Origin of the sequence: Pseudomonas sp. 13B_3.2_Bac1, assembly GCF_025466205.1 — a bacterium.
Lineage (GTDB): Bacteria > Pseudomonadota > Gammaproteobacteria > Pseudomonadales > Pseudomonadaceae > Aquipseudomonas > Aquipseudomonas fluorescens_H.
Map to the genome: position 1 here is coordinate 1 of NZ_JANLOG010000007.1, position 57507 is coordinate 57507.

At 61.2% G+C, this 57507-nt stretch carries 50 protein-coding genes (1 of these 50 only partly in view); 15 read left to right on the top strand and 35 right to left on the bottom strand.

Annotation, left to right across the window (positions count from 1 at the left end):
* Positions 1-55: 55 nt before the first annotated feature.
* Both NTD85_RS00660 and NTD85_RS00665 read right to left on the bottom strand, forming a co-directional pair.
* The gene (locus NTD85_RS00660; RefSeq protein ID WP_262141174.1) at positions 56-3154 is read right to left on the bottom strand and encodes an efflux RND transporter permease subunit; all 3099 of its coding nucleotides are present in this window, start codon (positions 3152-3154) and stop codon (positions 56-58) included.
* Between the two features lie 15 nt (positions 3155-3169).
* Positions 3170-4327 carry an efflux RND transporter periplasmic adaptor subunit gene (locus NTD85_RS00665; RefSeq protein WP_262141175.1) on the bottom strand — a complete coding sequence of 386 codons (1158 nt, stop codon included), beginning with the start codon at positions 4325-4327 and terminating at the stop codon, positions 3170-3172.
* Positions 4328-4603: 276 nt separating this feature from the next.
* On the opposite strand from NTD85_RS00665, the gene NTD85_RS00670 reads away from it, so the two are divergent.
* Together NTD85_RS00670 and NTD85_RS00675 are read left to right on the top strand one after the other, a co-directional pair.
* Positions 4604-5305 carry a response regulator transcription factor gene (locus tag NTD85_RS00670; protein ID WP_003224662.1) on the top strand — a complete coding sequence of 234 codons (702 nt, stop codon included), beginning with the start codon at positions 4604-4606 and terminating at the stop codon, positions 5303-5305.
* 4 nt (positions 5306-5309) lie between these two features.
* Positions 5310-6611, top strand: coding sequence for an ATP-binding protein (locus NTD85_RS00675; RefSeq protein ID WP_262141176.1), 1302 nt, complete (start codon positions 5310-5312; stop codon positions 6609-6611).
* Between the two features lie 113 nt (positions 6612-6724).
* On the opposite strand, the gene pncA is transcribed toward NTD85_RS00675, so the two are convergent.
* The 4 genes from pncA to NTD85_RS00695 all read right to left on the bottom strand — a co-directional run bounded on the left by pncA (position 6725) and on the right by NTD85_RS00695 (position 9239).
* Entirely contained in the window at positions 6725-7351 is a 627-nt protein-coding gene (gene pncA, locus NTD85_RS00680) for a bifunctional nicotinamidase/pyrazinamidase (RefSeq protein WP_103483359.1), read from the bottom strand.
* Between the two features lie 50 nt (positions 7352-7401).
* Positions 7402-8160 (bottom strand): anti-sigma factor family protein, encoded by a 759-nt coding sequence (locus NTD85_RS00685; RefSeq protein ID WP_262141178.1) that lies wholly within the window; start codon positions 8158-8160, stop codon positions 7402-7404.
* Positions 8157-8615: a sigma-70 family RNA polymerase sigma factor gene (locus NTD85_RS00690; protein WP_230679381.1), complete on the bottom strand. Its 459-nt coding sequence runs from the start codon at positions 8613-8615 to the stop codon at positions 8157-8159. The genes NTD85_RS00685 and NTD85_RS00690 overlap by 4 nt, the downstream gene beginning before the upstream one ends.
* Positions 8616-8705: 90 nt before the next feature.
* Entirely contained in the window at positions 8706-9239 is a 534-nt protein-coding gene (locus NTD85_RS00695; protein WP_262141179.1) for a tetratricopeptide repeat protein, read from the bottom strand.
* A gap of 175 nt (positions 9240-9414) precedes the next feature.
* Here NTD85_RS00695 and NTD85_RS00700 point away from each other — a divergent pair, with 175 nt between their 5' ends.
* The 3 genes from NTD85_RS00700 to nudC all read left to right on the top strand — a co-directional run bounded on the left by NTD85_RS00700 (position 9415) and on the right by nudC (position 12094).
* The gene (locus NTD85_RS00700; RefSeq protein ID WP_262141180.1) at positions 9415-10188 is read left to right on the top strand and encodes a class I SAM-dependent methyltransferase; all 774 of its coding nucleotides are present in this window, start codon (positions 9415-9417) and stop codon (positions 10186-10188) included.
* A gap of 256 nt (positions 10189-10444) precedes the next feature.
* The gene (locus NTD85_RS00705; RefSeq protein WP_003224676.1) at positions 10445-11257 is read left to right on the top strand and encodes a crotonase/enoyl-CoA hydratase family protein; all 813 of its coding nucleotides are present in this window, start codon (positions 10445-10447) and stop codon (positions 11255-11257) included.
* A 6-nt stretch (positions 11258-11263) separates the two neighbouring features.
* Complete coding sequence (gene nudC / locus NTD85_RS00710) at positions 11264-12094, top strand: NAD(+) diphosphatase (protein WP_262141181.1); 831 nt, start codon at positions 11264-11266, stop codon at positions 12092-12094.
* Here the strand turns inward: nudC and NTD85_RS00715 are convergent.
* Positions 12062-12841, bottom strand: a complete 780-nt coding sequence (locus NTD85_RS00715) for a TSUP family transporter (protein ID WP_003224680.1) — start codon at positions 12839-12841, stop codon at positions 12062-12064. The genes nudC and NTD85_RS00715 overlap by 33 nt on opposite strands.
* A 330-nt stretch (positions 12842-13171) precedes the next feature.
* On the opposite strand from NTD85_RS00715, the gene sfnG reads away from it, so the two are divergent.
* Complete coding sequence (gene sfnG / locus NTD85_RS00720; protein WP_262141182.1) at positions 13172-14254, top strand: dimethylsulfone monooxygenase SfnG; 1083 nt, start codon at positions 13172-13174, stop codon at positions 14252-14254.
* A gap of 120 nt (positions 14255-14374) precedes the next feature.
* Here the strand turns inward: sfnG and NTD85_RS00725 are convergent, their stop codons facing one another.
* Both NTD85_RS00725 and NTD85_RS00730 read right to left on the bottom strand, forming a co-directional pair.
* Entirely contained in the window at positions 14375-14854 is a 480-nt protein-coding gene (locus NTD85_RS00725) for a DUF1348 family protein (RefSeq protein ID WP_103483367.1), read from the bottom strand.
* Between the two features lie 55 nt (positions 14855-14909).
* On the bottom strand, positions 14910-15473 hold the full coding sequence (locus NTD85_RS00730; RefSeq protein WP_096796073.1) for a TetR/AcrR family transcriptional regulator: 564 nt from the start codon (positions 15471-15473) through the stop codon (positions 14910-14912).
* A 206-nt stretch (positions 15474-15679) separates the two neighbouring features.
* On the opposite strand from NTD85_RS00730, the gene pssA reads away from it, so the two are divergent.
* Positions 15680-17023 (top strand): CDP-diacylglycerol--serine O-phosphatidyltransferase, encoded by a 1344-nt coding sequence (gene pssA, locus NTD85_RS00735; protein WP_003224687.1) that lies wholly within the window; start codon positions 15680-15682, stop codon positions 17021-17023.
* A 151-nt stretch (positions 17024-17174) separates the two neighbouring features.
* Here the strand turns inward: pssA and efeO (NTD85_RS00740) are convergent, their stop codons facing one another.
* Genes efeO (NTD85_RS00740) through efeU form a run of 4 tightly spaced genes read right to left on the bottom strand, consistent with a single transcriptional unit; the run spans position 17175 to position 21400 of the window.
* A complete protein-coding gene (gene efeO / locus NTD85_RS00740) occupies positions 17175-17999 on the bottom strand; it encodes an iron uptake system protein EfeO (RefSeq protein WP_003224689.1) in 825 nt (274 codons plus the stop codon).
* A 25-nt stretch (positions 18000-18024) separates the two neighbouring features.
* Positions 18025-19323: an iron uptake transporter deferrochelatase/peroxidase subunit gene (gene efeB / locus NTD85_RS00745; RefSeq protein ID WP_003224691.1), complete on the bottom strand. Its 1299-nt coding sequence runs from the start codon at positions 19321-19323 to the stop codon at positions 18025-18027.
* A 17-nt stretch (positions 19324-19340) separates the two neighbouring features.
* The gene (gene efeO / locus NTD85_RS00750; protein WP_262141183.1) at positions 19341-20540 is read right to left on the bottom strand and encodes an iron uptake system protein EfeO; all 1200 of its coding nucleotides are present in this window, start codon (positions 20538-20540) and stop codon (positions 19341-19343) included.
* Between the two features lie 8 nt (positions 20541-20548).
* The gene (gene efeU, locus NTD85_RS00755) at positions 20549-21400 is read right to left on the bottom strand and encodes an iron uptake transporter permease EfeU (protein WP_262141184.1); all 852 of its coding nucleotides are present in this window, start codon (positions 21398-21400) and stop codon (positions 20549-20551) included.
* A 292-nt stretch (positions 21401-21692) separates the two neighbouring features.
* Here efeU and NTD85_RS00760 point away from each other — a divergent pair, with 292 nt between their 5' ends.
* The 6 genes from NTD85_RS00760 to NTD85_RS00785 all read left to right on the top strand — a co-directional run bounded on the left by NTD85_RS00760 (position 21693) and on the right by NTD85_RS00785 (position 28771).
* Positions 21693-22709: an AraC family transcriptional regulator gene (locus tag NTD85_RS00760; RefSeq protein WP_103520937.1), complete on the top strand. Its 1017-nt coding sequence runs from the start codon at positions 21693-21695 to the stop codon at positions 22707-22709.
* A 352-nt stretch (positions 22710-23061) separates the two neighbouring features.
* Positions 23062-24726, top strand: a complete 1665-nt coding sequence (locus NTD85_RS00765; protein ID WP_262141185.1) for an AMP-binding protein — start codon at positions 23062-23064, stop codon at positions 24724-24726.
* 15 nt (positions 24727-24741) lie between these two features.
* A complete protein-coding gene (locus NTD85_RS00770) occupies positions 24742-25503 on the top strand; it encodes an SDR family NAD(P)-dependent oxidoreductase (protein WP_262141186.1) in 762 nt (253 codons plus the stop codon).
* 12 nt (positions 25504-25515) lie between these two features.
* Complete coding sequence (locus NTD85_RS00775; protein WP_262141187.1) at positions 25516-26709, top strand: acetyl-CoA C-acyltransferase; 1194 nt, start codon at positions 25516-25518, stop codon at positions 26707-26709.
* A gap of 145 nt (positions 26710-26854) precedes the next feature.
* Positions 26855-27982, top strand: coding sequence for an acyl-CoA dehydrogenase (locus NTD85_RS00780; RefSeq protein WP_262141188.1), 1128 nt, complete (start codon positions 26855-26857; stop codon positions 27980-27982).
* A gap of 15 nt (positions 27983-27997) precedes the next feature.
* Complete coding sequence (locus NTD85_RS00785; protein WP_123586292.1) at positions 27998-28771, top strand: enoyl-CoA hydratase; 774 nt, start codon at positions 27998-28000, stop codon at positions 28769-28771.
* Between the two features lie 106 nt (positions 28772-28877).
* Here the strand turns inward: NTD85_RS00785 and NTD85_RS00790 are convergent, their stop codons facing one another.
* The 14 genes from NTD85_RS00790 to arnB form a co-directional block, all read right to left on the bottom strand.
* Positions 28878-30029, bottom strand: a complete 1152-nt coding sequence (locus NTD85_RS00790; RefSeq protein ID WP_003224706.1) for an acyl-CoA dehydrogenase family protein — start codon at positions 30027-30029, stop codon at positions 28878-28880.
* A 3-nt stretch (positions 30030-30032) separates the two neighbouring features.
* A complete protein-coding gene (locus NTD85_RS00795) occupies positions 30033-31139 on the bottom strand; it encodes an enoyl-CoA hydratase/isomerase family protein (protein WP_201137725.1) in 1107 nt (368 codons plus the stop codon).
* 236 nt (positions 31140-31375) lie between these two features.
* Positions 31376-32062 (bottom strand): HPP family protein, encoded by a 687-nt coding sequence (locus NTD85_RS00800; RefSeq protein ID WP_262141189.1) that lies wholly within the window; start codon positions 32060-32062, stop codon positions 31376-31378.
* A gap of 154 nt (positions 32063-32216) precedes the next feature.
* The gene (locus NTD85_RS00805; protein ID WP_262141190.1) at positions 32217-33395 is read right to left on the bottom strand and encodes an MFS transporter; all 1179 of its coding nucleotides are present in this window, start codon (positions 33393-33395) and stop codon (positions 32217-32219) included.
* Between the two features lie 116 nt (positions 33396-33511).
* Positions 33512-34030: a GNAT family N-acetyltransferase gene (locus NTD85_RS00810; protein ID WP_262141191.1), complete on the bottom strand. Its 519-nt coding sequence runs from the start codon at positions 34028-34030 to the stop codon at positions 33512-33514.
* A gap of 72 nt (positions 34031-34102) precedes the next feature.
* On the bottom strand, positions 34103-35701 hold the full coding sequence (locus tag NTD85_RS00815) for an ArnT family glycosyltransferase (protein WP_262141192.1): 1599 nt from the start codon (positions 35699-35701) through the stop codon (positions 34103-34105).
* A complete protein-coding gene (locus NTD85_RS00820; protein ID WP_410017529.1) occupies positions 35698-37077 on the bottom strand; it encodes a UDP-glucose dehydrogenase family protein in 1380 nt (459 codons plus the stop codon). The genes NTD85_RS00815 and NTD85_RS00820 overlap by 4 nt, the downstream gene beginning before the upstream one ends.
* Positions 37074-37487 carry a 4-amino-4-deoxy-L-arabinose-phosphoundecaprenol flippase subunit ArnF gene (gene arnF / locus NTD85_RS00825; protein ID WP_003224724.1) on the bottom strand — a complete coding sequence of 138 codons (414 nt, stop codon included), beginning with the start codon at positions 37485-37487 and terminating at the stop codon, positions 37074-37076. The genes NTD85_RS00820 and arnF overlap by 4 nt, the downstream gene beginning before the upstream one ends.
* Entirely contained in the window at positions 37484-37828 is a 345-nt protein-coding gene (arnE, locus tag NTD85_RS00830) for a 4-amino-4-deoxy-L-arabinose-phosphoundecaprenol flippase subunit ArnE (RefSeq protein ID WP_003224726.1), read from the bottom strand. Before arnE ends, arnF begins: the two co-directional genes overlap by 4 nt.
* Positions 37825-39474, bottom strand: a complete 1650-nt coding sequence (gene arnT / locus NTD85_RS00835) for a lipid IV(A) 4-amino-4-deoxy-L-arabinosyltransferase (RefSeq protein WP_262141193.1) — start codon at positions 39472-39474, stop codon at positions 37825-37827. The genes arnE and arnT (NTD85_RS00835) overlap by 4 nt, the downstream gene beginning before the upstream one ends.
* Positions 39471-40355, bottom strand: a complete 885-nt coding sequence (arnD, locus tag NTD85_RS00840; protein ID WP_003224730.1) for a 4-deoxy-4-formamido-L-arabinose-phosphoundecaprenol deformylase — start codon at positions 40353-40355, stop codon at positions 39471-39473. Before arnD ends, arnT (NTD85_RS00835) begins: the two co-directional genes overlap by 4 nt.
* The gene (gene arnA, locus NTD85_RS00845; protein WP_003224731.1) at positions 40355-42346 is read right to left on the bottom strand and encodes a bifunctional UDP-4-amino-4-deoxy-L-arabinose formyltransferase/UDP-glucuronic acid oxidase ArnA; all 1992 of its coding nucleotides are present in this window, start codon (positions 42344-42346) and stop codon (positions 40355-40357) included. The genes arnD and arnA overlap by 1 nt, the downstream gene beginning before the upstream one ends.
* Complete coding sequence (gene arnC, locus NTD85_RS00850; RefSeq protein WP_262141194.1) at positions 42343-43374, bottom strand: undecaprenyl-phosphate 4-deoxy-4-formamido-L-arabinose transferase; 1032 nt, start codon at positions 43372-43374, stop codon at positions 42343-42345. The genes arnA and arnC overlap by 4 nt, the downstream gene beginning before the upstream one ends.
* Positions 43371-44519 (bottom strand): UDP-4-amino-4-deoxy-L-arabinose aminotransferase, encoded by a 1149-nt coding sequence (gene arnB / locus NTD85_RS00855; RefSeq protein ID WP_262141195.1) that lies wholly within the window; start codon positions 44517-44519, stop codon positions 43371-43373. Before arnB ends, arnC begins: the two co-directional genes overlap by 4 nt.
* Before the next feature lie 437 nt (positions 44520-44956).
* Here arnB and xerC point away from each other — a divergent pair, with 437 nt between their 5' ends.
* Entirely contained in the window at positions 44957-45847 is an 891-nt protein-coding gene (gene xerC, locus NTD85_RS00860; protein WP_262141196.1) for a tyrosine recombinase XerC, read from the top strand.
* Here the strand turns inward: xerC and NTD85_RS00865 are convergent, their stop codons facing one another.
* The 6 genes from NTD85_RS00865 to NTD85_RS00890 form a co-directional block, all read right to left on the bottom strand.
* Entirely contained in the window at positions 45848-46906 is a 1059-nt protein-coding gene (locus NTD85_RS00865; RefSeq protein WP_262141197.1) for an ABC transporter ATP-binding protein, read from the bottom strand.
* Positions 46903-48498, bottom strand: a complete 1596-nt coding sequence (locus NTD85_RS00870) for an ABC transporter permease (protein WP_262141198.1) — start codon at positions 48496-48498, stop codon at positions 46903-46905. Before NTD85_RS00870 ends, NTD85_RS00865 begins: the two co-directional genes overlap by 4 nt.
* 3 nt (positions 48499-48501) lie before the next feature.
* On the bottom strand, positions 48502-49515 hold the full coding sequence (locus tag NTD85_RS00875) for an iron ABC transporter substrate-binding protein (RefSeq protein ID WP_262141199.1): 1014 nt from the start codon (positions 49513-49515) through the stop codon (positions 48502-48504).
* 186 nt (positions 49516-49701) lie between these two features.
* Complete coding sequence (locus NTD85_RS00880) at positions 49702-51219, bottom strand: ArnT family glycosyltransferase (protein ID WP_262141200.1); 1518 nt, start codon at positions 51217-51219, stop codon at positions 49702-49704.
* Positions 51216-52937, bottom strand: coding sequence for a lipid IV(A) 4-amino-4-deoxy-L-arabinosyltransferase (gene arnT / locus NTD85_RS00885; protein ID WP_262141201.1), 1722 nt, complete (start codon positions 52935-52937; stop codon positions 51216-51218). The genes NTD85_RS00880 and arnT (NTD85_RS00885) overlap by 4 nt, the downstream gene beginning before the upstream one ends.
* 295 nt (positions 52938-53232) lie before the next feature.
* The gene (locus tag NTD85_RS00890) at positions 53233-53913 is read right to left on the bottom strand and encodes a histidine phosphatase family protein (protein WP_262141202.1); all 681 of its coding nucleotides are present in this window, start codon (positions 53911-53913) and stop codon (positions 53233-53235) included.
* Between the two features lie 316 nt (positions 53914-54229).
* Between NTD85_RS00890 and NTD85_RS00895 the strand changes: the two genes are divergently transcribed.
* Positions 54230-55543 carry a sensor histidine kinase gene (locus NTD85_RS00895; protein WP_262141203.1) on the top strand — a complete coding sequence of 438 codons (1314 nt, stop codon included), beginning with the start codon at positions 54230-54232 and terminating at the stop codon, positions 55541-55543.
* On the opposite strand, the gene NTD85_RS00900 is transcribed toward NTD85_RS00895, so the two are convergent.
* Both NTD85_RS00900 and NTD85_RS00905 read right to left on the bottom strand, forming a co-directional pair.
* A complete protein-coding gene (locus tag NTD85_RS00900) occupies positions 55501-56052 on the bottom strand; it encodes a membrane integrity-associated transporter subunit PqiC (RefSeq protein WP_226499374.1) in 552 nt (183 codons plus the stop codon). The two genes, NTD85_RS00895 and NTD85_RS00900, sit on opposite strands and share 43 nt — an antisense overlap.
* 16 nt (positions 56053-56068) lie before the next feature.
* Positions 56069-57507 carry the 3' portion of an intermembrane transport protein PqiB gene (locus NTD85_RS00905; RefSeq protein WP_103519795.1) on the bottom strand. It continues 217 nt past the right edge of the window, so 1439 of the gene's 1656 nt are visible here — the last part of the coding sequence; the start codon falls outside the window, past its right edge — the gene reads right to left on this strand; the stop codon is at positions 56069-56071.

The window sequence follows — 57507 nt, forward strand, 5'->3', positions numbered from 1 at the left end:
CCGCCGGGCCCCCCCCCCCCCCCCGCCCCCCCCCCCCCCCCCGCTCCCACAGGGTTCAGTGGTGTTTGCTGAAGCGTTGTACGAGCTTCATGACCACCACGAAGAACAACGGCACAAAGATCACCGCCAGCGTCGCGGTGATCATCCCGCCGATCACCCCGGTGCCAATGGCCTGCTGGCTTGCCGAGCTGGCGCCGGTGGCGATGGCCAGCGGCACCACGCCAAGGATGAATGCCAGCGAGGTCATGATGATCGGCCGCAGACGCAGGCGCGCTGCCTGCAACGTCGCATCGATCAGGTCATGGCCTTCGTCATACAGGCTCTTGGCGAACTCGATGATCAGGATCGCGTTCTTCGCCGAAAGACCGATGATGGTAATCAGCCCGACCTTGAAGAACACGTCGTTGGGCATCCCGCGCAAGGTCACCGCCAGCACTGCGCCGAGCACGCCCAGCGGCACCACCAGCAGCACCGAGGTCGGAATCGACCAACTCTCGTACAGCGCCGCCAGACACAGGAACACGATCAGCAGCGACAGCCCGAGCAGGATCGGCGCCTGACTGCCGGACAAACGTTCCTGCAGTGACAGCCCTGTCCATTCCTGACCCAGGCCTTTCGGCCCTTGGGCGACCAGCCGTTCAATTTCCGCCATGGCCTCGCCGGTGCTGTGTCCGGGCGATGGCTCGCCGGAAATCGCAATCGCCGGGTAGCCGTTATAGCGGGTCAACTGCGCCGGGCCTTGGGTCCATTTCGCCTGGACGAACGCCGACAGCGGCACCATGTGCCCGGCGTTGTTGCGCACGTGCATTTTCAGCAGATCATCGACCTGACTGCGCTGATCGCCTTCGGCCTGCACCACCACCCGTTGCATCCGGCCCTGATTGGGGAAGTCGTTGATGTAGGAAGAGCCTACGGCCGTAGACAAGACGTTGCCGATGTCGGCGAACGACACGCCCAGCGCGTTGGCCTGCTTGCGGTCCACCTCCAGTTGTACCTGCGGTGCTTCGGCCAGCGCGCTTTCGCGCACGTTCATCAGCACCGGGCTTTTTTCCGCGGCGGCGAGCAGTTCGCTGCGCGCCTGCATCAATGTCGCGTGGCCGAGGCCGCCGCGATCCTGCAGACGGAATTCGAAGCCGCTCGACGTGCCGAGGCCATCCACCGGCGGCGGCAACACCGCAAAGGCAACGGCGTCCTTGATCTGGCTCAGGGCGATGTTGGCGCGATCGGCAATCGAGGTGGCGGAATCATCATGGCCGCGTTCAGACCAGTCCTTGAGGGTGGTGAACGCCAACGCCGCGTTCTGCCCGCTGCCGGAGAAACTGAAGCCGAGAATCACCGTGCTGTCGCCCACACCCGGTTCACTGGCGTTGTGCGCTTCGATCTGCTCGACCACCTGCACCGTACGGTTCTTGCTCGCGCCCGGCGGCAGTTGAATGTCAGTGATGGTGTAACCCTGATCCTCAACCGGCAGGAACGAGGAGGGCAGGCGCGCAAAGCACACGCCCATGCCGATCAGCAGCACGCCGTAGATCAGCAGATAACGCCCGCTGCGCTTCAGCGCGTAGCCGACCCAACCTTGATAGCGATCGGTCAGTTGCTCGAAGCGGCGGTTGAACCAGCCGAAGAATCCCGACTTCTCATGATGCTCGCCCTTGGCAATCGGCTTGAGCAGCGTGGCGCACAGTGCCGGGGTCAAGGTCAGGGCCAGGAATGCCGAGAACAGGATCGAGGTTGCCATCGACAGCGAGAACTGCCGGTAAATCACCCCGACCGAACCCTGCATGAATGCCATCGGAATGAACACTGCCACCAGCACCAGGGTGATGCCGATGATCGCCCCGGTGATCTGCTTCATCGCCTTGCGCGTCGCCTCTTTCGGCGACAGGCCTTCACTGGCCATGATCCGCTCGACGTTCTCCACCACAACGATCGCGTCGTCCACCAGAATGCCGATGGCCAGCACCATGCCGAACATGGTCAGCACGTTGATCGAGAAACCCAGCGCCAGCATGGTGGCGAAAGTGCCCATCAGGGCCACCGGCACCACCAGCGTCGGGATCAGCGTGTAGCGGATGTTCTGCAGGAACAGAAACATCACCGCAAACACCAGCAGCATCGCTTCGCCGAGGGTGTAAACCACTTTGGTGATCGAGACTTTGACGAACGGCGAGGTGTCATACGGAATCTTGTATTCGACGCCGGCCGGGAAGTAGCGCGACAGCTCGTCCATCTTCGCCCGGATCAATGTCGCGGTAGCGAGGGCATTGGCTCCCGGCGCCAGCTGCACGCCGACAGCGGTGGACGGCTTGCCATTCAGACGTGTGCCGAACTGGTATTCCTGGCTGCCGATTTCGACCCGTGCAACATCCTTGATACGCACGGTGGAGCCGTCCGGATTGGCCTTGAGCACGATGTCGGCGAACTCTTCCGGCGTCGACAATTGCCCCTTGACCAGAATCGTCGCAGTGATTTCCTGCGAGGACGGATTGGGCAAGTCACCAATGCTGCCCGCCGACACCTGCGCGTTCTGCGCAACGATGGCGGCGTTGACGTCGGCCGGGGTCAGATTGAAACCGATCAGCTTCTGCGGATCGATCCAGATCCGCATCGCCCGTTCGGCGCCGTACAGCTGCGCCTTGCCGACGCCGTCGATGCGTTTGATCTCGTTCATCACGTTGCGCGCCAGATAATCACTGAGCGCCACGTCGTCGAGCTTGCCGTCACTGGAGGTCAGGGTGATCAGCAACAGGAAGCCGGCAGAGACTTTCTCCACCTGCAAGCCTTGCTGGTTCACCGCTTGCGGCAGGCGCGACTCGACCACTTTGAGGCGGTTCTGTACATCGACCTGGGCCAGTTCCGGGTTGGTGCCGGGCTGGAAGGTGGCCTTGATCGTGGCGCTGCCGAGGCTGCTTTGCGATTCGAAGTACAGCAGGTGATCGGCGCCGTTGAGCTCTTCCTCGATCAGGCTGACCACGCTTTCATCGACGGTCTGTGCCGATGCGCCGGGGTACACGGCGTAGATTTCGATCTGCGGCGGCGCGACGTCTGGGTACTGCGCCACCGGCAATTGCGGAATGGCCAGCGCACCGGCCAACAGGATGAACAGGGCGACAACCCAGGCGAACACCGGGCGATCGATAAAGAACTGCGGCATATGAAAACGTCCTGCTTACTGACCAGAGGTCTGGGCAAGTGGAAGAGGGGTGTCGTCGATCTGCACTTTTTCGCCGGGACGGGCGTGTTGCAGGCCTTCGATGACAATGCGGTCGCCGGGCTTGAGGCCACCGGTGACGATCCAGCGGTCGTTCTGCACCGCGCCCAGTTGCACCGGCTGCTGGGCGACGCGCATCTGCTCGTCGACGGTCAGCACCTGGGCGATACCCGCGCTGTCACGCTGCACCGCACGCTGCGGCACGGTGATGCCGTTCTGCACGGTCGCTTGTTGCAGGCGAACGCGGATGAAGCTGCCCGGCAGCAGGTCGAGGTCAGGGTTGGGGAATTCGCTGCGCAGAATGATCTGGCCGGTGCCCGGATCGACGCTGATGTCGCTGAACAGCAGTTTGCCCGGTAACGGATAGAGGCTGCCGTCATCCTGAATCAGCGTGACCTTGACCTGATCCTGACCGACTTCCTGCAACTGCCCGGAACGGAACGCGCGACGCAGTTCATTCAGTTCACGGGTCGACTGGGTAAGGTCGGCGTAGATCGGGTTGAGCTGCTGAATCAGCGCCAGTGGCGTGGTTTCGTTCTGCCCGACCAGCGCGCCTTCGGTGACCAGCGCACGGCCGACGCGTCCGGAAATCGGCGCGGTGACGGTGGCGTAGCCCAGATTCAACTTCGCGCGCTCCACGGCGGCTTTGTTGGCCGCCACGTCGGCGGCAGTTTGCCGGGCATTGGCGCGGGCGTTGTCGTAATCCTGAGCGCTGATGGCCTTGTCGTCGATCAACTGCGCGTAGCGCTGCTCCTGCAGCTTGGCCTGGAACGCATTGGCCTCGGCCTTGCGCAGCGCGGCTTCAGCGCTGTCGAGGTCAGCCTTGAACGGTGCCGGGTCGATGCGGAACAGCACGTCGCCCTTTTTCACGTCGCTGCCTTCGCGAAAGGTGCGTTGCAGCACCACACCGGCCACCCGGGCACGCACTTCGGCGATCCGTGGCGCGGCGATGCGCCCGCTCAGTTCGCTGCTGATCGACAGGGGGCGGGCCTCGATGGTCTCGATCCGCACGGTGGCCGGCGGCGCTTCCTCTTCAGCCTTCGAAGACGAATCACAGGCGCCCAGCAACAGCGCAACGGCGATGAGGCCGAGCCCGGCCAGCAGATTTTTCGACATGTACTACCCCCAATATTGAAGCCCGCATCCTAAGGCCAGACGCCGAGGGTAGCGGTGAAGCTTTGTAGGCGCTGTGTGAAATTGTGTAAGGGTTTTACTCAGGGACGGGTGAGGGCGTATATCCTTTACGCCTTGAATTCTTTTGTGACGGTTGGACCGCTTTCGCGAGCAGGCTCGCTCCCACACAGGTTTTGTGATCGACGCAAAATCAATGTGGGAGCGAGCCTGCTCGCGAAGAGGGTCTGACATCCACCACAGCAATATCTGGAACACCCCATGCCCAACATCCTCCTGGTCGAAGACGACACCGCCCTCGCCGAACTGATTTCCAGCTACCTGGAGCGCAACGGTTACTCCGTCAGCGTGATCGGCCGTGGTGACCATGTGCGCGAACGGGCGCGGATCAATCCGCCGGACCTGGTGATTCTCGACCTGATGCTGCCGGGTCTCGACGGCCTGCAGGTCTGCCGCTTGCTGCGCGCCGATTCGGCAACCCTGCCGATTCTGATGCTGACTGCCCGTGACGACAGCCACGATCAGGTGCTGGGCCTGGAAATGGGGGCTGACGACTACGTCACCAAGCCCTGTGAACCACGGGTCCTGCTGGCACGAGTGCGTACTTTGCTGCGGCGCAGCAGCCTTGGTGAGCCGATGACGGTCAACGACCGGATCGTCATGGGCAATCTGTGCATCGACCTGTCCGAGCGCACCGTGACCTGGCGCGAGCAGCCGGTTGAGCTGTCCAGCGGCGAATACAATTTGCTGGTGGTACTGGCCCGGCATGCCGGGGAAGTGCTGAGCCGCGATCAAATCCTGCAACGCCTGCGCGGCATTGAGTTCAACGGCACTGATCGCTCGGTGGACGTGGCGATTTCCAAGCTGCGGCGCAAGTTCGACGATCACGCCGGCGAGGCGCGCAAGATCAAGACCGTGTGGGGCAAGGGTTACCTGTTCAGCCGTTCCGAATGGGAATGCTGAGCTGATGTTCAGAATCCTGTTTCGCCTGTATCTGGTGACGATCGTCTCCTACAGCGCGGCCATTTATCTGGTGCCGGACTTGGTGATCATGGCGTTCCGCGAGCGCTTCATCACCTACAACCTCGACTACTCGCGAGGCCTGCAATCGCTGATCACCCGGCAGTTTCACGCAGTGCCGCAAGACCAGTGGCCAGCGCTGGCGCAGTCGATGGACAAGGACTTCCTGCCGTTGCACATCGCCTTGGCGCGCATCGACGACGCCGATTTCACCGCCCCCGAGCAGGCACGTCTGCGCGCTGGGGAAAACGTGGTGCGCATTGGCGATTGGGGATGGCGCACCTTGGCGGTTACGCCGCTGAACGATGACGTCGCCGTGCAAATGGTGGTGCCGCCGGATCCGCTGGACGTCAACCTGTTGTACTGGAGCATCAACGTGCTGATCGGCGCGAGCATGCTCGCCTGCCTGCTGTTGTGGATTCGCCCGCACTGGCGCGACCTGGAGCGGCTCAAGGGCGCTGCCGAACGCTTCGGCAAGGGCCACTTGAGCGAGCGCACGCAGATCCCGCCCAGCTCCAACATCGGCAGCCTGGCCAACGTGTTCGACACCATGGCCGGCGACATCGAGGATCTGCTCAATCAGCAGCGCGACCTGCTCAATGCGGTGTCCCACGAATTGCGCACGCCGCTGACCCGGCTGGATTTCGGTCTGGCCCTGGCGCTGTCCGATGATTTGCCGGCGACCAGTCGCGAGCGCCTGCAAGGGCTGGTCGCGCACATACGCGAACTGGATGAGCTGGTGCTGGAATTGCTGTCTTACAGCCGCCTGCAGAATCCGGCGCAATTACCGGAACAGGTAGAGGTGTCGCTGGATGAGTTCATCGACAGCATTCTGGGCAGCGTCGATGAAGAGCTGGAATCGCCGGACATCGTCATCGACGTATTGCTGCATGGCCAGCTCGAACGTTTTTCGCTGGATCCGCGCCTGACTGCCCGGGCGATCCAGAACCTGCTGCGCAATGCCATGCGCTATTGCGAGAAACGCATTCAGATTGGTGTGCAGGTCAGCGCCGATGGCTGCGGGATCTGGGTCGACGACGATGGCATTGGCATCCCGGATGACGAGCGGGAACGGATTTTCGAACCGTTCTATCGCCTCGATCGCAGTCGTGATCGGGCCACCGGTGGCTTTGGCCTGGGCCTGGCGATCAGCCGCCGGGCGCTGGAGGCGCAGGGCGGGACGCTGACGGTGGAAAGTTCGCCGCTGGGCGGGGCGCGGTTCAGGTTGTGGTTGCCGAACCTGGCTTGACCCGAAACCTGTGGGAGCGGGCTTGCTCGCGAAGGCGGAGCATCAGTCGACATAGATTTATCTGACACACCGCTTTCGCGAGCAAGCCCGCTCCCACAGGGGTTTTAGGTTGGTCAGATGAGTTGGTTCGACTGAATCAACCCAACCCCGGCCGTTTGCATCCGCTCCATCGCCGTCGCCAGTGATCCATCCATGTCAATGGCGCGACAGGCATCCAGCACCACAAACGCATTGAACCCCGCCGCCCGCGCATCCAGCGCCGAGTACATCACGCAGAAATCCAGCGCCAGACCGACCATGTACACCGTGTCGATCCCGCGTTCTTTCAGGTAACCGGCCAGACCGGTGGTGGTGCGCCGGTCCGCCTCGAGAAACGCCGAATAGCTGTCGATGTCCGGGTTGCAGCCCTTGCGGATGATCAGTTGCGCGTGAGGCAGATCCAGCTTTGGGTGAAACTCGGCGCCGGCAGTGCCTTGTACGCAATGATCCGGCCAGAGCGTCTGTTCGCCGTAGGGCAACTGAATCACATCGTAGGGCTTGCGCCCGGGGTGACTCGAGGCAAACGACGCGTGCCCGGTCGGGTGCCAGTCCTGGGCAATGATGACCTGCTTGAACAGACCGCTGAGGCGATTGATCAGCGGTACGATCAGATCGCCTTCAGGGACGGCCAGTTGGCCACCGGGGGTGAAGTCGTTCTGCACGTCGATGACCAGCAGGGCAGTGCGAGGTGAAATCTGCATCGGTGCTTCCTCCTTGGATAATCACGCGCTCAGCATAGTAGCCGCGGCAATCATGCGCTCAACCGTTCGATCAAGTGCTTGGCCAGCTCTTCCAGATCTTGCGCCGGGTTGTGCCCGATCAACATCCACGCATGCTCACCTTCGGTCCAGTACACCACATTCATTTCATGGCGCCTTTCGTGCGCCAGTGGCCGACTGCCGCTATTGGTGCGGGTCACGCACAAGGCCAGCGGCCCATGTTTCGCGTCCAGATAGGTCAGTTGTGCGATCGGTACGCCGTCGTACTCGAGCATTTGTGCACGTTTGAGTTCGGCGCCCGGCAACTTCAGCAGCGCCGGTGACAGGTTCAGGCCCAGCCGCGCGTCCACCGCGCGTAATTGCGCGCGTTGGCTGGCTTCGTCGCTCGGCAAATGATCGAGGGTTTGCGGCACATACAGCGCCATATAGTCGCCGACCATGGTGCGCCAGTTATGCGCTTGCTGTGATTGCCAGGCGATGAACAGGCGATCGGCCAATACGCCGCCAGCCAGCAGACTCGCGGCGGCCGCACCGATAAACCAGCGTCGGCTCAGGCCCGGCCGCTGGGGAGAGGGAATCGCATCGAGGCGCGCCTGCAAACGTTCCAGCGGTGCCTGTTGTGCCAGTTCGTCATAGGCCTCCTTGTACGGCAGGCTGCTGCGTTCGAACCATTGCACGCGCAGGCTGAGCAACGGATCGTCGGCAATCGCGCTGTCGAGCTGGCTGCGATACGCGGGGTCCAGCTCGTCATCGAGATAGGCCACCAGTTGTTCGTCGGAGGGCTTGTTCATGGGCGGTCACCTCCGGTGGTTTTCGGCACGGCTTGCAGGGGCGGGTATTCAGCCAGTTTCAGGCGCGCGGTGGCCAGACGGCTCATCACCGTGCCGATCGGCACTTGCAGGATCTCGGCGACTTCGCGGTAGGACAGGCCTTCGACATAGGCCAGATACACGGTTTCGCGCTGGGTTTCCGGCAACGCATCGACCCGGCGAATCACCTGCGCCGCCATCACATGAGTCTGCGCGGCGTATTCGCCATCGAAGGCCAGTTGCCCATCGGCATCGACCTGACCGGCGCCCTGACGCACCCGGCGGGCGCGCACTTCGTTGAGCCAGATCGAATGCAGGATGCTCAGCAGCCAGCGATCCATGCGCGTGCCGGCGACATATTGCCCGGCACGTTCCAATGCCCGCACACACGTGGCCTGCACCAGATCCTCGGCCACGTGCCGATTGCGCGACAGCAGCAGACCGTAGCGCCACAGTCGCGCCAGATGCTGTCCGAGTTCCGCTCTGAATGCCTGATCGCTGACGATGATGGCGTTCCTTTATTTATTTCAGGTTTTCGATGAATCGTTGATGGCTTCAGCCAGGTCCTGGTATTCCTCGCAGGAGGTGCCGCAAATCGATTTGATCTGCTGCAACTGTTCCTGCGCCAGATCGACGCGGCCTTTGATCACGTAGGCTTCGCCGAGGTATTCGCGCACTTGCGCGTATTGCGGATCGAGTTTCACCGATTGCAGGTAATAGCCGATGCCCTCGTCGGTACGCCCCAGTTTTCGCGTGGCGTAACCGCGATAGTTGAGGGCCTTGGCGGTGTTCGGTTGTTTCAAGGTGTCGAGCAGGGCCAGGGCTTCTTCGTATCGACCGTCCTTGGCCAATCTGTAGGCGTAATCGGTCCGATCGGCATCCGGCACGGCGCTGCTGGTCTGCATCACGCATTTCTGCGATTTGCTGTCCCAGACCTGGCCTTTGGGGCAATTGGGCTTCTGCACGGGAGCGTCTTCATCACCGTTGGCAAACGCCATCGATGCGGACAACACAGCCACCAGCAGCAACGGGGCGGCGAACATAACGGAACGGATAGTCATGGGCAAGGCTCCACAGGGGGTTATGTATCACTTTGAACACCGCAGGACGGCAATTTATTCATTGCTTTGTCAGGCTCTGTTCAAGGTACGCGCAAATAGCGCGGTTATGCTCAGGAACGCCTGCCGTCCATCCAGCGCTTCGCCATGACCCAGCGCTGACACACGAGGAACTGCCATGAAAGATCAGGTCCATCATTCCGCTGCTGCCGGCTACAGAACTGCCGCCGACACCTACGTCAAAGGTCGCCCCGATTACCCGCCGCAGGTCAGCCAGTGGTTGAGCCAGACGTTGGGTCTGGACAGTCACAAGACCGTCATCGATCTGGGTGCCGGTACCGGCAAGTTCACCGGACGGCTGGTGGCGACCGACGCGCAGGTAATCGCCGTGGAACCGGTGGCGCAGATGCTGGAAAAACTCTCCGCCGCCTGGCCGCAGGTGCTGGCGGTGAGCGGCACCGCCACGGATCTGCCATTGCCCGACGCGTCGGTGGATGCGGTGGTCTGCGCGCAGGCGTTTCACTGGTTCGCCACCCCCGAAGCCTTGAACGAAATCGCCCGCGTGCTAAAGCCCGGCGGCAGACTCGGGCTGATCTGGAACCTGCGCGACACGCAGGTGAGCTGGGTACCGAAACTCGATGCCCTGGTCAACGCGCTGGAGGGTGATACGCCGCGTTACTACACCGGCCAGTGGCGTCAGGCGTTCCCACATCCGGCGTTCGGCGCGCTGCAGTTGCAGCAGTTTCATCATGGACATACCGGTTCGCCGGAGGATGTGATTTTCAATCGGGTACGCTCCACCAGTTTCATCGCGGCACTGCCGCAGGCGCAACGGGACAAGGTCGATGAGCAGATCCGCGCGTTGATCGCCTCGGAGCCGGCGTTGCGTGGGCGGCATGTGCTGACGGTGCCTTATGAGACGGCGGCGTATGTGGCGGTGAAGGGCGGTTAGATCGGCGGTGACTTCATCGCCAGCAGGCTGGCTCCCACAGGGGCAAGTGAGTGTCATCAATCCATGTAGGAGCTGCCGAAGGCTGCGATCTTTTGACTTTCAAGATCAAAAGATCGCAGCCTTCGGCAGCTCCTACAGAGATCAAGGCGCGGCAAAAATCTCCTTGTTGGAGTCAGTCCCGCATTTGGCCGAACCGCCATCGTGATGCCTTGTTATAGTTCGGGCTTCATTTTTTGCCCGGTAAAGGATCACTGCCATGACTCAATACACCGCCTTCAGCGTCGAACTGGCCGACAACATCGCTCATGTGCAGATCAATCGTCCAGAAAAGATCAACTCGATGAACGCCGCGTTCTGGAGCGAGATCGTCGAGATTTTCCAGTGGATCGATGACACCGACGAAGTGCGGGTGGTGGTACTGAGCGGCAACGGTAAACACTTTTCCTCGGGCATCGACCTGATGATGCTCGCCGGCGTCGCCAATGAACTGGGCAAGGACGTCGGCCGTAACGCACGCCTGCTGCGGCGCAAGATCCTCACCCTGCAAGCCTCGTTCAACGCTGTCGACAACTGCCGCAAACCGGTGCTCGCGGCAATTCAAGGTTATTGCCTCGGTGGCGCCATCGACCTGATCGCCGCCTGCGACATGCGTTACGCCGCCGAAGACGCGCAGTTCTCGATCAAGGAAATCGATATCGGCATGGCTGCCGATGTTGGCACTTTGCAACGGTTGCCACGGATCATCGGGGACGGCATGCTGCGTGAACTGGCTTACACCGGCCGCACCTTCGGCGCTGAAGAAGCGCGCAGCATCGGCTTGGTCAATCGCGTGTATGGCGATAAGGAGCTGCTGCTCGAAGGCGTCATGGACATTGCCCGTGACATCGCCAGCAAATCGCCGATCGCCGTGACCGGCACCAAGGAAATGATCAGCTACATGCGCGACCATCGCATTGACGACGGCCTCGAATACGTTGCCACCTGGAACGCCGCCATGCTGCAATCCACCGACTTGCGCGTGGCCATGGCCGCCCATATGAGTAAACAGAAACCCGAATTTCTGGATTGAGAAACCATGACAGCTCGCTGGACCACTGCAGTACTGGACACCGATCAACCCGGCGGCTGGGCCGTGGCGCGCAGCCCCGAAGGCTTTCTGTTCGATGACAACGGCGCGCTGTTCCCGCGGGAATGGCTCACGCGCCAGGACTTGTCGATCCTTGCCGAACACGGCATCGGCCATCTCGATGGCGAGCCGGTGTACCTGCTGGAATTGCACCGTTCCAGCGACGTGCCGGGCTGCAACTGGAAAGGCCTGAGGGCATTCATGCTCGATGGCGATCACACCGTCTATAAAGTGCTGGGCTATGCCGCGCAGATCGGCACCTGGGCCCGCGAGCATCGGTTTTGCGGCAACTGCGGACAGGCGATGACACAGGTGCCGGGCGAGCGGGCGATGTATTGCCAGCCGTGCGACCTGCGCAGTTATCCGCGCATTTCGCCGAGCATGATCGTGCTGGTGACCCGTGGTGACGAGATCCTGCTGGCGCGCTCACCGCGTTTCGTCAGCGGGGTCTACAGCACGCTGGCCGGGTTCGCCGAGCCGGGCGAGTCGGCGGAGGACTGCCTGATTCGCGAGGTGCGCGAGGAAGTCAGTATCGAGGTGAAGAACATCCAGTACATGGGCAGCCAGTGCTGGCCGTTCCCGCATTCGATGATGCTCGGCTTCCATGCCGAATATGCCGGTGGCGAAATCATCTGCCAGGAAGACGAGATCGAAGACGCCCAGTGGTTCAACGTGCACGATTTGCCGCCGTTGCCGGCGTCAAAATCGATTGCCCGGTACCTGATCGACGTCTACGTGGCGCGCCGCTTAGGCCACGCTGAACCAGTGTTGCCAGGCTAGCCGCACGGTCAAGCCCAGCACCACGGTGATGAACACCGGGCGAATGAACTTGGCGCCACCGCTGATCGCGGTGCGCGCCCCGAAGAACGCGCCGACCATCACCGACAGGCCCATGCTCAGGCCGATGATCCAGTCCACTTGCCCGGAAAACACGAACACTGACAGCGCCGCAATGTTGCTGACGAAGTTCATGCTGCGCGCCACCCCGCTGGCCTTGACCAGATCGATCGGGTAGAGCAGCAGGCTGCTGACCGTCCAGAACGCACCCGTGCCGGGGCCGGCCACGCCGTCGTAGAAACCGAGGCTGAAGCCTTGGGTCGATTGCCATTTCTTCTTGATCGGCGCGTCGCTGTCCAGCGGCGCTTTGGGCGTGCCGCCGAACAACAGATACAGGCCACAGGCGAAGACGATCACCGGCAGCATCTTGTTCAGCCATTCCGCCGGCAGGTAGTGCGCGACGATGGCCCCGGTGAGCGCGCCGACCAGGGTGCCGACGATCGCGTGCATCCACTGCCGAGGGTGGAACAGTTTGCGTCGGTAGAAAGTGAAACTGGCGGTGGCCGAGCCGAACGTCGAACTCAGTTTGTTGGTGCCCAGCACCAGGTGCGGTGGCAGGCCGGCAGTGAGCAGCGCCGGGGTGGTCAACAGACCGCCGCCGCCGGCAATGGCGTCGATGAAACCGGCAATGAAAGCGACGAGGGCGAGGATGGCCAGGGTGGTGAGGTCAACGCTGAGTTCGAAAGGCATGGAATCGGCTTATTCGGCAGGGCGCAGAAGGGCTGCGGGAGGTCGGTCATGTTACCTGTATCCGGCTTTTGCGGCGACCCGTCGGACGCCTTCGCGAGCAAGCCCGCTCCCACATTCTGGAATGCATTCAACCTGTGGGAGCGGGCTTGCTCGCGAAGAGGTCGGCTCAGGCACCGCCTATTCAACTGTTGCCCACCCAACACCTCGACAACAAATCACCCTCCAACAATGCAACTCCATCAGCCTCAAGCCCAATAAACCGGCCCTCTGGACGCTGGCACGCTTGCTGCTCTGTCCCATTGACCTTCCCAATGTCCCGAGGACACGCCAATGAGCAAGCAAGCCGTGAAATTCGCCTACTGGGTGCCGAACGTCAGTGGCGGCCTGGTGGTCAGCAAGATCGAGCAGCGCACCGACTGGGGCATCGACTACAACCGCAAACTGGCGCAACTCGCCGAGGCTGCCGGATTTGAATATGCCCTGACACAGATCCGCTTTACCGCCGGTTACGGTGCCGAGTTCCAGCATGAGTCGGTGGCGTTCAGTCATGCGCTGCTGGCCGCCACCAGCAAGCTCAAGGTGATCGCGGCGATTCTGCCGGGGCCGTGGCAACCGGCGCTGGCGGCCAAGCAGTTGGCGACCATCGATCAACTCACCAACGGCCGGATCGCGGTGAACATCGTCAGCGGCTGGTTCAAGGGCGAGTTCCAGGCCATCGGCGAGCACTGGCTGGAACACGATGAGCGCTATCGGCGCTCGGAGGAATTCATCCGTTCGTTGCGCGGGATCTGGAGTCAGGACGACTTCAGCTTTCGCGGTGACTTCTACCGCTTCGACCATTACACCCTCAAACCGAAACCGCTCGGGCGTCCGGAAATCTTTCAGGGCGGCAGCTCCCGTGCCGCACGAGACATGGCGGCGCGAGTTTCGGATTGGTATTTCACCAACGGCAACAGCGTCGAGGGGATCAAGGCTCAAGTCGATGACATTCGGGCCAAAGCGGCGGCAAACAATCATTCGGTGAAAATCGGCGTCAACGCTTTCGTCATCGCCCGCGACACTGAAGAAGAGGCGCGTGCGGTACTGGCGCAGATCATCGACCAGGCTGACCCGGACGCGGTCAACGCTTTCGGTGACGCAGCGAAACAGGCGGGCAGGGCATCACCGGAGGGTGAGGGCAACTGGGCGAAATCGACGTTCGAGGATCTGGTGCAGTACAACGATGGCTTCAAGACCAACCTGATCGGCACGCCACAGCAGATTGCCGAGCGGATTGTGGCGTTGAAAGCGGTGGGGGTGGATCTGGTGCTGGCGGGGTTTCTGCACTTTCAGGAGGAGGTGGAGTATTTCGGCAAGCGTGTGCTGCCGCTGGTGCGCGAGCTGGAGTCTGAAAAGACTGCCGCCGTCGCCTGAAACACCACAACCCCCCCTGTAGGAGCTGCCGAAGGCTGCGATCTTTTGATCTTGCTTCTAAAAATCAAAGGCAAAAGATCGCAGCCTTCGGCAGCTCCTACAGGGGGGAACTGTGTGAACTTAGAGGCCTAGATCGGAGAGCCCCGGATGATCATCCGGACGCCGACCCAGCGGCCAGTGGAACTTGCGCTCGCTTTCCTTGATCGGCATGTCGTTGATGCAGGCGTAACGCTGGAACATCAGCCCGTGCTCATCGAACTCCCAGTTTTCATTGCCGTAGGAGCGGAACCAGTTGCCCGAATCGTCGTGCCATTCATAGGCGTAACGCACGGCAATGCGGGTGTCGGAGTAGGCCCAGAGTTCCTTGATCAGACGGTAGTCCAGCTCCTTGGCCCATTTACGGGTCAGGAAGGCCTTGGCTTCTTCGCGGTTGTTGGCGAACTCGGCGCGGTTGCGCCATTTTGTGTCGACGGTATAGGCCAGCGACACCTTCTCGGGATCGCGGGAGTTCCAGCCATCTTCGGCCAGACGTACTTTTTCGATAGCCGATTCACGGTTGAACGGCGGTAAAGGCGGACGCACTTGGGCAGCAGTCGACATTTTCAGTCTCCCGATCTAATTAACGATTAAACAACGCTCAGGCTTATTTAAGGCGTTACAGGTCCAATAACTTACGCGCCATGCATTGCGCATTATCAGCGGCACTGTGATCACCCATCACCAGCGCTACGGTAATGGCGCCGTCAATCAGGATCAGCAATTGTCTGGCCAGACGTTGCGGATCTTCGACGCCATGTTCGGTACACAGCTCGCACAGGTAGTCGAGCAGCTTCTGTTTGTGGTCTTTGGCGACCTGGCGCACCGGGTCTTCGGGATCGCCGGTTTCGCCGCTGGTATTGATGAAGGCGCAGCCGCGGAAGCCTTCCGAGGCGAACCAGCTTTTGAGCACGGTAAACAGGTTGAGCAGGCGGTCGGCCGGGGTCTCGGCCTGATCCACGGCGCTGCGGTACCAGTGCATCCAGCGCACATCGCGGCGTTGCAGGGCCGCGACGGTCAACTCCTCCTTGTTGGCGAAGTAGCGGTAGATGCTTTTTCTGGAGACGCCGGCGGTTTTCACCAGAAGATCCATGCCGGTGGCGGCGATGCCACTTTTGTAGATCAACTTTTCGGTGACATCCAGAATGATGTCGCGGGTCGAGGTGTCAGTGATTTCGTTCACGTGGTGAACAGTAGAACGATCGTTCTCCTTGGTCAAGCAGTGATTTTCAGATTGCTTTCGCGAGCAGGCTCGCTCCCACATTTGAAATGCGATCCTTTGTGGGAGCGAGCCTGCTCGCGAAGGCGTCATTACAGACAGTAACAAGACCCGAACCGGTTGATGGTGTAAGCTCTCGGGTTCTTCGGATTCGACCCATTGCGAGCCCTATGCCGTTGCTTTTCAAACGCTCTTTGCTGCCCAAACTGCGCAGCTTTCCGCTGACTGCCGAGGCCGTGACCATTCTGTCCGGCGCCGCCGAGTTCCGTCGTTGCCTGCTGGAGAAAATCGCCGAGGCGACCCAACGCATCTACATCGTTGCGCTGTACCTGCAGCACGACGAGGCCGGTCAGGAAATTCTCGATGCCTTGCACGCCGCCAAGCTCAAGCGTCCGGAGCTGGAAATCGTCGTGGTCGTCGACTGGCTGCGCGCCCAGCGCGGCTTGATCGGTGCCGGCAAACAGCCGGGCAACTCGGCGTGGTACCAGGAAATGACCCGCACACACCAGAGTGAAGTGCCGGTCTACGGCGTTCCGGTGCAGACCCGCGAGTTGTTTGGCGTGCTGCATCTGAAAGGCTTCGTGATCGACGATTGCGTGGTTTACAGCGGTGCGAGCCTGAACAATGTCTATCTGCACAAGTTCGACAAGTACCGGTTCGACCGCTATCACGTCATCGAAAACCGTGAACTGGCCGACTCGATGCAGCATCTGGTCAAGCACGGTCTGATCGAATCCAAGGCCGTGCATCGCCTCGATCTGCCGAACCTGCCGACCACCCGCAGCCTGCGCAACGACATCGGCGATCTGCGCAGCCGTCTCAAATATGCGGCGTACGACACCAGTGCCGGCAGCACGGCGCACACTGGTCTGTCGGTGAGTCCGTTGCTGGGCGTGGGCAAGAACAACCCGTTGAACCGGGTGATTGTCGAACTGATCGCCAGCGCGCAACAGCAACTGACCATTTGCACCCCGTACTTCAATCTGCCGCTGCCGATCATCCGCGAGGTCAACCGCGCGCTGGCCCGCGGGGTGAAGATCGACATCGTGGTTGGCGACAAGACGGCCAATGATTTCTACATTCCGCCGAGCGAGCCGTTCAAGGTGATTGCGGCGCTGCCGTATCTGTACGAAATCAGCCTGCGCCGTTTCGCCAAGCGGCATCAGCGCAATATCGACAGTGGCCAGTTGAACCTGCATCTGTGGCGTGACGGCGACAACAGCTATCACCTCAAGGGCATGTGGGTCGACCAGCGTTATACGTTGCTGACCGGCAACAACCTCAATCCACGGGCGTTCCGCCTGGACCTGGAAAACGCGCTGCTGATCGATGATCCGCAAGGCGAGTGGCTGGCGCCACGGGCGAAGGAGCAGGAAGAGATTTTCCGCAATACCACGCGGATTGCCAGCTTCCAGAGCCTGGAGACACTGCCGGAGTACCCGGCGGGGGTGGCGAAGTTTCTCAAGCGGGTGAGTCGGGTGCGGATCGAGCGCTTGCTCTACCGGATTTTGTAAACTTTCAGATTATTCGGTGCGGCTTCGACCGCTTTCGCGAGCAAGCCCGCTCCCACAGGGGGCTGTGTTGACCACAAACAAGGTGATCGACACAGGCCTAATGTGGGAGCGGGCTTGCTCGCGAAGGGGCCGGATCAGGCGCTACAAAAACTCAGTTCAGACCCAACTTGCCACGCAACGTGGACAGATCTTCAGCCAAAGTATTGACCGGGCCAACCAGCGCCTTGCGGTCTGCATCCTTCACTTTGTCGTAAGTCTCGAAACCACCGTCCTTGGTCTTGTACTTGGCGAGGATCTTGTCCACGGTGGCGAAGTTCTTGTCGACTTTGGCGACGAACGCCTTGTCCTGTTTTTCGATCTGCGGACGGAACAGGTCGACGATTTTCTTCGCGCCGTCGATGTTGCCCTGGAAGTCATACAGGTCAGTGTGGCTGTAGCGGTCTTCTTCACCGGAGATCTTGGTCGCGGCGACTTCTTCCAACAGCGCGGCGGCACCACCGACGACTTTCTCAGGCGGGAAGGTCAGGCCGGCGACGCGGGTTTGCAGGTCCTGGACGTCTTTATCCAGTTTGTCTGCCAGGTCGTTCAGGCCCTGAGTGCTCTTCTCCGAGAACAGCGAATATTCGATGCGATGGAAACCGGTGAAGTCTTCGGCCTTCACGCCTTTTTCGTGGTCGTCGACACGGGAGTCGATGGACGCATCGAGGTCACTGAACAGCTCGGCGATCGGCTCGATCGACTCGTAGTAGACGCGGGTCGGCGCGTAAAGCTTCTGCGCGGTGGCCAGATCACCTTTCTTCACCGCATCGGTGAATTGTTTGGTGTGAGTGCCCAGTTGATCCAATTGCTCGGTGACGTAGATCTTGTAGTCCGACACCGGGCCGACCAGATCCAGTGGCGCCGTCGCGGCGAACGCCGAAAGCGGGGTGTTGAGCAAACCGAGGGTCAGCAGTAACGCGAGTGGCGACTTTTTCATGGAGCGGCTCCGAAGGTTTTTATGGTTATGCAGCTGTTTTGGGTTGTGTGGCGTTGAGCAGCGAGCGACCGATGAAATCCTTGTCGCCGGTGACACCCGGAAGGGTGAAGAAGTAACCGCCGCCGACCGGTTTGAGGTATTCCTCAAGCGGCTCGCCGTTGAGGCGGGTCTGCACGGTGATGAAGCCTTTTTCCAGATCGGCCTGGTAGCAGATGAACAGCAGGCCCATGTCGAGCTGGCCGTTCTTGTTCACGCCGTTGGAGTAGTTGAACGGCCGGCGCAGGATCAGGTTGGCTTGGCTCGCAGCGGTGCGCGGGTTGGCCAGGCGAATGTGCGCATCGAGCTTGGTCAGTTTGCCTTCCGGGTCTTTGCTGTAATCCGGGACTTCGGTCTCGTGGTTGGCGCCCATCGGTGCGCCGCTGGTCTTGACCCGACCGATGATGCTTTCCTGTTCCTGCAGCGGTGTACGGTCCCAACGCTCGACGAAGTTGCGGATGATCCGCACCGCTTGATAGCTGCCGTGGGCCGCCCACGCCGGCTCATCGCTGCCCGGTTGCACCCAGACAATCTTGTCCATCGCTTTGGCGTCGTTGGAATCGGGGTTGGCCGAGCCATCACGGAAACCGAGGAAGTTACGCGCCGATTGCGCTGGCACACCCGGTTTGGCCGGGGCTTGCGGCGGCACGCTGCCTTCCTGTTTCCAGCGCACCAGCAGCAGGTCCGGCAGGTTCTTGACGATGTCGCGCAGGGCGTGAATGTTGGTGTCGGCGGTGTTCGAGCAGAATTGCAGGCTCAAGTCGCCGTGGCAGCAATCGGCCTCTAGGGCATCGTTGGGGAAACCGACCATGCGTTGCAGGCGCTTGGGTTTGGCTGCGGCCAGACCGAAGCGCTCGTCGAATAACGATTCGCCTACGGAGACAGTGATGGTCAGGTTGTCCGGGGTCACCACCGGCCCGAGAATGCCGGAATCCGGCGGCGGCAGTTTCGGGTCGATCTGCGCCACCGGGCCGCCCTTCATCAGGAACGCGATGCGTTCGTTGAGGGTGCGGAACAGCCGCTCCAGGTCTTCGCGATCACTGGCCAGTACGTCGAACGAAACGAACATGCCGGCCGCCGGCCGCGGGGTGACGATGCCGGTCTGGTGCACACCATGGAAATCGTGGCGGTCTTCGGTCTTGTCGCTGCTCGGCGCTTCGGTCACTTGTGCCGGGGCCGCAGCCATCGCCGGACAGCTCAGGGCCGAACCGGCCAGGGCGACGCCAGCGACGCCCATGCCCATCAGGAGGCGGCGACGTTGCAGATCGAGGTTTTGCAAATCTTTCATCGGTATTCGTCTTCTGCTTACAGGCCGGAGAGGCCGAGGGCGGGATCGATGCCATCCAGAGCGTCAGCCAGAGCCTGAGCCTTGTCGGCGATCTGTTTGCGTTGTTCGCCACTGACCGTGTCGTAAGTGGCGTAACCGTCCTTGACCTTGAAGCTATTCAGTACGCTGTCGAAATCACTCAGCGCCGCGTCGATTTTCGGCAGCAGATCCGGCGCTGACCTGGTCAGCATCGGCCGCAGCAGCTCGACGACTTTGTGCGCGGTTTCCAGGTTGCTGGCGAAGCCATTGAGGTCGGCGTGGCTGTAGCGTTCCTCTTCACCGCTGGCGGCGCGCACGTCGGCCAGGGTGTTGAGGTTGCGCACCACGATGCTCACCAGTTGCTCCGGCGGCAGCGACTGGGCCAGCAGTTGCTGTTTGAGGGTGGTGACGTCGGCCAGCAGACGCTCGGCGACCGGATTCAAGCCGTCGAGGCTGCGTTGCTGAAACAGCGCGTATTCGATCCGGTGGAAGCCAACGAACGCTGGATCCTGTTCGCGTTTTTCGAAGTAATCAGCGCGGGCATTGATGCTGTTGTCCAGTTCGGCCAGACGTTGCGCGGCCGGTGCCAGACGCTGGTAAGCGGCACGGGCCGGCAGGTACAGCGCCTGTGCCTGGGCCAGGTCGCCGCTGGTAATCGCCTGATTCAGTGCGGTCACGGCTTTGATCAGCGCGCTGCCCTGAGTGGCCAGATACACGCGGAATTCCGACAACGGCCCGACGAACGCGACCATCGACGGTTTGGCCTTGGCGGCCTCATCGGAGGCGGCAGTCGGCGTTACGTGCAGCACGCCACGCGGATTGCTCAGCAGACCGCAGGTAATCGCGTAGTCGCCAGGTTGCAGATTGGCGTTGATCACCTGGCTCAGGCCGGGGGCGATGTTCTCGCGCTCTTCGATTACCAGCACGCCGTCGAGGATTTCCCATTCCACCGCCCGGTCGGAGCGGTTGACGATGCGGAAACTGGCGCGACCGGCGGGAACCGTCAGCTCGTTCGGATCGCAGCTGTGCGCGTTGATGTTCACCACCACTTCATCATGGTTGTGCTGCCGCTTGGCCGCGGCCATTTTCGAGGCGTAGTAGAACAAGCCACCGGCGGCGATCATCACGACCACCGAACCGGCCACCGCCCAGCGCAAGGCGCGGGGAGGGGAGGCCTGAGGAGTATTAGGCTTTGACATGGATGCCCTTATTGGCTGGAAGCGGAAGTCGTTTTGGCAGCAGCTTTAGTGCTGACCGGCGCGGTGGGGTAGAAGAACATCACCAGCGCCACCACCAGATAGATCAGATAGGCACCGAGGGTGCTGACGGTCGGTGCATCCTGATAGCCGAACATGCCGGCCAGCACCGAACCCAGCGGGCCATCCATCGGTAGCGTCGCGCTGAAGTCGAAGAGCACGGTTTGCAGGTGATTCCACACCCCGGCCTCATGCAGCGCCTGCACCGAGTTGGCAAGAATCCCGGCGGCGACCACCAGAATGAACAACCCGGTCCACTTGAAGAACGCCGACAGGTTCAGGCGCATGCTGCCGCTGTAGATCAGGAAGCCGACAATGATCGCCAGCACCAGGCCGAGCAGGGCACCGATTGGCGCGCCCGGGCCTTCGCTCTGCTGAAATACGGCGAGCAGGAAGAACACGGTTTCCAGCCCTTCGCGAGCCACGGCGAAGAACACCATGGCGATCAGCGCGATCACTTGATGCTTTGACGAGGTCAGGGCGTGATCGAGCGAGGCCTGCAGCGAATGCTTGATCGAACGCGCGACTTTGCGCATCCAGAACACCATCGAGCTGAGAATGCCCACCGCGACCAGTCCGACAATGCCTTCGAACAACTCCTGCTGTTTCTGCGGGAATTCGGCGCTCACCAGTTCCAGGCCACCGCCGACCAGCAGCGCCAGGGCCGCAGCGAGAAACACGCCGATCCACACCGCAGGCATCCACTGGCCACGGCCGGTTTGTTGCAGGTAGCTGGCGATGATGCCAACGATCAGCGCGGCTTCGATGCCTTCGCGCAGCATGATCAGAAAGGGAACGAGCATTCAGGCAACCACGAGTTTTAGATAGGTGGCTAAGTTGTAACATAATGACACTCATTCCCAAATGGGGATGGTTGACATTTATCTGAACATTCGCTGAACGGCATGTTTTTTCGCCCCGCACAGAACCTCTGTAGGAGCTGCCGAAGGCTGCGATCTTTTGACTTTGGATTTTGACTTTAAAAAACAAGATCAAAAGATCGCAGCCTTCGGCAGCTCCTACAGGGTTTTCGGTGAATCGGATGACTGCGTTAAGATGCCCCTCACTCGAAAACAACAAGGTCTGCCTCGCTCCATGTCGGAAAAAGACACCATCGCCGTTCAACTGGTGCGTGAAGCGCTGCTGCAAAGTTGTGCCCCGGGCGTGGCCACGGATGAAGTCTTGAACAAGGTCGGGATTGCTCCGGCCCTGCTGCACAGCGAACAGGGCCGGGTGCCGGCCTCGCAATATGCGAAACTCTGGCGCTTGCTGGCCCGGCGCGGTGATGACGAGTTCTTCGGCATGGATCCGCGCAAGCTCAAGTCCGGCAGTCTTGAGTTCCTTTGCCGCAGCGCCATGGCGCAACCGACGCTGGCCGCCGGGCTCAACAGCGGGCTGAACTTCCTCTCGCTGATGCTGGAAAAAATCCCGGCGCAACTGCTGCATCAGCAAAGTCTGGCGGAAATCGTCCTGCTCGAAGACGACCCCGAACCCCGCCGGGCCTTCACCTATTTCACTTACTGGATGATCGTCCACGGCGTGGCGTGCTGGCTGGCGGGGCGGCGGATTCCGATTCTGGCGATCGAGTTGCGCTGCGCCGAGCCGGACTTCTGCGACGACTACCGGGTGATGTTCTCGGAAAACCTGCGCTTCGACCGTCCGCGCACGCGGATGATCTTTGCTGCTGACTGTCTCGATCTGCCGATCAAGCGTACGGCCGAAGAGCTGAAACGCTTTCTGGCCCATGCGCCGGCAAACATTCTGGTGAAGTACCGCGATCCTGAGAGTCTTGCCAGCCGGATCAAGCAGGATCTGCGGCAATTGCCCGCCGAACAGTGGCCGGAGACCGAGGCGCTGGCGCAACAACTGTGCATGTCCGCCTCGACCCTGCGCCGGCGATTGTCCGAGGAGGGGCAGACCTATCAGGGGCTCAAGGACAGCGTGCGCAAGGAACTGGCAATCACCTGGCTGGCCGAGCCGTCGATCAGCTTCGTCGAAATCGCGACGCGGCTGGGGTTTGCCGATGCGAGTTCGTTCTACAAGGCGTTTCGCAAGTGGTCCGGGTCGAACCCGGGGCATTACCGCACTCTGATCCTCAACGAAGCCGTCTGATCCGGATTGTCAGTCGCCTGATCGGGCCTCTTCGGGAGCAAGCCCCCTCCCACATTCGAAATGCATTCTTCCTGTGATTGCAGCCTTCCTGGTTTTCGCAGGTGGAGCATTCTTTGAAATGCAATCTTCTGTGATTGCAGCTTTCACAGTGATCCCCCTTTGCAATGCAATTCCCTTGTGGGAGGGGGCTTGCTCCCGAAGGCGCCAGTCCAGGCGGCACATCTCTGGAATCTTGGCCAAACCAATCAGCCAGATTGACAGCTTTGACCATTGCCGCCTCCGCGCCGCAGCGCGACTATCCCTGTGTTGTTTACGGTTCCCAGCCTAATAAAAACACAGAGGGATTCTGGCAATGCGCGATTACTTGTCTGCCACCGAACAGTTCAACTATCAGCACACCGTGGACGCTGCGCTCAGCGGCACGCTGGGGGCGCTCAACGCCTGCGTCGAATGTTGCGACCGCCACGCCTTGCCGGGGCGCATTGCGTTGTTCTGGGAGGGCCGCGACGGCGCGAGTGCCACGTACACCTTCAGCGAGCTGCAAGACAAAGCCGCACGTTTCGCCAATTTCCTTCTCGCCCAAGGCGTGCAGAAGAGCGACAAGGTCGCCGGCCTGCTGCCACGCAACATCGAATTGCTCATCACCGTGTTCGCCACCTGGCGCATCGGCGCGGTGTATCAGCCACTGTTCACCGCGTTCGGCCCCAAGGCCATCGAGCATCGCCTGAACAGTTCCGGCGCCAAAGTGGTGGTCACCGATGCGGTCAACCGGCCGAAACTCGCTGAGGTCAACGATTGCCCGACCATCGTCACCGTCGGCGGCACCAAAGGTCAGGGCATCATCCGTGGCGATTTCAGTTTCTGGGCCGAGCTGGCCAACTATTCCAATGTTTGCGAGCCAGTGCTGCTGAGCGGCGAAGACCCGTTTCTGCTGATGTTCACCTCGGGCACCACCGGCCCGTCGAAAGCACTGTCGGTGCCGCTCAAGGCCATCGTCGCGTTCCAGAGCTACACCCGCGACGCGGTGGATCTGCGTCCGGAAGATTCGTTCTGGAACGTCGCCGATCCGGGCTGGGCCTACGGCATCTATTTCGGCGTCACCGGCCCTATGTCGATGGGGCACCCGATCACCTTTTACGATGGCCCGTTCACCCTCGAAAGCACCTGCCGGGTGATCAACAAATACGGCATCACCAATCTCACCGGCTCGCCGACCGCGTACCGCTTGCTGATTGCCGGTGGCAACGAGTTCGCCAAGTCGATCAAGGGCAAGCTGCGCATCGTCAGCAGCGCTGGCGAGCCGCTCAACCCGGAAGTGATTCGCTGGTTCGCCGACAACCTCGGTGTGGTGATTCACGACCATTACGGCCAGACCGAACTGGGCATGGTCCTGTGCAACCACCACGGTCTGGAGCACCCGATCCACCTTGGCGCCGCCGGTTTCGCCTCGCCGGGCCATCGCATCGTGGTGCTCGACGAAAATTACAACGAACTCGGCGTCGGCCAGCCGGGCATCCTCGCCATCGACCGCACCCAGTCGCCGATGTGTTGGTTCGGCGGTTACCAAGGTGTGACCACCAAAGCCTTCGTCGGCGATTACTACCTCAGCGGCGACACCGTGGAGTGGAACCCGGACGGCAGCATCAGCTTCGTCGGGCGCAGTGATGACGTGATCACCACCTCGGGCTACCGCGTCGGCCCGTTCGACGTCGAAAGCGCGCTGATCGAGCACCCGGCGGTGGTCGAAGCCGCCGTGGTCGGCAAGCCTGACCCGGAGCGCACCGAACTGGTCAAAGCCTTCGTCGTGCTCAACCCGCAATACCGCGCCGAACCGGCGCTGGCCGAGGAGTTGCGGCAACATGTGCGCAAACGGCTGGCCGCGCATTCGTACCCGCGTGAAATCGAATTTGTCAGCGAATTGCCGAAAACCCCAAGCGGCAAATTGCAGCGCTTCATCTTGCGCAACCAGGAAATCGCCAAGGCTCAAGAGGCCGCGGCGCACAACGTTTCAGCTTGAATCAGGAAGTCAGTCATGCAGATCGAGAACAAGGTTTTTATCGTCACCGGCGGCGCCTCCGGCCTCGGTGCAGCCACCGCTGAGTTGCTGGTCAACGCCGGCGCCAAAGTGATGCTGGTGGACATGAACGCCGAAGCCGTTGCCGCGCAGGCCCAGCGCCTCGGCGCGCAAAGCGTCGTCGCCGACATCAGCAATGAAGCCGCCGCCGAAGCCGCCGTACAGGTCACGCTCAAAGCCTTTGGCAGCCTTAACGGTCTGGTCAACTGCGCCGGCATCGTGCGGGGCGAGAAGATTCTCGGCAAGAACGGCCCGCATGCTCTGGCCAGTTTTGCCCAAGTGATCAACGTCAACCTGATCGGCAGCTTCAACATGCTGCGTCTGGCCGCAGCGGCGATCGCCGAGAGCGAGGCGAATGCCGACGGCGAGCGCGGGGTGATCATCAACACCGCCTCGGTCGCAGCGTTCGACGGCCAGATCGGCCAGGCCGCGTACTCCGCCTCCAAAGGCGCGATCGCCAGCCTGACCCTGCCGGCCGCCCGCGAACTGGCGCGCTTCGGCATCCGCGTGATGACCATCGCTCCAGGCATTTTCGAAACCCCGATGATGGCCGGCATGACCCCGGAAGTGCGCGAGTCGCTGGCCGCCGGCGTACCGTTCCCGCCGCGTCTTGGGAAACCTGCCGAGTATGCCGCGCTGGTTCGGCATATCATCGAAAACAGCATGCTCAACGGTGAGGTGATCCGTCTCGACGGCGCCTTGCGCATGGCCGCCAAGTAAGGAGGATTTGTCATGAGCCTTTCCAACGATCCAATTGTCATCGTCAGCGCCGTCCGCACCCCGATGGGCGGTTTTCAGGGCGAACTGAAAAGCCTCACCGCGCCGCAACTGGGCGCCGCCGCGATCAAGGCTGCGGTTGAACGCGCAGGCGTTGCCAGCGATGCGGTCGACGAAGTGCTGTTCGGTTGCGTATTGCCCGCCGGCCTCGGTCAGGCGCCGGCGCGGCAGGCGGCTCTGGGTGCCGGGCTGGATAAATCCACCCGTTGCACCACGGTCAACAAGATGTGCGGCTCGGGCATGGAAACCACCATTCTCGCCCACGACATGCTGCTGGCCGGCAGTGCCGACGTGGTGATCGCCGGCGGCATGGAAAGCATGTCCAACTCGCCATATCTGCTGGATCGTGCCCGCGCCGGTTACCGCATGGGCCATGGCCGGGTGCTCGACTCGATGTTCCTCGACGGCCTCGAAGACGCCTACGACAAGGGCCGTCTGATGGGCACCTTCGCCGAAGACTGCGCCGAAACCAACGACTTCAGCCGCGAAGCACAGGATGCCTTTGCCATCGCTTCGACCACCCGCGCCCAGCAGGCGATCAAGGACGGCAGCTTCAAGGCCGAGATCGTCCCGCTGACCGTGACCGTCGGCAAGGAACAGCTGTTGATCAGCAACGACGAGCAGCCGCCGAAAGCCAAACTGGACAAGGTCGCCTCACTGAAACCGGCGTTCCGCGAAGGCGGCACGGTGACGGCGGCGAACTCCAGTTCGATCTCCGACGGTGCGGCGGCGCTGGTGCTGATGCGCCAGTCGCAGGCACAGAAACTCGGTCTGAAACCACTGGCGGTGATCCACGGCCACGCGGCGTTTGCCGACACGCCGGGCCTGTTCCCGGTGGCACCGATTGGCGCGATCAAGAAGCTGGTGAAGAAGACCGGTTGGGCGTTGAACGAGGTCGATCTGTTCGAGATCAACGAAGCGTTCGCCGTGGTGGCGATGGCGGCGATGACCCATCTGGAAATCCCCCACGACAAGCTCAACGTGCATGGCGGCGCCTGCGCACTGGGCCATCCGATCGGTGCCTCGGGCGCGCGGATTCTGGTGACCTTGCTCTCGGCCCTGCGCCAGAAGGGCCTGAAACGCGGGATCGCAGCGATTTGCATCGGCGGCGGTGAAGCCACGGCGATGGCCGTGGAATGCGTCTACTGAAGCCAACATCTGACTGTCCTTGTGGGAGGGGGCTTGCTCCCGAAAGCGGTGTGTCATTCAGAAGTTATTTGACTGACCCGGCCTCTTCGGGAGCAAGCCCCCTCCCACAATGAACGGGTGGTGTTACCAGAATTAAGGATTCACCATGATTCCCAACGAAGACCAATCCCAGATCCGCGACATGGCTCGGCAGTTCGCCGAGGAACGACTGAAACCGTTCGCCGCCGAGTGGGATCGCGAGCATCGTTTCCCCAAGGCAGCCATTGGCGAGATGGCCGAGCTGGGCTTCTTCGGCATGCTGGTGTCGGAGCAGTGGGGCGGTTGTGATACCGGCTACCTGGCCTACGCCATGGCCCTGGAAGAAATCGCCGCCGGCGACGGCGCCTGCTCGACCATCATGAGCGTGCACAACTCGGTCGGCTGCGTGCCGATCCTCAAGTTCGGCAACGACGACCAGCGCGAACGCTTCCTCAAACCGCTGGCCAGCGGCGCGATGCTCGGTGCGTTCGCATTGACCGAGCCGCAGGCCGGCTCCGACGCCAGCAGCCTGAAAACCCGCGCGCGCCTCGAAGGCGATCACTACGTGCTCAACGGCTGCAAACAGTTCATCACTTCTGGGCAGAATGCGGGGATCGTGATCGTGTTTGCGGTGACTGACCCGAGTGCCGGCAAACGCGGCATCACGGCGTTCATCGTGCCGACCGATTCTGCGGGCTACAAAGTCGCCCGGGTCGAAGACAAGCTCGGCCAGCATGCTTCGGACACCTGCCAGATTCTGTTTGAAGACGTGAAAGTGCCGGTCGCCAACCGCTTGGGTGAGGAGGGTGAAGGCTACAAGATTGCCTTGGCCAACCTCGAAGGCGGACGCGTCGGCATCGCTTCGCAAGCGGTGGGCATGGCCCGTGCCGCGTTCGAAGCGGCCCGCGATTACGCCCGTGAGCGCGACACTTTCGGCAAACCGATCATCGAGCACCAGGCCGTGGCCTTCCGTCTCGCCGACATGGCCACGCAGATCGCCGTTGCCCGGCAAATGGTGCATTACGCCGCCGCCCTGCGTGACAGCGGTCAGCCGGCGCTGGTCGAGGCTTCAATGGCCAAACTGTTCGCCTCGGAAATGGCCGAGAAGGTCTGCTCGATGGCGTTGCAGACGCTGGGCGGTTACGGTTACCTCAACGACTTCCCGCTGGAACGCATCTACCGCGACGTGCGCGTCTGCCAGATTTACGAAGGCACCAGCGACATTCAGCGCATGGTTATTTCGCGCAATCTCTGACAAGGAATCTTGCCCATGACTTACGAAACGATTCTGCTGGAAAACCACGGCCGCGTCGGCCTGATCACGCTGAACCGACCACAGGCGCTGAACGCCCTGAACGCGCAGCTGGTCAGCGAAGTGAACCACGCCCTCGACGGCCTGGAAGCGGATGCGAACATCGGATGCATCGTCATCACCGGTTCGAAGAAAGCTTTCGCCGCCGGCGCCGACATCAAGGAAATGGCCGAACTGACCTATCCGCAGATCTACATGGACGACCTGTTCAGCGATAGCGACCGCGTGGCCAATCGACGCAAGCCGATCATCGCTGCGGTCAACGGCTTCGCCCTCGGTGGCGGCTGCGAACTGGCGCTGATGTGCGACTTCATCCTCGCCGGCGACAACGCCAAATTCGGCCAACCGGAAATCAACCTAGGCGTGCTCCCGGGCATGGGCGGCACCCAGCGCCTGACCCGCGCCGTGGGCAAGGCCAAGGCTATGGAAATGTGCCTCAGCGGGCGGATGATCGATGCGGTGGAAGCCGAGCGCTGCGGCATCGTCGCGCGGATCGTGCCGAGCGATGAGTTGCTCGACGAGGCGCTGAAAGTCGCCGCGGTGATCGCCAGCAAATCGCTGCCGATTGCGATGATGGTCAAGGAAAGCGTCAACCGCGCCTTTGAGGTCAACCTGACTGAAGGCGTACGCTTCGAGCGTCGGGTGTTCCATGCGGCGTTTGCCACCCAGGATCAGAAGGAAGGGATGGCGGCGTTTGTCGCGAAACGTGCGCCGGAGTTTACAGGTAAGTAATGCATCGTCTTGGCTGACGTCTTCGCGAGCAAGCTCGCTCCCACATGGGATTTGTGTACGACGCAGATCCAATGTGGGAGCGGGCTTGCTCGCGAAGCTTTTGGCGTTACAACTGATAGTTCTTCAGTTCCCGAGCAATCACCATCCGCTGAATCTCGCTCGAGCCTTCATAGATCTGGGTAATCCGCGCATCGCGGTAGTACTTCTCGACCGGATAGTCCTCCAGATACCCATACCCGCCATGAATCTGAATCGCCGAGGAGCAGACCTTCTCGGCCATCTCCGACGCGAACAGTTTGGCCTGTGACGCCTCCGACAGGCACGGCTTGCCCGCTGTGCGCAGACGCGCCGCGTGCAGGATCATCAGTCGCGCCGCGTTGATTTGCATGTGCATGTCGGCCAGCAGGTTGGCGATGCTCTGGTGCTCATTGATCGGCTTGCCGAACTGGATTCGGTCGCGGGAGTAAACCAGCGCCGCTTCAAACGCCGCCCGGGCGATGCCCAGGGCTTGCGCAGCGATGCCGATGCGGCCGCCTTCAAGGTTGGACAAGGCAATCGCCAGCCCCTTGCCGCGTTCGCCGAGCAGATTGGCCTCGGGAATGCTGCAGTTGTTCAGGGTCACCGCGCAGGTGTCGGAAGCGCGGATGCCCATCTTGTGTTCGGTGCGATCGACGATGAAGCCCGCAGTATCGGTGGGCACCAGGAATGCGGAAATGCCTTTCTTGCCCAGATCCGGGTCGGTCACCGCAAACACGATCGCCAGTTTCGCCCGTTTGCCATTGCTGACGAATTGCTTGGCGCCGTTGATCACCCACTGGCCGTCACGCAGTTCGGCACGGGTGCGCAGGTTGTGCGCCTCGGAACCGGCCTGCGGTTCGGTGAGGCAGAAGCAGCCAATCGTCTGGCCACTGGCGAGATCCGCCAGCCAGGTCTGTTTCTGCGCTTCGCTGCCGTAGTTGAGCACCGGGCCGCAGCCCACTGAGTTGTGAATGCTCATGAAGGCACCGGTGGCTCCGTCGCCGGCAGAAATCTCTTCCACCGCCAGCGCATAGGCCACGTAATCGACGTAGGTGCCGCCCCATTCCTCGGGCACCACCATGCCGAGCAAACCGAGTTCGCCCATTTTCGCCACCAGCGCGTCGTCGATCCAGCCGGCCTTTTCCCAGGCTTGCGCATGGGGCGCGATTTCGCCGCGGGCGAAGTCCCGGGCCATGTCGCGGATCATCACTTGCTCTTCAGTCAGTTCGAGATCGTGCATGGCTCAGCTCCCGCTCTCAGTAAAACCGTGGAAGAAACTCGCGACATGCCCGGCGTCCAGCGCAGCGAGGGTCGGCGGGTTCCAGCGTGGTGTCTTGTCTTTGTCGATCAGCAGGGCGCGCACGCCCTCGATCAGGTCGCCGCGTTCGAACCACTGGCGATCCAGATGCAGTTCGAGGGCAAAACAGTGTTCCAGGCTCAGGTGCCGGCCGCGACGGAGCATCTCTAGGGTCACGGCCATCGCCAGTGGCGAGCGGCTGTCCAGCAGGTCAGCGGTGGTGGTCGCCCACTCATGGCTGTCGGCGACGGTGACTGCGCGCAGTTGCTCGACAATGCTCGGCACGTCCGGCAGGGCGAAGAAATGGTCGATGGCCGGGCGCAGTTTCTCCAGCGGTGCATCGGCCAGGGTTTGCACGCCATTTTTCGCGAGCAGGCTCTGCAGATCCTTGAGCGGCGTATCGCGCCATTCCAGATGATCGAGTTGTTCGTCGAGGCTCGCCAGTTTGCTGCTGTCGACAAACCAGTCGGCCAGCCCGCAGTACAACGCATCGGCCGCACGAATCTGCACACCGCTGACGCCCAGATAGATCCCCAGTTCACCGGGAATCCGCGAGAGGAAATAACTGCCGCCGACATCGGGGAAATAACCGATCGCCACTTCCGGCATCGCCAGACGACTCTTTTCGGTGACCACCCGCAGATCCGCACCTTGCACCAGGCCCATGCCGCCGCCCAGGACGAAACCGTCCATCAAGGCCAGCACCGGTTTGCGGTAATGATGAATGGTCAGGTCGAGGGCGTATTCCTCGACGAAGAAATCTTCGTGCAGCGTGTCGCCGCTTTTGAAGCTGTCGTACAGCGAACGGATATCGCCACCGGCACAGAAAGCCTTGTCACCGGCACCGCGCAGCACAACCGCGCGCACGCTGGGGTCAGTGGCCCAGGCATCGAGTTGCTGCTGCAACTGACGGACCATGTCGAGGGTGATGGCGTTGAGACCGGCGGGGCGGTTGAGGGTCAGGTGACCGATGTGATTGCGAACCTCGGCCAGCACTTCGTTTTGTGTGGCATCCATGGACGGCGTCCGCGGGGATGAAGCCTGAGCAGTCATCACTAACTCCCTGCTTTTATTGTCTTTATTCGAGAAGCTCGCGCGCGAGCGTTGACGGATCGTAACAGTGCAAATTTGCCGTGTACAACGGGGATATGTGCAGGGGGAGTTTGCGTTTTTGCCTTAGGGGAGAATCGACATCTGCTGGTGTAGGAGCTGCCGAAGGCTGCGATCTTTTGATCTTGAAAGATCGCAGCCTCGTTGCACTCGACAGCTCCTACAGGGAGTGTGGGGTATCAGGAGAAGACTTCGCCGATGCTGCGGCGTTTGGCGTGCATTTCACTGGCGTGGATCAGTTGTTCGAGGTCTTCGGGGGTGACGTCGATAAAGGCTTCCATGTCGGCCAGTGCCCGTTTCAAATCTTCGGCGGTAATTGACTGGCTGTCGACGGGAGCCAGCAGCGGCGCAGGCTCGGCCGGGCGTTTCGGGTAACGGATGCGCGTCAGGTTGTTGTAGGCCAGCGCGCTGAGCAGCATGCACGCAGCGGCGAGCATCACCGGTTCCATGGCTTTCCAGTCCATGGCGATGGTGGCGGGATCGGCCAGCACCAGCGTCAGCGCGAGCGCACCGGCGGGTGGGTGCAGGCAACGCAGCCAGCACATCAGAATCAACGCGATGCCCGCCGCCAGACAGGCGCTGCCCAAGGTGCGACCGAGGACGTGGGCGACCAGCAACGCGACAACGCTGGCGCACAGGTAGCCGCCGATGATCGACCACGGTTGAGCGAGGGCGCCCGAAGAGACGGCAAACAGCAACACCGCTGAGGCGCCCAACGGCCCGATCAGGTGATACGCCACCTCAATGCCGAATACCTGACTGCATGCCCAGACGCTGAACAAGGTGCCCAGCGCCATGCCGATCGCGGCGCGGCTCCATTCGGTGGGGCGAGTATTGATGGCGGCGGGCAACCAGCGAGCGAGCATGTACATCGGGTCCTTGCGGTAAATTCGGGGCAAAAAAAAGGACTTGTCCGTTTCGGAAAGTCCTCGAATAGTTCCAACTATTGGGGGAGGAACGCGCACAGTGTGCCGTGCAAAGTCGATACTGACAAATTCATATAAATGATGCTTCAGTGCATTATTTTTGAATTGTCGCCACACGGCGTCCACTGACAAAACACAGATACCCGCCCAGCGCAGCCAGGGCGCTCAAGGCGTAGAACATGCTCGGTGCCGGCGTGTGCATCAACAGGAACCCGCACATCACCGGACTCACCGCGCCGCCTAACGCCGCGAGGTTCTGTGCGCCGTAATAACTGCCGCGCAATTCTTCCGGGGCCAGGGTGTCGACGAAGAGGAAATCCGCCGGGTAAATGATCATCTCGCCGAGGGTGAAGATAAACATCGCCACGCACCAGCCGACCAGACTGTCGGCCAGGCTGAAGCCGATCAGACCGACGATGAACAACGCGGTGCCGCCGGCAATCCAGTAGCGCAGATGCTCACGTTTGAGGAATCGCCCGATCTGGTACTGCAGCAGGATCACCGTGATCGCGTTGCAGGCGAGCAGGGCGGCCATGGTGTCGAGTGTCTGTTCCTGCGTGTGGGTCACCAGCAGGTACTGCGACAGGTACAGGGTGAAGCGCCCGTGAACCAGGGTGCTGAGCAGGCAACCAAAGGTGAACAGGATCATCGTGCGGTCGTTTTTCAGGATGATCAGGGTGTTCAGGAAACTCTGCGGTTGGCTGACCTGCGACAGCGGACTGGCCTCGCGAGACACACCCATAAGCAGGAAAACGCTGCCGGCAGCAATCAGCCCCGCGACAATAAACGGCGCTGAAGGCTGAACGCCGGCAATCACCACGCCGATCATCGGGCCGACGGCGTAGCCGATGTTGGTCAGCGTGTAGTTCAACGAAAACGCCTTGACCCGCTGGCCGACCGGCAAGTTTTCACTGAGCATCGCTTTGGAGCAGATCAGGAACAACGCCGACGCCGTTTCACTGATGATCAGCACCAGCGTGACCAGGTACAGATTCTGCGCGAAGGTCAGTAGCATCAGGCCGACACCGCTGGAAAGCATGGTCAGGATCAACAGCTGACGCTTGTCGAGGCGATCGATGATGTAGCCGCCGTACAGCGACAACAGCGTGGCACTGAACACGGCGATGCCCAACAGCAGACCGACGTCCTGCGGGTTAAGGCCCAGTTTGTTGCTGAGAAACAAGGTCAGCAGCGGACTGATCAGGGCACGGCTGATGACGATACTCAGCGAGGTGATCATCAGTCGGCGGATCAGGCGGGAGTAGGTGGCCACGAAGAGATCAATGTCCTTATTTCAGAATGCGCGGGTGAGCCTTGCCATCCTCACCGGGTCCCGCTCAGCGGTCAACCTGACACAGCGTAAATCCCCTTGTGGGAGCGGCGGTGTTATCAATAGAGGGGCAGGTGCATGGCGCAGCGTCGCTCGGCGGCAAAGCCATGCTCGATTTCTTTCTGCAGAGCATCGAGCAAATGCGCTTCGTGCTCACCGGGTGCGACTTCCACAAACCCCATCCGCTGATAAAACGGCGCATTCCACGGCACGTCGCGAAACGTGGTCAGGGTCACCGCGCGCATTTGCTCGCAGCGGGCATGTTCAATCGCGGCCAGCAGCAGTTGACGACCCACGCCTTGTCCCTGAAACGCGAGGCTGACCGACAGTTCTTCAATGTGCAGCAAGTTGTCGAAATCCAGCGCGCGGATAAAACCTGCGAGTTGCGCCGAGGTGGTTTCGGCGACCCAGACGTGGGCATTGTCGATGGCTTGGCGGTGTTGCGCGGCGCTTGCCACGTCGGTATCGGCAAGCCAGGCGAGGGTTGGATCGGTGCGAAACAGCTCGGCGGCCGAGCGTTCGATGGCGGGGAGGGCGGCGGCATCATTCTGCCGCGCCCGGCGTACAACAAAACTCATGGTCAAGAAATCCCTGTAGGCGCTGTCGCTGGCTGCGATCCAAAATCAGAAGATCGCAGCCTTCGACAAGGTCTACAAGGGCTTCAGGTACAGCAGCACGTAATCGTTCTTGTCGAAACTGCCCGTGACCACCGGTTGCAAGCCGGCCAGCGGGGTGCCCTGTAGCGATTGCAGGTCCTTGCTGTCCATCATCAGCCAGGCCGGGCCCTTGAGGGCTTCGAGTTGCTGGACTGTTTCGGTGAATTGCGGTTGCAGATCCTGCTCGACGTTGACCATGAACTTGATCGCCTTGGCGTCTTTGCCCATGCCGTGCAGCACCAGCGGTGCCGGGTTCTGCTGCACCTGCGCGAACGCGGCGCGACTGAACGCCTGCGTGTCGTACAGACGTCGCTCTACCGGTTCGAACACCGCGGCATACACCGTCCACAACGCCAATACCGAACACAGCGCCAGCACTTCGGCACGCCAGCGCGGGATCATCAGACGCGACAACGCGAGCAATTGCAGAACGCCGAGCACGATCAGCACCAGGGTGATGCCGTCGAGCTGCTCGGGAAAGCGGCGTTTGGCAACCAGCAGGGCCACCATCAACAGCCCTGGCGTCGCCAGCCAGATGCCTTGAATTACCCCACGCAATACGCGGAACACCCGACCGTGCAGCACCTGGAACGGGTACGCCGCGATGATCGCCGCCATCGGCAACATCGGCAGCAGGTAACGCGCCTTCTTCGCCTGTGGAATCGACAGACCGACCATGACGATCAGCCCGGCGGCCGCGCAGTATTGCACCAGACGCAAGGCCGGCCCGCGCTGATGCGGCTTGCTCAGCCAGGTCGCGGCCAACGCCAGTATCGCCAGCGGATACGCCAGTGCGTAATTGCCTATCGAGCTGGTGAAGTAATACAGCGAACCGCTGACGCCTTCGCTGCCGTCCAGGCGCCCCATGAACTGCATACGAATCACGTCTTGCAGGAACGCCTCGCCACCGCTGAGTTTAGCCAGCCACAACAGCAGGCCGACGCATGCAGCGAGCAGGATCGACGCCAGCACACCGAACACCAACAGCCGTTTCCACTCGCGGTTGAGCAAGTAGTAACTGCAGAGCATGCCGGTCGGCACCACCAGGCCGATGGGCCCGCGAATGCCGAAGCCCAGCAACAACAGGATAAAGATCAGCGGCCAGCGACGGCGCGAGCCGAAATGGTCGTGCGCGTAGCCCAGGTAAAACACCGACAGCGCCACGGCGGCGAGCATCAGGTCTTGCGACACGGCGCGCACTTCGGTGACGAAGGTGCTGGTGAGCATCAACAGCGCAATGCTGATCAAGGCCCAACGCTGCGAATGCACCGCCAGCAAGCGATACATCAACGTCACGATCACGCCGCCGGCAATGGCGCTTGGCAGCCATGCCGTCAGGGTATTGATCGCGCCGAAGGGCAACGACAACAGCCAGATGAACAGCGTCGAGAGCGCTGAATAGTCGGCGTAAGGTTGACCGTAAGTGGTCGGGAATACGGTCGGCCCGTGTCTCAGCATTTCCTGGGCAAACAGTACGAACCGTGAATCGAAGCCAATGGGAGCCTGTCCGTAAACCCCGGCTATGAACAGCAACAGCGCCAGCAGCCCTGCGATCAGGGACTGCCGGCGGATGACAGGCGACAACGTGATCAAGCGACGTCCGCTTTGTTAGGCCACTGTTGCAGCGGGATCGGCAGTTTGCGCGAATCACCACGGCCGATCGGGAAGTACTTGAAGCCGTTGCGTGCCAGACGCTCGGCGTCGTACAGGTTGCGGCCGTCGAAGATCACCGGGGCTTTCAGGCGTTGCTCGATCAGGTCGAAATCCGGCGCCTTGAACTGCTGCCACTCGGTGCAGATGATCAGCGCATCGGAACCCGACAGCACCGATTCCGGGGTGCCCATCAGCATCAGTTTTTCTTCGTTCGGATACAGATGCTGGGTTTCCTGCATCGCTTCCGGGTCGAACGCGCGAACGCTGGCGCCAGCGGCGAACAGCGAGTCGAGCAGCACGCGACTCGGCGCATCGCGCATGTCGTCGGTGTTCGGCTTGAACGCCAGGCCCCACAGGGCGAAGGTCTTGCCGCGCAGGTCACCCTTGTAGAACGCGTTGATGCGTTCGAACAGCTTGTGCTTCTGCCGCTCGTTGATCGCTTCGACCGCTTGCAGCAGGTCGCTGGAGCAATGTGCCTGTTCAGCACTGTGGATCAACGCGCGCATGTCTTTCGGGAAGCACGAACCGCCGTAACCGCAGCCCGGGTAGATGAAGTGGTAACCGATGCGCGTGTCGGCACCGATGCCCTGACGGACCGACTCGATGTCGGCGCCCAGGTGTTCGGCCAGTTCGGCGATCTGGTTGATGAAGCTGATCTTGGTCGCCAGCATGCAGTTGGCGGCGTATTTGGTCAGCTCGGCGCTGCGCAGGTCCATGAACATGATGCGGTCGTGGTTGCGGTTGAACGGCGAGTACAGGTCGCGCATCACGTCGCGCACTTCGTCACCTTCGCAACCGATGACGATGCGGTCCGGACGACGACAGTCGGACACCGCCGAACCTTCCTTGAGGAATTCCGGGTTGGACACGATATCGAACTGCAGCTCACGACCGGCCTTGTCCAGCGCCGCCTGAATATGCGTGCGCAGGGTGTCGCCGGTGCCGACCGGTACGGTGGATTTCTCCACCAGGATCAGCGGCTGCTCACGATGGCGCGCCACGGCGTCACCCACCGACAGCACGTATTTCAGATCGGCCGAACCGTCTTCACTGGACGGTGTGCCCACGGCGATGAACGCGACGCGACCGTGTTGTACGGCGAGTTTTTCATCGGACGTGAAATGCAGACGGCTGGAGTCCAGACCTTCGCGTACCAGGCTCGACAGGCCCGGTTCAAAGATACTGACGTGACCCTGGCGCAGCAGTTCGACTTTCTTCTGATCGATGTCCATGCACACGACGTCGTGACCGACTTCGGCCAACACGGCGGCCTGCACCAGGCCAACATAACCGCTACCAAATACTGTGATTTTCATGGAGCACTCCTGAATTCGGGCGCACGAGACGGACGAGTGTTAATAGTGATGACCCCGAGCATGACCAGTGCCACGCCCAGCGATTTAGTGAAACTGAACGATTCGTTGAACAGCGGCAGACTGGCCGCCAGCAGGTACACCAGCGCGTAGCTGATGCTCAATAGTGAATAAGCCCGGCCCAGCGGCAGATCGCGCAATGCCGCGAGCCAGCAGAGCATCGACAGGGCGTAGGCGAAAATTGCCACCAGCACCACCGCCAGTGCCGACAGATCGACACTGCCGGCGCTCAGCGCCGTCAGCCATTGTTCCGGTTGCGGCAGGCGCGTCATGCTCCAGCGCATGCCCAGTTGGGCACTGCTGACCAACCCCACGCTGGCGAGGGCGAAACCGATACCACGTGCCTTGTTCATGACTGTTGCCCCAGCAAAACCACGCCGCCGATCACCAGCGCCACGCCCAGCCAATGCTGGCGGTCGATGGGCTCGCGAAAGACGAAGCGGGCAATCAGGGTGATCAGCACGAAGTTGAGGCTGAGCATCGGGTAAGCGATGCCCACTTCAAGACGTTGCAACACCAGCAGCCACACCAGCAGCCCGCTGCCGAGAGAAACCAGCGCCAGCCACAACCATGGCGAACGCAGTTTGTCGGCCCAGGACGAATCAACGCCGCGCCAGCTCTCCACGGCGAATTTCTGCGCGACTTGCCCCAGGCACGTCAGCAGACACGCCGTCAGTAACAGCAACCAGCTCATGACGGATCCTTGGGCAGCACCATGATCACCAGATTGCCCGATTCGTAACGGGTACCGTCCTTGGGCAACAGGTCCAGCTCTTCGAGCTCGTCCTGGCCCTTGACGCGCATCAACACACCGACCGATCCGCTGCGGCGCGCTTCGCGTACCCATTGTTGAACGTTGTCCTTGGTGAGTCGGCGCTCGGCGCCTTCCGGGTAGGAAAGACCGTACTTGAGTTCGCCGACCGTGTTGTACAGCGCGACCTCCGGTTGTTTCATGCGCCAGGCCAGTGCCGCCGCCGCGCCCAGATCGTTGCTCAGCAGATGCGTAGCGCCGGACAGTTCAGTGACGTGATGACGGACGAACTGATCCGGGGTCTTGTTGGCCACCACCGACTTGGGCAACGCCGCCGGCAGGATCCCGGCCAGCAACAGACTGCCCAGCGCCGGCGCCGCCCAGCATTGCAGCGGCAGGAACGCTTGCGCGAGGTTGGCGATGATCCAGCCGATCAGGGCGATGAACACCAGCACCATGCTGTGCAGTTCATGGTCGTACACCGGTTTGTTCAGTTGCAGATAAACCAGTGCGATCAGCGTGACCACACCCAGCAGCAGGTTCAGCAGACCGTTGATCCCCAGCGCCCGACCTTGTTCCAGACGCAGGCGATCAGCCAGCGCATTGCCCAGCACCAGTGCCAATGGCAACAGGCACGGCAGGATGTAGGTCGGCAGCTTGCCGTTGCTCAGGCTGAAAAAGCCCAGCGGCAGCCACAGCCACAGCAGCAGGAAGACCATTTTCGGCTGGGCACGGGTTTGCCAGGCTTGCTTGAACGCGGTCGGCAACAGACCGACCCACGGCAAGCTGAACGCCACCAGCAGCGGCAGGTAAAACCACCACGGTGCATCGTGCTGCGCATCGTCACCGGCAAAGCGGCGAATGTGTTCGTGCCAGAAGAAGAACCGCCAGTAATCCGGCTCCTGCGCGTGCACCGCCAGTGCCCACGGCAAGCTGACGATGATCGCGATGGCAATCGCCACCGGGCCGAACACCAGCAGCTCGCGCCAGCGTTTCTGCCATAGCATCCACGGCAACGCGATCAATACCGGCAACAACCAGGCGAGAAAGCCCTTGGTCATGAAGCCCATGCCGCAGGCCAGCCCCAACACCGCCCAGGCGCCCAGACGTTGCCCGGTGCTCCGGCCGTCGAGCGCAAACCACAGCGCCACCAGGCTCAGGTTGACCCAGAAGGTGAATTGCGGATCAAGGTTGGCGTATCCGGCCTGGCCGGCGACGACCGTGAAGCTCATGTAGAGCAGGGCGCAGACGAAGCTCTTGCGCGGATCGTTCCATAGCCTGCGCGCGACCAGGTAGGCCAGCAGCACACTCAAAACGGTGCTGAGGGCCGACGCGAAGCGCACGCCGAAAAGGTTCTGCCCGAACAATTCCTGGCCGATGGCAATCATCCAGTAGCCGGCAATCGGTTTCTCGAAATAACGCAGCCCCATGAAATGCGGCGATACCCAGTTGCCACTGAGCAGCATGTCCTGGCTGATCTGTGCGTAGCGGGTTTCGTCGGGGATCCACAAGCCATGGGTGTGCAACGGCAACAGATAGGCCAGCAGACAGAGGCCGATCAACAGCGGCAGTGCCCAGCGTCTGGTCATGCGCCTTGCACTCCCAGCCAGCCTTCACGGCCTTCGAGCGCACCGCGTTGTACGCGGCCCACGGGCAACGTGTTGAAAAACTCGGGCAACAAGTCACCCAAGGGTTTGAAGTCAATGTTGCGCTGGCGTGCATCGGCCAGCAATTGACGAAAATCCTGAGCCATCAGAATCCCTTCTACTTCGGCATGAATGGTGTAGACGTTGAGTGCTTGCGCCTGGAACCGGTCGAGGATGAAGGCGTTGAAGTCCTTCGCCGCCACGTGCGGGCCGACGACTTCGTCGAAGGTCGGCAGGTCCACCGGAATCTGCGGAGTCCCCGGCGTGCCGTCCGCCAGCAGCGGACGGAACAGGCTCTGCCCGCGGCAATCGCTGTTGTAGCGAAAGCCGAAGGCCTGTTTGGCCTCGATCACGCGCTCGTCCGCACGCCAACCGGCGGCGGCCGAACACTGGATCTTTTCTCCGAGGATGTCGCTCAACGTGTCGACGCCCTGACGAATCTGTTCGATCAGTTGGGCATCGCTCCAACGCCCGGCGTTGGCCTGCCAGCCATGGTGATCCCAGGCGTGCAGGCCGACTTCGTGACCGGCGTCCCGGGCCTGACGCATCAGGTGCCCGAGATCACGGCCAATCGGTTTTCCGGGCCAGGCAGTGCCGGCCAGCAAAATGTCCCAGCCGTAGAGGCCGGCAGCGTTGGAGCGCAGCATTTTCCAGAGGAACTGCGGGCGGATCAGGCGCCACAGATGTCGACCCATGTTGTCTGGGCCGACACTGAAGAAAAACGTTGCCTTGACCTGCGCCTCGTCGAGCATCTCCAGCAGCCGCGGCACACCTTCACGGGTGCCACGGTAGGTGTCGACATCGATACGAAGACCTGCCTGCATTACTTCTTGTCCGCGATTTCGAGCATGGCTTCACGCAGGAAGAAGTCCAGGGTGTTGCCGATGGTTTCGCGCATTTCCACGGTCGGCTCCCAGTTCAGCAGGCGCTTGGCGTTGGCGATGCTTGGCTTGCGGTGTTCCACGTCCTGGTAACCGGCACCGTAGAACGCCTTGCTTTCCACGTCGCGGAAACCGGCGAACGGAGGGAAGTTGTGACGCAGCGGGTGCGCTTCGAACTGACGCAGCAGCTCTTCGCCCAACTGACGGATGCTGGCTTCGTTGTCCGGGTTGCCGATGTTGATGATCTGGCCGTTGCAGACATCGTTGTCGTTGTCGATGATCCGCGCCAGCGCCTCGACGCCGTCAGCGATGTCGGTGAAGCAACGCTTCTGCTCGCCACCGTCGAACAGACGGATCGGCGTGCCTTCCACCAGGTTCAGAATCAGTTGGGTGATGGCGCGGGAGCTGCCGATACGCGCCGAATCCAGACGGTCCAGACGCGGGCCCATCCAGTTGAACGGACGGAACAGGGTGAAGTTCAGGCCTTTGGCGCCGTAAGCCCAGATCACGCGGTCCAGCAGTTGCTTGGAGACCGAGTAGATCCAGCGCTGCTTGTTGATCGGGCCGACGATCAGGTTCGAGCTGTCTTCGTCGAAGTTCTTGTCCTGGCACATGCCATAGACTTCCGAAGTCGACGGGAAGATCACGCGCTTGTTGTACTTGACGCAGTAGCGAACCAGCTTGAGGTTTTCTTCGAAGTCCAACTCGAATACGCGCAGTGGGTTGCGGGTGTATTCGATCGGGGTGGCGATGGCCACCAGCGGCAGGACCACGTCGCACTTCTTGATGTGGTACTCGATCCACTCGGAGTGAATGCTGATGTCGCCTTCGACGAAGTGGAAGTTCGGGTGGCTGCGCAGACGCTCGATGGCGTCGGAGCCGATGTCCAGACCGTAGACTTCGTAGCGGTCGTCACGCAGCAGGCGCTCGGACAGGTGGTTACCGATGAAACCGTTGACGCCCAGGATCAGTACGCGAGTACGACGTGGCGCACGACCGGATTCGGCGCCGCGCAGCAACGAGCCATCCACCAGACCCAGTTCGTTGGCCAGTTGCGGGCCGCTGAGGTACAGACCGTTGTCGTTGCGCTGGCCGGCGTTGATCACCAGCGAGTCTTGACCGCAGGCAATGCGCAGCGGATCGACGCTGATCACGCGACCTGGCGCCTGGCCTTCGTTGCCCTTGACGACTTCGGCGCTCCAGACGATCAGTTTGTGCTCGCCCACGGCGCAGAAGGCGCCCGGGTAAGGACGGGTGACGGCGCGCACCAGGTTGAACAGTTCTTCGGCCGGTTTGGCCCAGACCAGTTTGCCGTCCGCTGGGGTGCGACGACCGAACACGGTGGCTTTGGATTCGTCTTGCGGGGTTTCAGTGATCTTGCCTTGCAGCATGTTCGGCAGGGTGTCGCGCAGCAGGTCGCTGGCGGCTGTGCGCAATTTGGCGTGCAGGGTCAGACCGGTGTCGCTGCGCTCGATGGCCACGCGTTGCTGGGCAACGATCGCGCCAGCATCAGCGCGCTTGACCATACGGTGCAGGGTGACGCCGGTTTCGGTTTCGCCGTTGACCAGCACCCAGTTTGCCGGAGCGCGACCGCGATAACGTGGCAGCAGCGAACCGTGCAGGTTGAACGCGCCTTTTTTCGCCAGTGCCAGCAGTGGCTCGCTCAGCAGGTTGCGGTAGTAGAAGGAGAAAATGTACTCCGGGTCCAGCTTGGCGATGCGCTCGATCCACAGTGGGTGGTTGGCGTCTTCCGGCGCGTGTACCGGAATACCTTTGTTCGCGCACAGTTGTGCAACCGACGCATAGAACGCGTTTTCTTTCGGATCATCGGCGTGAGTGAACACTGCTGCAATGTCAAAGCCGCTGTTGAGCAGGGCTTCAATGCCGGCGCAGCCAATATCGTGGTAGGCGAAGACAACAGTTTTTGCACTCATGAGAGAACCTGATCGGAAGTGGAAGAAGTAGCGGTAGAAGAAAGACCATCGACGGTGACGGCAGGGGCCGGATCGGCCGGCTGGCTGCGCAACACCTTTTCGATGAAGAAACGCGGACGGGCGCGCACATCGCTGTACATGCGGCCCAGGTATTCACCCAGCAGCCCCATGCCGATGAACTGGCCACCGGTGAACACGAACAGTACGGCGAACAGAACGAAGGTACCGCCGCCCGCCCAGCCGGCACCGAACGCCAGACGCAGAATGATCAGTGCGACGGCGAACAGCCCACCCAGACCGGCCATGGCGAAGCCGACGATGCTGAGCAAACGCAGCGGGGTGGTGGTCATGCAGGTGACCAGATCGAACATCAGGTTGATCAGGCGCATCGGGCTGTATTTCGAGTCGCCGTGTTCACGCTCTGCGTGGGCCACGACGATTTCGGTGGTATGACGGGCGAAGCTGTTGGCCAGGATCGGGATGAACGTGCTGCGCTCACGGCAGGCGAGCATCGCGTCGATGATGTTGCGGCGGTAGGCGCGCAGCATGCAGCCGTAGTCGCTCATGGCAACGCCGGTGGAGCGCTGCACGGCAAGGTTGATCAGCTTCGACGGATACCGGCGCAGCGCCGAGTCCTGACGATTGCCGCGCACGGTCCCGACCACGTCGTAACCTTTTTCGGCTTCGGCCACCAGCCGTGGGATTTCTTCAGGCGGGTTCTGCAGGTCGGCATCGATGGTGATGACCACGTCGCCCTTGCACTGTTCGAAACCGGCCATGATCGCGGCGTGCTGACCATAGTTGCGGTTGAGAATGACCGCCACGAACGGGCTGTTTTCACGCCCGGCGGCTTCTTCGAGCATGTTCGCCGATTCGTCGCGGCTGCCGTCGTCGACCAGCACGATTTCGAAGTCGTGATGCAACTGGCGGCAGGCCGCCTCGGTACGACGCAGCAGCTCGGGCAGGCTTTCCTGCTCGTTGTAGACCGGGATGACGATCGACACACTGCGGATTGGATAAGGTTTCACAGGCGTTTTTCCATGATTTGTGCGATGGCACCGACAACACGGTCAAGGTCTTGATCGGTCATGTCGGGGAACAGCGGAATCGAGCACAGCCGCGCCGAGTTCCATTCGGTGTTGGGCAGGTAGAGGTCGGGGTCACGCTGGCGATACCAGGTGTGCAGGTGGGTGGCAATGAAATGGATACCGGTACCGATGCCCTGATCCTGCAAAGCCTTCATGAAAGCTTCGCGATCCATGCCGCAACGCTCGCTGTCGATGCGCAGGATGAACAGGTGCCAGGCGTGTTGCTGGGCGTAGTCGGGCAGGGCCAGCGGTTGCACTGGCAAGCCTTCGAACTTCTGCAGATAGCTCGTGGCCAGTTCGGTGCGACGGGCGTTGATTTCCTCCAGACGCTGCAGTTGCACCAGGGCAATCGCGGCGTTGACGTCGGCCAGGTTGTACTTGAAACCGGGCTCCATCACTTGCGCCTGCGGCTTGCGGCCACCGGTCAGACGGTCATAGGCGTCGACGCCCAGGCCGTGGAATTTGAGCATGCGCACACGGCTGGCGAGGGCTTCGTCATCGGTGACGAACATCGCGCCTTCGGCACAGGTCATGTTCTTGATCGCATGGAACGAGAAGATCGCCGTGCCTTGCGAGCCGACGTGACGCCCCTTGTAGCGGGTGCCGGCAGCGTGGGCGGCGTCTTCGATGACCGGGATGCCGTGCTTGTCGGCGAGGGCATACAGCGGATCGAGATCGAACGCTGCGCCGGCATAGTGCACCGGAATGATTGCCTTGGTCCGCGGGGTGATGGCCGCTTCGATGCGCGCAGCGTCGGTCATCAACGTGTCGCGGTCGACATCGACGAATACCGGTTTGGCGCCCAGCAGGGAGATCATGTTGGCGGTCGAGACCCAGGTCTGCGACGGGGTGATGACTTCGTCGCCCGGGCCGATGCCCAGGGCGAGCAGCGTGATGTGCATGCCGCCGGTGGCCGAAGACAAGGCTACCGCGTGCTTGCAACCGACATACTGCGCAAACTGCTCTTCGAGTGCCTGGTTTTTCGGCCCCGTCGTGATCCAGCCCGAGCGCAACACCTGCTCTACGGCGGCAATTTCCTCATCGCCAATACTCGGGCGAGAGAAGGGGAGAAACGCCTGACTCATGGGCACCTCATTGCAAAAAAAATAAAGGATGAATTCACGGAATCGTTGGATCCAACCTCAGCGTAGACGCAGAAAAGCACTCCTGCATCAATAACTTGGCAAAAAAAGCATGACGTCGGGATCGATTGACTTTTCACGATTTGCCCGGCAGGTTGGGCAAAGCCACTACCGAACCGATGGGAATTAAGGTTATGCCGGTTTTTGTGAAAGGAACATGAAAAACCGGTTGGCGAATCGTTTATCTGTCACTTATACAGCCGCTGTTCAGGCTTCTACCGTCCATCGCAGTTTTTTGTCGGACAGTGCGGCTCAAGTACGTTCTTTACTTCAAGTACATTGCATTTGTTAGTTGTTGTAGTGCTGTACGTTTTTTACTCAAGGTTTATCGTTTGATTGATTTAGTTGCTGCAAACCCGGTCGTTCCAAAGCCCAACCCGATGAGCCTGTACCTCGCGCGTTTGGCGCCTTCCAGCCAGCTCACCATGCGCTACGTGCTGCAAGATGCGGCCGATCGCCTGGGTTTTGAAGACATGAATGTCGAAGAGATTCCCTGGCATGCGTTACAACCCGAAGATGTTGTGGGTCTTGTCGCGGCGTTGCGCGCAGACAACTACGCACCCAACACTTCTTCGTTGTATGTGAATGCCGTGCGCGGAGTCATGAATGAGGCCTGGCGCATGAGCCTGATCAGCCAGGAACATCTGTTGAAAATGCGCTCGGTCAAGGGCATCGCCGGCACGCGGCTGTCTCAGGGGCGCAATCTCAAGCGCACGCTGATTCACGAATTGATGGAAGTCTGCGCCGCCGACCCGCGCCCGCAGGGCCTGCGTGATGCGGCAATCATCGCGTTGCTGTACGGGACCGGCATGCGCAAGTCGGAATCGGTGGATCTGGATTTGAATCAGGTCGACTTCAGCGAACGCAGCCTGTGCGTCACCGCCAAGGGCAACAAGCAGTTGATCAAATACGCACCGGCATGGGCGTTCAGCAAGCTCAATGCCTGGCTCGAACTGCGCCGTTCACAGCTCAAGGAAGGCGAGAGCGACGATGCCTTCCTGTTCAACCGCATCCGCCGTGGCAGCCACATCACCCGCGAGCGCATCACCAAGCACGCGATCTATTACATCGCCCGTCAGCGCGGGACGCAGGTCGGGGTGAAGATCATGCCCCACGATTTCCGTCGCTCGTTCATCACCCGGGTGATCGAGGAGCACGACCTGTCGATCGCGCAGAAACTGGCGCATCACAGCAACATCCAGACCACCGCCAACTACGATGTGCGCGATGACAACGAGCGGCGGCGGGCGGTGGATCGCTTCGATCTCTGATCAGTTCAGGCCAAACACATGCGCCGCACCGAGCACCGACAGTTGCACCGCGCTGCCGGCGGGCGGCGCGTGCATGCCGGAGCTGCGCACCAGAATCGAACGGGCCGGATCCTGAGTCGCGGATGAGCTCAGTTCGACCGTCAAGGTGCAGGTATTGCCGGCGAAATCGCGGTCGGTGACCAGCGCATGGCAGCCTTGACTGTCAGACGCCACTTCGGCGATCTGCAATTGTTCGGGGCGCAGCATGATCTGCGCAGCGCCGCTGAAGCCGTTGCTGTTCACCGCCACCTGACCCAGATCGCAGTGCGCCCAACCCGCCTCGATCCGCGCGGGCAGCACCACGGCTTCGCCGAGAAAGTGCGCAGTCTGCTCATCATTCGGAAAGCGGTAGAGATCCATCGGATGCCCGGACTGCACCAGCCGGCCGCTGCGCATCACCGCCAATTGATCGGCAAACGACAACGCTTCGCTCTGATCGTGGGTCACCAGAATGGTGGTGACGCCGGCGTCTTCGAGCAGGCGCGCGACCATTTTGCGCATGGCACTACGCAAACCGGTGTCGAGGGCAGAGAACGGCTCATCGAGCAGCATCAGCCGTGGTTGTTGCGCCAGTGCCCGGGCCAGGGATACGCGCTGTTGCTGACCACCGGACAATTCGTGCGGCCAACGGTTGACCATGTTCGCGTCCAGCGCCACGCTGTCCATCAATTGCAGAATGCGTTGATGGCGCGCAGCGCCGGTCAGGGCCAGGCCGAAACCGATGTTCGCTGCCACCGTCATGTGCGGGAACAACGCGCCGTCCTGCGGGACGTAGCCGATCTGCCGTTGATAGGCCGGCACCGCGTGGCTGCGGTCGACCAGCGTCTGGCCGTTGAGCGTGAGGCTGCCGCTGTCGGGAAACTCGAACCCGGCGATCATCCGCAACAGCGTGGTCTTGCCGGAACCGGAGGGGCCGACGATCACCGTGCGGCTGCCGGTCGGCACGTTGAGGCTGACGTCATCGAGCGCCTTTTGTGCGCCGAAGGTTTTACTGAGGTTGAGCAGTTCGAGAGCGTTCATCGGCCAGCGGTACGCCTGGATTGGTGATAGAGAATGGCCGTCAGCGGCAGGGAAAGCAGGATCATCAAGAGCGCGTAGGGCGCTGCGGCGGCGTAATCGATTTCGCTGGTCATCGCCCAGAAGCCAGTGGCGAGGGTGCGCGTGCCGTTGGGCGCGAGCAGCAGGGTCGCGGTCAGTTCATTGGTGATTGCCAGAAATACCAGGGCTGCCCCTGCCGCCGCGCCGGGAGCTGCCAGGCGCACGGTGATCAGCCACAATGCGCGCAACGGCGAGCGGCCAAGGCTTTGCGCGATGTTTTCCAGTTCGACCGGGGCCTGCGCGAAACCGGCGCGCAGACTGACCAGCGCCCGCGGCAGGAACATCAGCAGATAGGCCAAGAGCACGGTGATGGTGGTCTGGTAGATCGGCCGGGCGAAATGAATGGTCACGGTGACCAACGCCAACGCAACGACAATGCCGGGTAGCGAACTGGTGATGTAATTGCAGCCTTCCAGCAAGCGCTGCAGTTTGCCGGGAGAGCGGATTGACAGCCATGCAATGGGAATCGCCGCGACGCTGGTCAACAACGCGCCGGCCACGCCATACGACAACGTCTGCAGCAGGGCCGGCATTAACTCGTCGCCTTGCCAGACCTGCACACCACCGGCCACCAGCCAGCGGCCCAGTGTCAGCAACGGCACACCGAGCGCCAGCAGGCAGGTCAGCGTTTGCAGGAGTAACGCCAAAGATGTCGCGCCGCGCCCCAGTTGCACGCTGCGCTGATCCCGGGCGCTGCCGGACCCGACTCGCGCATAACGCGCCTGGCCACGGGCGGCGGATTCAGCCGTGAGCATCGCCAGACAGCACAGCGCCAGAACCCCGGCGAGCATGTTGGCGGCCGGGCCGTTGAAGGTCGATTTGAACTGATCGAAGATCGCCGTGGTGAAGGTGTCGAAACGGATCATCGCGTACAAGCCGTACTCGGCCAGCAAATGCAGACCGACCAACAAGGCTCCACCGCAGATTGCCAGGCGCAATTGCGGCAACACCACCCGAAAGAACACCGCCCAAGGCTTGAGTCCCAAGGATTGCGCAACGTCTTCAATCGCCGGATCGAGACGACGCAAGGTCGCCGCAATCGGCAAATACAGAAACGGGAAATACGCGATCACCGACACCAGTACACCGGCGGGCAGGCCGTGGATCGATGGAATCAGGCTGACCCACGCGTAACTGTGGACGAACGCCGGCACGGCCAACGGTGCGACCGCCAACACTGACCACAAGCGTCGGCCAGGCAGGTTGCTGCGTTCGGTCAGCCAGGCCAGAGTTGTCCCGAGCACGATGCACAATGGCAAGGTGATCAGCACCAGCAGCACGGTGTTGATCAGCAATTCGCCGACCCGCGGGCGAAATATCATGGCTTCGATGGTTGCCCAACCGGTGTACCACGACACGCCGATCACGAACGCAATCGGCAGCAATGACAGCAACGACACCAGTACCGCCGAGGTCACCACCCACGAGCCGCCGCGCCCGCCAAGCCTGCGGGCAGGGTGGAGAAGGCTGGCGGGGGCCGTCGCAACGGCCGGTGCAGGCAAGGTTTCGGGCATCACTCAGAGCAATCCGGCCTGGGTCATCAGCTCGACGGCTTTTTTGCTGTCGAGGGTCGAGGCATCGACTTTCGGCGCATCGAGGGTTTTCAGCGGTGTCAGTTTCGGGTTGGACGGCGCGCCTTTGCCCACGGCGTACTCGAAGGAGGTGCCGGTTTCGAGAACTTCCTGGCCTTCCTTGCTGGTGATGTATTTGACGAATTTTTGCGCTTCATCCTGATGCTTGCTCGATGCCAGCACGCCGGCGCCGGAGGTGCTGACGAATGCGCCCGGATCCTGATGCTTGAAGTAATACAGGCGGGTGTTGTTGCTGTTTTCGCCGGTCTTCGACTGATCGACGAAGCTGTAATAGTGATAGATCACGCCGCTGTCGATCTGCCCGGCGTTCACCGCTTTGAGCACCGCGCTGTTGCCGCGATAGATGGTTGCATTGGTCTTCATGCCCTTGAGCCATTCCAGCGTGGCGGCTTCGCCTTTCTGTTGCAGGACGGCGGCGACAATCGCCTGGAAATCCGCGCCAGCCGGGGAGGCGGCCCAGCGGCCTTTCCATGCCGGGGTGGCGAGGTCGAGCAGGGATTTGGGCAGGTCTTTTTCAGTCAGCTTGTTCGGGTTGTAGACGAACACGGTGGAACGGGCAGCGATGCCGACCCAATTGCCGTGGGCCGGACGGTAGGCGGAATCGACTTGCTCAAGGGTCGCGGGCGCCAACGGGGCGAACAGTTTGGCATTGTCCACCAGCACCATCGCCGGGGAGTTCTCAGTGAGGAATACATCTGCCGGCGAGGCGGCGCCTTCCTGCACGAGCTGGTTGCCCATTTCGGTGTCATCGCCATTGCGAATGGTCACCGGAATCCCGGTTTCTTCGGTGAACCCGGCCACCCAGGCCTTGGTCAGCGTTTCATGCTGCGCGTTGTAAACCACCAGACCCACCGAGTCGGCGGCAAACGCCTGCCCGGTGCCGAGCAATGCGGTGGCCAGCAATGCGCGCTTGAAGAAGGATGGAAGGCGTGGATTCATTCGGGCAGCTCCTGTTTTTAGACGTTATGAGCAAACCCTCGCAGGAAACAATGCGAACGATTTGCAAGTGTCGAGTCGCGGCAATGTAGGGTGGCAAATGAGAAAAAAACGTCAAAGAAGCCGTTAATACTTGTCATTGCCATTCAAATTTACCGCGACTCTCCACTTTTGTCTTAACGTCATTGCTCAGGAGTGGGGGATGTAGGCCATGCTCTGGTCTTCACGCCCGTGGAATAGCTGCTCGCCACGGGTCGGGGTGGTGGTGATGACCTGGTGATCAGCCTTCAGCGCATCCAGTGGCACGGCATCACCGGAACGGTATTGCGCGACGAAAATCGTGCGTTGCGGATCCCAATGTTCCCCGCTGGTCCTTTCCAGCCAGGCGATCAGCGTCGCGGTGTCGCCATTGTGCGGGAAGTCCTGGATCGTTTCCGGCACGTAGTAGAACGGTGCACCACCGGTTTGCAGGTACATCGGCACTTTGTTGTCGACCTCGATCATGACCATGCGCCATTGATTCAACGGTGCCTGCTGACTGGCCTGTTCGCGAACCTGCTCGCCGAAGCGGATAACACCGCCGCCGCTGTTGGTCCACGGGTAAAGCACCCCCAGGATCGCGGCGAGCAACACCGTGGTGACAGCGAAGCCGATCTTCAGACCACGACCTGCGCTGTTGCGAGCGGCCATGCGCCGGGTCACCCACCAGGCACCCAGCAGTTGCGCGAAGGGCACCAACGGCAGGACGTAATAGCTGCGGCGACTGCCACACGCGGTGAAGAACAGCATCAGCAACGCGAGCCCTTGAATCAGCCAGCGGGTGTCCGGTTCGATGTGCTTCCAGTTGCGCGCGGCCACCCACAAGGCGATCAACCAGCACGGTGCCCAAGGCAGGGTGTACACCGGCAGGTAGATCAAGTAGGTGTAAATCGGCCCGAATTGATCGAACGGCTGGAAAAACCTCACGACGTTTTCGCGCAGCACCAGGCCGAGGCCGCTCTGTTCGTAGTTGGGCGCACCGTAGAGGTGGGACAACAGGAACGGCGTCATGTAGAACGCCCCGGCGATCAGCAGAGCACCCAGCAGTCGCAGGTTCAGGTGACGTTTCCAGCGATGTTCGCTGAGCAGGTGCGGCAGCAGCACCAGGCCGGGCAGGATGAAACCGATCAGGCCTTTGAACAGCGATGTCAGCGACAGCAGGCCGAAGAACACCACGTAGCGCCAGAACCGGGTGTCATCCGGGCCGCGCCAGTACCACCAGACGGCCGCCAGCACCCCGCAGACGGTGAGAATGTCGGCGGTGGCGACTCGCGCCCAGAACACGAAGTAGAAAGTGGTCGCCAGCATCCAGCCGGCGATCAACCCGGTGCCTTTGCGAAACAGTTGCTCGCCGATCAGGTACACCAGCCACACGCTGAACCACGCGGAAATCACCGATGACAGGCGCAACGACCAATGCCCCAGTCCGCCGGTGAACCACGAGGTGGCGGTGATCAGCCAGTACGACAGCAACGGCTTGTCGTAGTAGGGGCCGCCCTTGAGATAGGGGTCGAAATAGTCGCCGCTTTGCAGCATCTGCAACGCGATGTTGGCCCAACGGGTCTCCGGCCCCCATAGCTCACGACTGCCCAGGCCGAGCAGTAAAAGCAGGGCAGTCGCTGCCAGCAGAAGCAGCAACTGCCTCCGTTCAGTCCTGGTCTGGGTCATGGCTGGCTCTGACTGAAGATGAGGATTTCGATTTGGCCACGGCGGTAGTGCTTGCCGTCTATTGGCAGCAGTTCAAGTTGTTGCGCGTCCGATGTGCTGTTGACGCGCATCACCACGCCCACCGAGCCTTTTTTCCGCGCTTCGGTCATCCATTGGCCAACACCTTCCAGGCTGACCTTGCGTGAAGCCATGGCCGGGTCATCGAGGCCGTACTTGAGCTCGCCAACGGTGTTGAACAGGTCGACTTGCGGGCGGCGCAAGCGCCATGACAACGCAGAAGCCGCGCCCAGGTCGTTGCTCAGCAACGAGCTGGTCTGGCTGAGTTCCTGCTGATGCTCGGCGATGAACTGATCCGGCATCTTGCTGTTGACGATGGTCGCCGGCATTGCAGCGGGTAGCAGCGCGACAAGCAGGCCGATGCCCAGCGCCGGCATCGCCCACAGCGTCAGTGGTCGCAAGGCTTGCAGCGAACCGGCAATGATCCAGCCGAGCAATACGATGTAGGCCAGCGACAGGCTGAACATCTCGGTGTTTGCGTAGATTTCACGGGTCGCTTGCAGATAAATCAGCGCCACCAGCGCGGCGCCGGCCAGCACCACGTTGACCACACCGTTGGTACGCAAGACGCGGCCGTTCTGGTCAGCGAGCCAGTTCATCACGTTGTAGCCCATCAACAGGGCCAATGGCAGCAGGCACGGCATGATGTAGGTCGGCAGTTTGCCGCTGCTCGCGCTGAAAAACGCCAGGGGCAGCAGGAACCACAGAGCCAGGAAGGCGATTTTCGGGTCACGCTTTTCGCGCCAGGTGCGCAACAGCGTCGAAGGCAGCAGCAATGCCCATGGCAAGGTGGCGGCAAACAGCAGCGGCAGATAGAACCACCATGGCCGTGCATGCTGTGCGTCTTCGCCGGCGGCAAAGCGGCGGATGTGTTCGTGCCAGAAGAAGAACCGCCAGAAATCCGGTTCACGGTAATGCACGGCCAGTGCCCAAGGCACGCTGACCAGGGCGGCCACCGCAACGGCGACCAGACCATAACGCACCAGCTCGCCAAAGCGTCGTTGCCAGATCATGTAGGGCAGGGCGATCAGCACTGGCAGCATCAGGGCGAGGAAACCTTTGGTCATCAGGCCCATGCCACAAGCGAGGCCCAACAACGCCCAGCCGCCCAGGCGCGCGCGCGGGGTGGTGCTGTCGATGGCAAACCAGATCGCCACCAGGCTGAGGTTGACCCACAAGGTGAACTGCGGATCGAGGTTGGCATAGCCGGCCTGACCTGCAATCAGGCCGAAGCTCATATAAAGGAGGGCGCACGCTGCGCTGATTCGCGGGTTGTTCCACAGGCGACGGGCCAGTACGTAGGCCAGCCACACGCTTACGCCCGTGCTGAGCGCCGAGGCGATGCGTACGCCGAACAGGTTTTCACCGAAAATGGCCTGGCCGATGGCGATCATCCAGTAGCCGGCAATCGGTTTTTCGAAGTAGCGGATGCCCATGAAATGCGGCGCCACCCAGTTGCCGCTCAGAAGCATTTCCTGGCTGATCTGGCCATAACGGGTTTCATCGGGAATCCACAGACCGTGGGTCATCAGTGGCAGCAGATAAAAGACCACGAATGCCAGCACCAGACCGGGTATCGCAAAGCGCTCGACCAGGGTGCTCTGGTGGAGGTGTGGCAAATTCAACGCTGCATGGTGCAGCGGTTTGTTCTCAGACGTCATGACTGGACCTTGGTGCAGTACAAAGTGTGCGTTTCAGTGAAGCGCCTGGCGATTTCCGTTGCAGGCGCGGCACTGGGTTGAATGAATGCAGAGGAGAGCACGTCCGAAGGCCGTGTCCTGTATTCAGAGAACGGGTCTGCTTCCAGCTTTAAGTTCTCCTCGGGAAGACAAGCTCTAAAATGAAATATGTCCAGTTGCTCAAAATAAAAAACATTTCTTATTACAATTTCATAGGCGCCAATACCCTGTGCCAGAGCATTGGCCGAGTTGTTTGTTGCTTGATTAAGTTTGCTGGTTACTTGGTCAATCGCTGCCAGCCTTCAGGGTTCATGATGCCAATGACTTCAAGTTTGCCTTGTGCATCTATACGGGCTAAAACCGCGCCGCCATATTCGGTGGCGACCGCGCGCGGGTAACCGGTTTGTCTTTCGAAATCGGCGATGCAGCCGCTGTGGGTCACGAGGATCATGTTCTGCCCAGGGGGCTTGTGCGCCACCAACTCATCGCGCATCGTCGGGCCACAGGTTTCCAGCCATTCTGCCGCCATTGCGTCGCGACCGAACATGTAATGAGCCGTTTGCGCAGTGCGCGTCAGGGGGCTGGTGAACACTTGGGTCTGCTGCATTCCCAATTGCGTAAAGGCCCGGCCAACGGAGACTGCAGAGACGCTGCCTGCCTGGGTAATACCGTCTGCCGGCCCCAGGCAAATGTTGTTCGAGCGGTCACAGCGTTCGGCGTGGCGCACCAGTGCGACGACCTCGCCAGCCTGCCAGGCTTTCACCCATTGCTGGGTGGTAGAGGCGCTGACATAACGCAGGTTGGCAGGTGAACGCTGCAGCCAGACGAAGCCACAAATCAGGCTGATCACCAGCACGCCGGCAGCGATGGCAACCCAGGCCCGCGGACGAGAGAGGTACGATCTCTTGGGTGCTGATTGTATTTGTACTAATTCAACCACGACGTTGCCCCTTGTCATTCCCGAGTTCCATTCAGTTCACACGCAAAGTGCAACGTAAGCTCCAGGAGGTTAGTTACTTTACGGTGGGTTGCTTGAATGGCTGCTGAACACTACGTTCAGAGTCGTGGCGGCGCAGTGAAGAACATGTGAAAAATTTGCGAGAGAGGCGCAGGTATCAACAGAAACGGCTATTTGATAACTAAACTCAAATAGCCGTTTTGTTTGCTTGAAGCACTTAACAACTGCGCCGGGCAAGGCGAAGCTGCGCGCTTTGGACAACGTCGTCGCGCCGCCCCTTGCAGCTCTGACATCAGCACTGGAGTCATTGAACCGGATGGACCTCAAGCAAAGCCTCGCCAATCGGATCGTGATTGTGTTCGCCTTGATGAGCGCGGTGGTAGCCGGTGTCTTCGCGATGGGCATTGTGGCCACGGTGCATGTCGTCGAGCACAAGTTGACCATGACGGCCCTGAGCGGCGGACTGCGCCGGTTGCTGGCGATAGACGACATCAACCAGTGGCGCCATGAGCCGGAAAAGAGCGAACTGTTTTTTTTCGAGAACGGTCCGGGGCCCATGGCGCTGACGCCGCAACTGGCAAAACTGCCCTTGGGGTTTCAGGAGATCACCTTCAACGGTGATGATTTCTACGCCATGGTCGAGGCAGTCGGCGGCCGCAAATATGTGTTGCTGCGCAATCAGGAAAGCTTCGAACAACGCGAGCACCTGCTGTTCGTCGTGGTGATTGTCGGGTTCATCCTCAGTGTCATGTTGGCTGTCGCGCTCGGCAGGCTGCTGGCGCGGCAGGTCATGGCGCCGGTGATTCGCCTGGCGGGGCAGGTACGTCATCGCGATCAGTTGATCGCGTTGGCGCCGGCCCTGCATCCGGATTACGCCGATGATGAAGTAGGGGAGTTGGCGCTGTCTTTCGACCAGACACTCGGCCGGTTGCGCGAGACTCTGAACCGGGAAAAGCTCTTCACCAGTGACGTGAGCCACGAACTGCGCACACCGCTGATGATTCTGGCCAGTTCCTGCGAGCTGTTGCTGACCAACCCCTCGCTGGATCGGCGTTCCACTGAGCAGGTCAAACGCATTGCCCGGGCCAGCGCTGAAATGCGCCAACTGGTCGAAACCTTCTTGATGCTGGCGCGCAAGCCGGAAGAGCTTGGCACCGAATCCACCTGCACACTCAAATCTATCGCTGACGCCCAGGTGGAAATCTGGGGGCGATTGATTCGCGAAAAGGGCCTGGAGTTCATTTACGAGCCGCAACTGGCTGGCAGCACGCGCTATGACCTGACGTTCTTGCAATCGGTCATGGGCAATCTGTTGCGCAATGCCTGGCACTACACCGATCAGGGCTTCGTCCGGTTGACTCTGCTCAAGGACAGTTTCGTGGTCGAGGACAGCGGCATCGGTATTCCGGAAGAGAAACGCCAGGCGATGTTTCAGCCATTCGTGCGTGGTGACGAACAGCGCGGTGAAGGGCTTGGCCTGGGCCTGTCGCTGGTGCAGCGGATCTGCAGCCATCAGCACTGGCAGGTTCAGTTGGTGACTCGCGAACCCAACGGCTGCCGTTTCACCGTCACGCTACCGGCGGCGACTCAGGACGCCGATGGACAGGTGCGTGAATTGCCCGCCGCTTGATTGATCAATGCAGCCAGTCGTTTGACGTTGTTCTGTTGCGCGGCCACCAGGTCATCGATGCTCGGGCCGGACGGTGTTTGCAAGGTTGAATGACACGTCAGCAGAGCATTGTCCGCCGCACCGCTCGGGCGCAGGCGCCACTTGACGTCGATCAGCCCGTATTGTCCGGGAATCGAGTCAAAACGCTGCACATCAATGCGCACCGAAACATTGCCGCGACTGCCGGTATTGCTCAGTTGATCGCTCAACGCGCTGCGCAACTCATCCGCCAGACTCGCCCCCCACCATTGGGTTTCCAGAATCGCAAGGCCATTGTTGCCCTGACGGATGACGATTTGCGGGCGGTCGACCTGTGGCGGCACGCTGATCGCCTCGATGGGAATCTGCGCACCGGCCCGGGACGTCGGCAGTTGCACCGGCGTCAGGGTGTGAAAGTTGATCGGCTCGCTGCGGCAGGCACCCAGGAGCATGAACGCAGCGAGCACGGTGATCTTCAGCGGTAAAGCCATGGGGTAGCTCCTGTGCTCAATTGCGTGGCGGTCCTTTCAGGTCCAGCGGCGCGGCATTGTCGGGGCGACCGCGAATCAGCGATTCCGGATGGCGACCGAGATAATCCGACAGCTCACGCAGTGAACGCGACATGCGCCCGAGTTCGTCGAGGGTCTCGGTGAGTTTCTCGCGCTGCGGTGAGTCTTCGGCGAGGGTCGAGCTGGCGGACTGCAAGGTCTTGCTGACGTCGGCCAGGGTGGTCTGCACGCTCGGCAGGGTTTTCGCGTTGAACTGTTGCAGGCCTTTGCGCAGCTCCACGAGGTTGCTGTCGAGGTTGCCGGCAATCCGCTCGACCGGCAGTTTGTTGAGCTTGTCGACCACGGCTTCGAGTTTTTCCTGCAACTGTTCGAGGCTGCCGGGCACGGTGGGCAAGACCACCGGCCGGGCCGTCGGGTCAAACGCGACTTTCTCGGCTTTCGGGAAGAAGTCCAGTGCAACGTACAGCTGCCCGGTCAGCAGGTTGCCACTGCGGGCCTGAGCGCGCAGACCGTTATCGACGAAGGTGCCGAGCAGACGAATACCGGCGGCTTCGTCGTTGGGATCGTGCTTGAATTCGGTCAGCATCTTTTTGTAGGCCTGGCCCAGGCGCTGCGGGTAAATGACGATGCCGACGTTGAGCGGGAAGCTGCGTTTTTTCGCGTCGAAGTCCAGGTTGATCCCGACGACCCGGCCGATCTCCATGCCGAGAAACTCTACCGGTGCATCGACCTTGAGCCCGCGCAGCGACTGATCGAAACGCAGCACCATGTATTGCGCCTTGCCGTTGGGCGGGGCGAGGGCGGTCTGCTGATCGGCGAACAGCTCGAAGTCTTTGTCGTCCGTGGCAGCAACGTCGTTGGGGCTGTAATCCGGCGCACGGAAGGCAATGCCGCCGACCAGCATGGTGGACAGTGATTCGGTTTTCACGGCAAAGCCGTTGGCGCCGACATTGATGTCAATGCCGCTGGCGTTCCAGAACCGGGTGTTTTCGGTGACGAACGCGTCGTTCGGCGAATGGATGAACACCTCGATGTCCACGCCTTTGCCCTCGGGATTGAGGGTGTAGGTGACAACCTGGCCAACCGGAATCTTGCGGTAGTAAACCGGCGATCCGATGTCCAGCGAGCCGAGATCCGGGGCGTGCAGCATGAAGCGCTTGCCCGGTTCGCCGTAGGTGATCGGCGGCGGGTTCTCCAGGCCCTTGAAGTGTTTGGCGCGGCTGTCGGATTGGCCGATATCGGCGCCGATGTAGTCGCCGGAGAGCAGGGTGTCGATGCCCGAAACGCCGCCGGCGCCGATGCGTGGGCGCACGACCCAGAAGTGCGAGTCTTCGCGGGTAAAGGTTTCGGCCTGCTTGGACAGTTTGATCGTGGCGTCGACGCTCTTCTGGTCGGCGCTTAACTCGACGTCGGTCACCTGACCGATCACCACGTTGC

Coding starts and splice junctions, on each gene's coding strand:
- NTD85_RS00775 (WP_262141187.1), top strand. CDS start 25,516: ATGAGCCTTTCCAACGATCCAATTGTCATCGTCAGCGCCGTCCGCACC.
- arnT (WP_262141193.1), bottom strand. CDS start 39,474: ATGACCAGACGCTGGGCACTGCCGCTGTTGATCGGCCTCTGTCTGCTG.
- arnD (WP_003224730.1), bottom strand. CDS start 40,355: ATGCAGGCAGGTCTTCGTATCGATGTCGACACCTACCGTGGCACCCGT.
- NTD85_RS00695 (WP_262141179.1), bottom strand. CDS start 9,239: ATGACTATCCGTTCCGTTATGTTCGCCGCCCCGTTGCTGCTGGTGGCT.
- NTD85_RS00770 (WP_262141186.1), top strand. CDS start 24,742: ATGCAGATCGAGAACAAGGTTTTTATCGTCACCGGCGGCGCCTCCGGC.
- NTD85_RS00880 (WP_262141200.1), bottom strand. CDS start 51,219: ATGACCCAGACCAGGACTGAACGGAGGCAGTTGCTGCTTCTGCTGGCA.
- NTD85_RS00870 (WP_262141198.1), bottom strand. CDS start 48,498: ATGCCCGAAACCTTGCCTGCACCGGCCGTTGCGACGGCCCCCGCCAGC.
- arnA (WP_003224731.1), bottom strand. CDS start 42,346: ATGAGTGCAAAAACTGTTGTCTTCGCCTACCACGATATTGGCTGCGCC.
- NTD85_RS00795 (WP_201137725.1), bottom strand. CDS start 31,139: ATGACTGCTCAGGCTTCATCCCCGCGGACGCCGTCCATGGATGCCACA.
- efeO (WP_262141183.1), bottom strand. CDS start 20,540: ATGTCAAAGCCTAATACTCCTCAGGCCTCCCCTCCCCGCGCCTTGCGC.
- NTD85_RS00895 (WP_262141203.1), top strand. CDS start 54,230: ATGGACCTCAAGCAAAGCCTCGCCAATCGGATCGTGATTGTGTTCGCC.
- efeB (WP_003224691.1), bottom strand. CDS start 19,323: ATGAAAGATTTGCAAAACCTCGATCTGCAACGTCGCCGCCTCCTGATG.
- efeO (WP_003224689.1), bottom strand. CDS start 17,999: ATGAAAAAGTCGCCACTCGCGTTACTGCTGACCCTCGGTTTGCTCAAC.
- NTD85_RS00790 (WP_003224706.1), bottom strand. CDS start 30,029: ATGCACGATCTCGAACTGACTGAAGAGCAAGTGATGATCCGCGACATG.
- NTD85_RS00665 (WP_262141175.1), bottom strand. CDS start 4,327: ATGTCGAAAAATCTGCTGGCCGGGCTCGGCCTCATCGCCGTTGCGCTG.
- NTD85_RS00800 (WP_262141189.1), bottom strand. CDS start 32,062: ATGCTCGCTCGCTGGTTGCCCGCCGCCATCAATACTCGCCCCACCGAA.
- pncA (WP_103483359.1), bottom strand. CDS start 7,351: ATGCAGATTTCACCTCGCACTGCCCTGCTGGTCATCGACGTGCAGAAC.
- NTD85_RS00725 (WP_103483367.1), bottom strand. CDS start 14,854: ATGTCGACTGCTGCCCAAGTGCGTCCGCCTTTACCGCCGTTCAACCGT.
- pssA (WP_003224687.1), top strand. CDS start 15,680: ATGCCGTTGCTTTTCAAACGCTCTTTGCTGCCCAAACTGCGCAGCTTT.
- NTD85_RS00705 (WP_003224676.1), top strand. CDS start 10,445: ATGACTCAATACACCGCCTTCAGCGTCGAACTGGCCGACAACATCGCT.
- NTD85_RS00760 (WP_103520937.1), top strand. CDS start 21,693: ATGTCGGAAAAAGACACCATCGCCGTTCAACTGGTGCGTGAAGCGCTG.
- NTD85_RS00660 (WP_262141174.1), bottom strand. CDS start 3,154: ATGCCGCAGTTCTTTATCGATCGCCCGGTGTTCGCCTGGGTTGTCGCC.
- NTD85_RS00900 (WP_226499374.1), bottom strand. CDS start 56,052: ATGGCTTTACCGCTGAAGATCACCGTGCTCGCTGCGTTCATGCTCCTG.
- arnT (WP_262141201.1), bottom strand. CDS start 52,937: ATGACGTCTGAGAACAAACCGCTGCACCATGCAGCGTTGAATTTGCCA.
- NTD85_RS00780 (WP_262141188.1), top strand. CDS start 26,855: ATGATTCCCAACGAAGACCAATCCCAGATCCGCGACATGGCTCGGCAG.
- NTD85_RS00670 (WP_003224662.1), top strand. CDS start 4,604: ATGCCCAACATCCTCCTGGTCGAAGACGACACCGCCCTCGCCGAACTG.
- arnB (WP_262141195.1), bottom strand. CDS start 44,519: ATGAGTCAGGCGTTTCTCCCCTTCTCTCGCCCGAGTATTGGCGATGAG.
- NTD85_RS00675 (WP_262141176.1), top strand. CDS start 5,310: ATGTTCAGAATCCTGTTTCGCCTGTATCTGGTGACGATCGTCTCCTAC.
- NTD85_RS00820 (WP_410017529.1), bottom strand. CDS start 37,077: ATGAAAATCACAGTATTTGGTAGCGGTTATGTTGGCCTGGTGCAGGCC.
- NTD85_RS00700 (WP_262141180.1), top strand. CDS start 9,415: ATGAAAGATCAGGTCCATCATTCCGCTGCTGCCGGCTACAGAACTGCC.
- nudC (WP_262141181.1), top strand. CDS start 11,264: ATGACAGCTCGCTGGACCACTGCAGTACTGGACACCGATCAACCCGGC.
- NTD85_RS00765 (WP_262141185.1), top strand. CDS start 23,062: ATGCGCGATTACTTGTCTGCCACCGAACAGTTCAACTATCAGCACACC.
- NTD85_RS00875 (WP_262141199.1), bottom strand. CDS start 49,515: ATGAATCCACGCCTTCCATCCTTCTTCAAGCGCGCATTGCTGGCCACC.
- sfnG (WP_262141182.1), top strand. CDS start 13,172: ATGAGCAAGCAAGCCGTGAAATTCGCCTACTGGGTGCCGAACGTCAGT.
- NTD85_RS00865 (WP_262141197.1), bottom strand. CDS start 46,906: ATGAACGCTCTCGAACTGCTCAACCTCAGTAAAACCTTCGGCGCACAA.
- arnF (WP_003224724.1), bottom strand. CDS start 37,487: ATGAACAAGGCACGTGGTATCGGTTTCGCCCTCGCCAGCGTGGGGTTG.
- NTD85_RS00810 (WP_262141191.1), bottom strand. CDS start 34,030: ATGAGTTTTGTTGTACGCCGGGCGCGGCAGAATGATGCCGCCGCCCTC.
- NTD85_RS00785 (WP_123586292.1), top strand. CDS start 27,998: ATGACTTACGAAACGATTCTGCTGGAAAACCACGGCCGCGTCGGCCTG.
- efeU (WP_262141184.1), bottom strand. CDS start 21,400: ATGCTCGTTCCCTTTCTGATCATGCTGCGCGAAGGCATCGAAGCCGCG.
- NTD85_RS00685 (WP_262141178.1), bottom strand. CDS start 8,160: ATGAACAAGCCCTCCGACGAACAACTGGTGGCCTATCTCGATGACGAG.
- xerC (WP_262141196.1), top strand. CDS start 44,957: ATGAGCCTGTACCTCGCGCGTTTGGCGCCTTCCAGCCAGCTCACCATG.
- NTD85_RS00715 (WP_003224680.1), bottom strand. CDS start 12,841: ATGCCTTTCGAACTCAGCGTTGACCTCACCACCCTGGCCATCCTCGCC.
- NTD85_RS00890 (WP_262141202.1), bottom strand. CDS start 53,913: ATGACAAGGGGCAACGTCGTGGTTGAATTAGTACAAATACAATCAGCA.
- arnE (WP_003224726.1), bottom strand. CDS start 37,828: ATGAGCTGGTTGCTGTTACTGACGGCGTGTCTGCTGACGTGCCTGGGG.